Annotated in this window: 53 protein-coding genes and 1 tRNA gene (2 of these 54 cut by a window edge); 43 read left to right on the forward strand and 11 right to left on the reverse strand. The window is 69.5% G+C overall.

The annotated features are described in order from the left end of the window. The 3 genes in view from dnaE to msrA are tightly spaced (at most 40 nt apart) and all read left to right on the forward strand, a layout consistent with a single transcriptional unit that may run on beyond the window. On the forward strand, window positions 1-2,010 hold the 3' portion of the coding sequence (dnaE, locus tag D3230_RS00240; protein ID WP_237466701.1) for a DNA polymerase III subunit alpha. It extends 1,503 nt beyond the left edge of the window; the window shows 2,010 of its 3,513 coding nt (coding positions 1,504-3,513); its start codon lies off the left edge, out of view; the stop codon is at window positions 2,008-2,010. Between the two features lie 40 nt (window positions 2,011-2,050). Further along, window positions 2,051-2,902 (forward strand): ammonia-dependent NAD(+) synthetase, encoded by an 852-nt coding sequence (nadE, locus tag D3230_RS00245; RefSeq protein WP_420029006.1) that lies wholly within the window; start codon window positions 2,051-2,053, stop codon window positions 2,900-2,902. Further along, window positions 2,899-3,423, forward strand: a complete 525-nt coding sequence (gene msrA, locus D3230_RS00250) for a peptide-methionine (S)-S-oxide reductase MsrA (protein WP_202343023.1) — start codon at window positions 2,899-2,901, stop codon at window positions 3,421-3,423. The genes nadE and msrA overlap by 4 nt, the downstream gene beginning before the upstream one ends. Here msrA and D3230_RS00255 read toward each other — a convergent pair whose 3' ends face one another. After that, window positions 3,424-4,065 carry a single-stranded DNA-binding protein gene (locus D3230_RS00255; RefSeq protein WP_202343024.1) on the reverse strand — a complete coding sequence of 214 codons (642 nt, stop codon included), beginning with the start codon at window positions 4,063-4,065 and terminating at the stop codon, window positions 3,424-3,426. Between the two features lie 265 nt (window positions 4,066-4,330). Between D3230_RS00255 and D3230_RS00260 the strand changes: the two genes are divergently transcribed. Next, window positions 4,331-4,828 (forward strand): DUF6993 domain-containing protein, encoded by a 498-nt coding sequence (locus tag D3230_RS00260; RefSeq protein WP_337249019.1) that lies wholly within the window; start codon window positions 4,331-4,333, stop codon window positions 4,826-4,828. Here the strand turns inward: D3230_RS00260 and D3230_RS00265 are convergent, their stop codons facing one another. Further along, window positions 4,829-5,653, reverse strand: coding sequence for an aminoglycoside 3'-phosphotransferase (locus D3230_RS00265; protein ID WP_202343025.1), 825 nt, complete (start codon window positions 5,651-5,653; stop codon window positions 4,829-4,831). 116 nt (window positions 5,654-5,769) lie between these two features. Between D3230_RS00265 and ettA the strand changes: the two genes are divergently transcribed. Together ettA and D3230_RS00275 are read left to right on the forward strand one after the other, a co-directional pair. Beyond that, complete coding sequence (gene ettA, locus D3230_RS00270; protein WP_202343026.1) at window positions 5,770-7,452, forward strand: energy-dependent translational throttle protein EttA; 1,683 nt, start codon at window positions 5,770-5,772, stop codon at window positions 7,450-7,452. A 70-nt stretch (window positions 7,453-7,522) separates the two neighbouring features. Further along, window positions 7,523-8,044: an acyl-CoA thioesterase gene (locus D3230_RS00275; protein WP_202343027.1), complete on the forward strand. Its 522-nt coding sequence runs from the start codon at window positions 7,523-7,525 to the stop codon at window positions 8,042-8,044. Between the two features lie 54 nt (window positions 8,045-8,098). On the opposite strand, the gene D3230_RS00280 is transcribed toward D3230_RS00275, so the two are convergent. From D3230_RS00280 to D3230_RS00290, 3 genes are all read right to left on the reverse strand, one after another. Next, window positions 8,099-8,653, reverse strand: a complete 555-nt coding sequence (locus D3230_RS00280; protein WP_202343028.1) for an RNA polymerase sigma factor — start codon at window positions 8,651-8,653, stop codon at window positions 8,099-8,101. Continuing rightward, on the reverse strand, window positions 8,650-9,687 hold the full coding sequence (locus D3230_RS00285) for a hypothetical protein (protein WP_202343029.1): 1,038 nt from the start codon (window positions 9,685-9,687) through the stop codon (window positions 8,650-8,652). Before D3230_RS00285 ends, D3230_RS00280 begins: the two co-directional genes overlap by 4 nt. 145 nt (window positions 9,688-9,832) lie before the next feature. Next, window positions 9,833-10,696, reverse strand: coding sequence for an acyl-CoA thioesterase (locus D3230_RS00290; RefSeq protein ID WP_202343030.1), 864 nt, complete (start codon window positions 10,694-10,696; stop codon window positions 9,833-9,835). Window positions 10,697-10,803: 107 nt separating this feature from the next. Between D3230_RS00290 and D3230_RS00295 the strand changes: the two genes are divergently transcribed. From D3230_RS00295 to D3230_RS00315, 5 genes are all read left to right on the forward strand, one after another. Further along, the gene (locus D3230_RS00295; RefSeq protein WP_202343031.1) at window positions 10,804-11,451 is read left to right on the forward strand and encodes a DUF8185 domain-containing protein; all 648 of its coding nucleotides are present in this window, start codon (window positions 10,804-10,806) and stop codon (window positions 11,449-11,451) included. Between the two features lie 367 nt (window positions 11,452-11,818). Then, a complete protein-coding gene (rpoZ, locus tag D3230_RS00300) occupies window positions 11,819-12,085 on the forward strand; it encodes a DNA-directed RNA polymerase subunit omega (RefSeq protein WP_087014960.1) in 267 nt (88 codons plus the stop codon). A gap of 121 nt (window positions 12,086-12,206) precedes the next feature. Next, window positions 12,207-13,397, forward strand: a complete 1,191-nt coding sequence (gene metK, locus D3230_RS00305; protein WP_202343032.1) for a methionine adenosyltransferase — start codon at window positions 12,207-12,209, stop codon at window positions 13,395-13,397. A gap of 6 nt (window positions 13,398-13,403) precedes the next feature. Continuing rightward, window positions 13,404-15,539 carry a primosomal protein N' family DNA-binding protein gene (locus D3230_RS00310; RefSeq protein WP_202343033.1) on the forward strand — a complete coding sequence of 712 codons (2,136 nt, stop codon included), beginning with the start codon at window positions 13,404-13,406 and terminating at the stop codon, window positions 15,537-15,539. Between the two features lie 38 nt (window positions 15,540-15,577). After that, window positions 15,578-17,056, forward strand: a complete 1,479-nt coding sequence (locus D3230_RS00315; RefSeq protein WP_202343034.1) for an alanine/glycine:cation symporter family protein — start codon at window positions 15,578-15,580, stop codon at window positions 17,054-17,056. Window positions 17,057-17,160: 104 nt separating this feature from the next. Here the strand turns inward: D3230_RS00315 and trpB (D3230_RS00320) are convergent, their stop codons facing one another. Further along, entirely contained in the window at window positions 17,161-18,390 is a 1,230-nt protein-coding gene (trpB, locus tag D3230_RS00320) for a tryptophan synthase subunit beta (RefSeq protein WP_202343035.1), read from the reverse strand. Window positions 18,391-18,569: 179 nt separating this feature from the next. Between trpB (D3230_RS00320) and D3230_RS00325 the strand changes: the two genes are divergently transcribed. The 18 genes from D3230_RS00325 (at window position 18,570) to D3230_RS00410 (ending at window position 38,173) form a co-directional block, all read left to right on the forward strand. Then, entirely contained in the window at window positions 18,570-19,952 is a 1,383-nt protein-coding gene (locus D3230_RS00325; RefSeq protein ID WP_237466628.1) for an SWIM zinc finger family protein, read from the forward strand. Beyond that, window positions 19,949-23,413, forward strand: a complete 3,465-nt coding sequence (locus tag D3230_RS00330; RefSeq protein ID WP_202343036.1) for a hypothetical protein — start codon at window positions 19,949-19,951, stop codon at window positions 23,411-23,413. Before D3230_RS00325 ends, D3230_RS00330 begins: the two co-directional genes overlap by 4 nt. 12 nt (window positions 23,414-23,425) lie before the next feature. Further along, window positions 23,426-24,343, forward strand: coding sequence for a methionyl-tRNA formyltransferase (locus tag D3230_RS00335; RefSeq protein ID WP_202343037.1), 918 nt, complete (start codon window positions 23,426-23,428; stop codon window positions 24,341-24,343). Further along, a complete protein-coding gene (locus D3230_RS00340) occupies window positions 24,340-25,890 on the forward strand; it encodes an RsmB/NOP family class I SAM-dependent RNA methyltransferase (RefSeq protein ID WP_202343038.1) in 1,551 nt (516 codons plus the stop codon). Before D3230_RS00335 ends, D3230_RS00340 begins: the two co-directional genes overlap by 4 nt. Before the next feature lie 523 nt (window positions 25,891-26,413). After that, window positions 26,414-27,061 (forward strand): ribulose-phosphate 3-epimerase, encoded by a 648-nt coding sequence (gene rpe / locus D3230_RS00345; RefSeq protein WP_202343608.1) that lies wholly within the window; start codon window positions 26,414-26,416, stop codon window positions 27,059-27,061. Window positions 27,062-27,184: 123 nt separating this feature from the next. Continuing rightward, window positions 27,185-27,448: a phosphoribosyl-ATP diphosphatase gene (locus tag D3230_RS00350; protein ID WP_087014946.1), complete on the forward strand. Its 264-nt coding sequence runs from the start codon at window positions 27,185-27,187 to the stop codon at window positions 27,446-27,448. Window positions 27,449-27,546: 98 nt separating this feature from the next. Beyond that, window positions 27,547-28,389, forward strand: a complete 843-nt coding sequence (gene hisG / locus D3230_RS00355) for an ATP phosphoribosyltransferase (protein ID WP_202343039.1) — start codon at window positions 27,547-27,549, stop codon at window positions 28,387-28,389. Between the two features lie 13 nt (window positions 28,390-28,402). Then, window positions 28,403-29,197, forward strand: coding sequence for an imidazole glycerol phosphate synthase subunit HisF (gene hisF, locus D3230_RS00360; protein ID WP_202343040.1), 795 nt, complete (start codon window positions 28,403-28,405; stop codon window positions 29,195-29,197). Continuing rightward, on the forward strand, window positions 29,194-29,559 hold the full coding sequence (gene hisI / locus D3230_RS00365) for a phosphoribosyl-AMP cyclohydrolase (protein ID WP_202343041.1): 366 nt from the start codon (window positions 29,194-29,196) through the stop codon (window positions 29,557-29,559). Before hisF ends, hisI begins: the two co-directional genes overlap by 4 nt. A 59-nt stretch (window positions 29,560-29,618) precedes the next feature. After that, window positions 29,619-31,208 carry an anthranilate synthase component I gene (locus D3230_RS00370; protein ID WP_202343042.1) on the forward strand — a complete coding sequence of 530 codons (1,590 nt, stop codon included), beginning with the start codon at window positions 29,619-29,621 and terminating at the stop codon, window positions 31,206-31,208. Then, a complete protein-coding gene (locus D3230_RS00375) occupies window positions 31,198-31,779 on the forward strand; it encodes a Trp biosynthesis-associated membrane protein (protein WP_202343043.1) in 582 nt (193 codons plus the stop codon). Before D3230_RS00370 ends, D3230_RS00375 begins: the two co-directional genes overlap by 11 nt. Before the next feature lie 34 nt (window positions 31,780-31,813). Continuing rightward, entirely contained in the window at window positions 31,814-32,047 is a 234-nt protein-coding gene (locus D3230_RS00380; RefSeq protein ID WP_087014937.1) for a DUF6704 family protein, read from the forward strand. Between the two features lies 1 nt (window position 32,048). Beyond that, window positions 32,049-32,819: an indole-3-glycerol phosphate synthase TrpC gene (gene trpC, locus D3230_RS00385; RefSeq protein WP_202343044.1), complete on the forward strand. Its 771-nt coding sequence runs from the start codon at window positions 32,049-32,051 to the stop codon at window positions 32,817-32,819. 14 nt (window positions 32,820-32,833) lie between these two features. After that, a complete protein-coding gene (gene trpB / locus D3230_RS00390) occupies window positions 32,834-34,105 on the forward strand; it encodes a tryptophan synthase subunit beta (protein WP_202343045.1) in 1,272 nt (423 codons plus the stop codon). Continuing rightward, window positions 34,102-34,902: a tryptophan synthase subunit alpha gene (gene trpA / locus D3230_RS00395; protein ID WP_202343046.1), complete on the forward strand. Its 801-nt coding sequence runs from the start codon at window positions 34,102-34,104 to the stop codon at window positions 34,900-34,902. Before trpB (D3230_RS00390) ends, trpA begins: the two co-directional genes overlap by 4 nt. Before the next feature lie 79 nt (window positions 34,903-34,981). After that, a complete protein-coding gene (lgt, locus tag D3230_RS00400) occupies window positions 34,982-35,965 on the forward strand; it encodes a prolipoprotein diacylglyceryl transferase (protein ID WP_202343047.1) in 984 nt (327 codons plus the stop codon). A 16-nt stretch (window positions 35,966-35,981) separates the two neighbouring features. After that, window positions 35,982-37,451 (forward strand): pyruvate kinase, encoded by a 1,470-nt coding sequence (gene pyk / locus D3230_RS00405; RefSeq protein WP_202343048.1) that lies wholly within the window; start codon window positions 35,982-35,984, stop codon window positions 37,449-37,451. Then, window positions 37,451-38,173, forward strand: coding sequence for a hypothetical protein (locus tag D3230_RS00410; RefSeq protein WP_202343049.1), 723 nt, complete (start codon window positions 37,451-37,453; stop codon window positions 38,171-38,173). Before pyk ends, D3230_RS00410 begins: the two co-directional genes overlap by 1 nt. 80 nt (window positions 38,174-38,253) lie before the next feature. On the opposite strand, the gene D3230_RS00415 is transcribed toward D3230_RS00410, so the two are convergent. Beyond that, window positions 38,254-39,366: a fatty acid desaturase family protein gene (locus D3230_RS00415; RefSeq protein WP_202343050.1), complete on the reverse strand. Its 1,113-nt coding sequence runs from the start codon at window positions 39,364-39,366 to the stop codon at window positions 38,254-38,256. Window positions 39,367-39,521: 155 nt separating this feature from the next. Between D3230_RS00415 and D3230_RS00420 the strand changes: the two genes are divergently transcribed. Genes D3230_RS00420 through D3230_RS00430 form a run of 3 tightly spaced genes read left to right on the forward strand, consistent with a single transcriptional unit; the run spans window position 39,522 to window position 40,394 of the window. After that, on the forward strand, window positions 39,522-39,749 hold the full coding sequence (locus D3230_RS00420) for a hypothetical protein (RefSeq protein ID WP_202343051.1): 228 nt from the start codon (window positions 39,522-39,524) through the stop codon (window positions 39,747-39,749). Beyond that, entirely contained in the window at window positions 39,742-40,026 is a 285-nt protein-coding gene (locus D3230_RS00425; protein ID WP_202343052.1) for a hypothetical protein, read from the forward strand. The genes D3230_RS00420 and D3230_RS00425 overlap by 8 nt, the downstream gene beginning before the upstream one ends. 56 nt (window positions 40,027-40,082) lie before the next feature. Beyond that, window positions 40,083-40,394: a hypothetical protein gene (locus D3230_RS00430; protein ID WP_202343053.1), complete on the forward strand. Its 312-nt coding sequence runs from the start codon at window positions 40,083-40,085 to the stop codon at window positions 40,392-40,394. 96 nt (window positions 40,395-40,490) lie between these two features. Here the strand turns inward: D3230_RS00430 and D3230_RS00435 are convergent. After that, window positions 40,491-40,575 (reverse strand) — tRNA-Leu (locus D3230_RS00435). Window positions 40,576-40,747: 172 nt separating this feature from the next. On the opposite strand from D3230_RS00435, the gene D3230_RS00440 reads away from it, so the two are divergent. Then, on the forward strand, window positions 40,748-41,356 hold the full coding sequence (locus D3230_RS00440) for an ANTAR domain-containing response regulator (RefSeq protein ID WP_087014914.1): 609 nt from the start codon (window positions 40,748-40,750) through the stop codon (window positions 41,354-41,356). A gap of 82 nt (window positions 41,357-41,438) precedes the next feature. Here D3230_RS00440 and D3230_RS00445 read toward each other — a convergent pair whose 3' ends face one another. Continuing rightward, the gene (locus tag D3230_RS00445) at window positions 41,439-41,885 is read right to left on the reverse strand and encodes a hotdog fold thioesterase (RefSeq protein WP_202343054.1); all 447 of its coding nucleotides are present in this window, start codon (window positions 41,883-41,885) and stop codon (window positions 41,439-41,441) included. Between the two features lie 124 nt (window positions 41,886-42,009). On the opposite strand from D3230_RS00445, the gene polA reads away from it, so the two are divergent. The 3 genes from polA (at window position 42,010) to rpsA (ending at window position 47,397) form a co-directional block, all read left to right on the forward strand. Beyond that, on the forward strand, window positions 42,010-44,634 hold the full coding sequence (gene polA / locus D3230_RS00450) for a DNA polymerase I (protein ID WP_202343609.1): 2,625 nt from the start codon (window positions 42,010-42,012) through the stop codon (window positions 44,632-44,634). Window positions 44,635-44,738: 104 nt separating this feature from the next. Further along, a complete protein-coding gene (locus D3230_RS00455) occupies window positions 44,739-45,809 on the forward strand; it encodes a helix-turn-helix domain-containing protein (RefSeq protein ID WP_202343055.1) in 1,071 nt (356 codons plus the stop codon). Window positions 45,810-45,948: 139 nt separating this feature from the next. Beyond that, entirely contained in the window at window positions 45,949-47,397 is a 1,449-nt protein-coding gene (gene rpsA, locus D3230_RS00460; RefSeq protein WP_202343056.1) for a 30S ribosomal protein S1, read from the forward strand. A gap of 121 nt (window positions 47,398-47,518) precedes the next feature. On the opposite strand, the gene D3230_RS00465 is transcribed toward rpsA, so the two are convergent. Further along, a complete protein-coding gene (locus D3230_RS00465; protein ID WP_202343057.1) occupies window positions 47,519-48,124 on the reverse strand; it encodes a DUF4126 domain-containing protein in 606 nt (201 codons plus the stop codon). Between the two features lie 47 nt (window positions 48,125-48,171). On the opposite strand from D3230_RS00465, the gene coaE reads away from it, so the two are divergent. Further along, window positions 48,172-48,783 (forward strand): dephospho-CoA kinase, encoded by a 612-nt coding sequence (gene coaE, locus D3230_RS00470; RefSeq protein ID WP_202343058.1) that lies wholly within the window; start codon window positions 48,172-48,174, stop codon window positions 48,781-48,783. A 22-nt stretch (window positions 48,784-48,805) separates the two neighbouring features. On the opposite strand, the gene D3230_RS00475 is transcribed toward coaE, so the two are convergent. Then, window positions 48,806-49,417 carry a vitamin K epoxide reductase family protein gene (locus D3230_RS00475; protein ID WP_202343059.1) on the reverse strand — a complete coding sequence of 204 codons (612 nt, stop codon included), beginning with the start codon at window positions 49,415-49,417 and terminating at the stop codon, window positions 48,806-48,808. 316 nt (window positions 49,418-49,733) lie between these two features. Between D3230_RS00475 and D3230_RS00480 the strand changes: the two genes are divergently transcribed. From D3230_RS00480 to D3230_RS00505, 6 genes are all read left to right on the forward strand, one after another. Beyond that, a complete protein-coding gene (locus D3230_RS00480; RefSeq protein ID WP_202343060.1) occupies window positions 49,734-52,169 on the forward strand; it encodes an Rne/Rng family ribonuclease in 2,436 nt (811 codons plus the stop codon). A 145-nt stretch (window positions 52,170-52,314) separates the two neighbouring features. Continuing rightward, window positions 52,315-52,623 carry a 50S ribosomal protein L21 gene (gene rplU / locus D3230_RS00485; protein ID WP_202343061.1) on the forward strand — a complete coding sequence of 103 codons (309 nt, stop codon included), beginning with the start codon at window positions 52,315-52,317 and terminating at the stop codon, window positions 52,621-52,623. Between the two features lie 33 nt (window positions 52,624-52,656). Next, window positions 52,657-52,911 carry a 50S ribosomal protein L27 gene (gene rpmA / locus D3230_RS00490; RefSeq protein WP_202343062.1) on the forward strand — a complete coding sequence of 85 codons (255 nt, stop codon included), beginning with the start codon at window positions 52,657-52,659 and terminating at the stop codon, window positions 52,909-52,911. Between the two features lie 69 nt (window positions 52,912-52,980). Continuing rightward, window positions 52,981-54,486, forward strand: a complete 1,506-nt coding sequence (obgE, locus tag D3230_RS00495) for a GTPase ObgE (RefSeq protein WP_202343063.1) — start codon at window positions 52,981-52,983, stop codon at window positions 54,484-54,486. After that, entirely contained in the window at window positions 54,483-55,277 is a 795-nt protein-coding gene (gene proB / locus D3230_RS00500; RefSeq protein ID WP_202343064.1) for a glutamate 5-kinase, read from the forward strand. The genes obgE and proB overlap by 4 nt, the downstream gene beginning before the upstream one ends. Window positions 55,278-55,294: 17 nt before the next feature. Then, on the forward strand, window positions 55,295-56,135 hold the 5' portion of the coding sequence (locus D3230_RS00505; RefSeq protein WP_202343065.1) for a glutamate-5-semialdehyde dehydrogenase. It continues 413 nt past the right edge of the window; the window shows 841 of its 1,254 coding nt (coding positions 1-841); it begins with the start codon at window positions 55,295-55,297; its stop codon lies beyond the right edge, outside the window.

Consider the following 56,135-nt stretch of genomic DNA (forward strand, 5'->3'; position numbering starts at 1 on the left):
ACGGCCCTCGGGCTCGAGGGGCTGAAGCGCCAGTGGGGCGTGCACGCCGCGGGCGTGATCATGTCGAGCGATCCGCTGATCGACATCATCCCGATCATGAAGCGCGAGCAGGACGGCCAGATCGTCACCCAGTTCGACTACCCCACCTGTGAGGGCCTCGGCCTGATCAAGATGGACTTCCTGGGGCTGCGCAACCTGACGATCATCTCCGACGCGCTCGAGAATATTCGGCTGAACCGAGGCGTGGAACTCGATCTCGAGCGGCTTGAGCTCGACGATCAGGCGTCGTACGAACTGCTGGCTCGCGGCGATACGCTCGGCGTCTTCCAGCTCGATGGCGGGCCGATGCGCGGGCTGCTGCGCCTCATGAAACCGGATAACTTCGAGGACATCTCGGCCGTGCTCGCGCTGTACCGCCCGGGCCCGATGGGCGCGGATTCGCACACGAACTACGCGCTTCGCAAGAACGGCCTGCAGCCGATCACGCCCATTCATCCGGAGCTTGAGGAGCCCCTGAAGGACGTGCTCGACACGACCTTCGGCCTCATCATCTACCAAGAGCAGGTGATGTCGATCGCGCAGAAGGTCGCCGGCTTCTCGCTCGGTGAAGCCGATATTCTGCGCCGCGCGATGGGCAAGAAGAAGAAGTCTGAGCTCGACAAGCAGTATGCGGGCTTCGCCGCGGGCATGGCCGAGCGAGGGTTTTCGCCGGCGGCCGTGAAAGCGCTGTGGGATATCCTGCTGCCCTTCTCGGACTATGCGTTCAACAAGGCGCACTCCGCCGCCTACGGTGTCATCTCGTATTGGACCGCCTACCTGAAGGCGCACTACCCGGGCGAGTACATGGCAGCGCTGCTGACGAGCGTCGGCGATTCGAAGGATAAGCTCGCGATCTACCTCAACGAGTGCCGCCGCATGGGCATCCAGGTGCTCCCTCCCGCGGTGAACGATTCGTTCGCGGACTTCTCCGCGGTCGGCGACGACATCCGATTCGGGCTCGGCGCGATCCGGAACGTCGGCACGAACGTGGTCCAGGCGATTCGCGAGGCCCGCGAGGAGAAGGGTGCGTTCGAGAGCTATCACGACTTCCTCAAGAAGGTGCCGCTCGTTGCGCTCAACAAGCGGACCATCGAGTCGCTCATCAAGGCCGGGGCGTTCGACGGGCTCGGCGGCACGCGCCGCGCGCTCGTCGAGATCCACGAGCAGACCATCGAGAGCGCGGTGAAGGAAAAGCGGGACGCCGAAAAGGGCAACGTCGGCTTCGACTTCGACAGCCTGTTCGCGGAGGTCGCTGAGGAGGCGGGGGAGTCGCCGGAGGCCTCGCAGGTGCCGGATCGCCCGGAGTGGACGAAGAAGGACAAACTCTCCTTCGAGCGCGAGATGCTGGGGCTCTACGTTTCGGACCATCCGCTGCGCGGGCTTGAATCGGCGCTCGCGAAGGAAGCCAGCGCGACCGTGCAGCAGGTCACGAACCCGGATGCGTCGCCGGGCTTCGACGGCGAGGTCGTCACCCTTGCGGGCCTGCTGACCGACGTGCAGCATCGGACCGCGAAGTCGGGCAACCTGTACGGCATGGTCACCATCGAGGACTTCAGCGGCGAAATGCAGGCCCTGTTCATGGGCAAGTCGTATCAGGAGTTCGGCAGCCTGTTGCAGCCGGACTCGATCGTGGCGCTGCGCGGCAAGATGAATGCGCGGGACGATGGCATGTCGATGCACGCGTATGGCGTGAAACCCATCGACGCGGGGGTGCAGGAGGACGCGGAGACGCTCATGCTCACCATCTCGGACGCCCGCGCGACCGAGGAGCTGATGGACGAGCTGAAGCGAACGCTGTTGCGCCACCGCGGGGAGAGCGAGGTACGGCTGAACCTGATGACCTCGACGGCGATCCGCGTCTTCGAGCTTCCGCTGCAGGTGCGGGTCTCGGCGGATCTGTTTGGCGAGCTGAAGGGGTTGCTCGGACCGCGGTGCCTCATGCCGCTCGAGGAATTGGTGGCTGCGGGCTAGCGCCTGCACGCCGTGGGGAAGCCGGAGTAGAGTGGGGACCGTGAACGAGATGCAGCAGGAAATCATCCGGGCGCTCGGCCCGGTCCCCGCGATCGAGCCGGCCGCGGAGGTGGAGCGCCGGGTAGGCTTCCTCGTCGAGTACGCGCGGGCAATTCCCGGCGTGCGCGGTTTCGTGCTCGGCATCTCCGGCGGCCAGGATTCCTCGCTCGCGGGGCGACTTGCGCAGCTCGCGGTCGAGCGGCTCCGCGCGGAGGGTCGCGAGGCGGAGTTCATCGCGGTGCGGTTGCCCTATGCCGTGCAGCAGGACGAAGACGACGCGCAGCTCGCGCTCAGCTTCATTCGGCCTGATCGTGCGGTGACCGTGAACATTGCGGCGGGCACGGACGGGCTCGTGGAGGAAGTGTCGGCCGCGACCGGCACCCCGCTCACCGACTTTACCCGCGGCAACGTGAAGGCGCGGATGCGCATGGTCGCTCAGTACGCGATCGCCGGGGACCGCGGGTTGCTCGTGATCGGGACGGACCACGCCGCCGAGGCGATCACCGGCTTCTACACGAAGTTTGGGGATGGTGCGGCTGACGTGATCCCGCTCGCGGGCCTGACCAAGGGTCAGGGGGCGGAGATGCTGCGCGCGTTGGACGCCCCGGAACGCCTCTGGCAGAAGATCCCCACGGCGGACCTGCTCGACGACCAGCCGGGCCAGACCGACGAATCGAGCCTCGGCGTCACCTACCCGGAGATCGACGGGTACCTGCGCGGCGAAACGGTATCCGCCGCAGCGACCGAGAACCTCGAGCGCCGCTACCGGGCGACCGAGCACAAGCGCCGCACCCCGGTGACGCCGGACGATACCTGGTGGCGCGGCGACGCGGAGCGGAGGGAACAGGCATGAGCACGACATTTGTGGTGGCGGGCGGCTGCTTCTGGTGCCTTGACGCGGCATATCGACAGCTGCGAGGCGTGACCGAGGTGCTCTCCTGCTACACGGGCGGCACCACCCCGTCGCCCACGTATGAGCAGGTCTGCACCGGTCACACCGGCCACGCGGAAGCCGTAGCCGTGACCTTCGACGAGGACGTGATCCCCGCCGAGGTGATCCTCGACGCCTTCTTCACGATGCACGACCCGACCCAGCTCAATCGCCAGGGTCACGACGTCGGCACGCAGTACCGCTCCGCCATGTTCCCCGCGGACGACGCGCAGACGGCACTGTTCGAGGCCGCTCGCCTGCGCGCCGCCGAGTGGTGGCCCGGGGAGATCGTCACGACGATGGAGCCCCTCGGCGAGGTGTTCCCGGCGGAGGACGCGCACCAGGACTTCTTCGCGAAGAACCCCACCCAGGGCTACTGCCTCGCGGTTGCCGTCCCGAAGGTGAACAAGGTCCGCGCGGCGTTCGCCGAGTATCTGCGGTAGTCACGCCGCCCCGCGTTCGGTGGTGGCGGCGTCCTCGCCGGACCCCGCCGCGTCGTTCAATCCGACGTCCGCGACGTCGCGCAGCACGCCGGCGGCGTAGCCGTGCTCAGTGCTCGGGCCGGAAATGCTCGGGACCCGAGGGGTGCCGCCCTGTGCCAGGGGCTCCGGGCTTCCCAGGAGCTCTGGGCTTCCCAGGGGCTCCGGGCCCTCCAGGTTCTCTGAGCCTGGACTTGTCGGGCTCTCCGTTCGCTCCGAGGCTTCCCGCGTCCCCGCGAGCTCCTCCGCCCGCGGGGACGCGGCGAACCGTGTGGTGCCCCAGCGGAGGTCGTGCCCCAGACCGTCCGCCTCGATCTCGACGTTCGTGCCGGAGCGATCGTCGCCCTTCCAATCCCGGACGCGGAGCCTGCCGGAGACCACGACCCGGTCGCCCAGCGACAGCGAGGCCTTGGCGTGTTCGGCGAGCCCCCGGAAGGCGTTCACCGTGTACCAGCTGGTCTCGCCGTCGACCCAGGAACTGGTGTCGCGATCGTAGCGGCGCGGCGTGTTCGCGACCCGGAAGGAACAGAAAGCGACGTTCGCGGCTGAGCGTACCAACCTGGGGGTGGTGCCGATGGTGCCGACGATGCCGACGGTAGTGGACATGATGGTGCTCCTTTGCCTGAATGGTAAGAACTGAGCCGACGTCGCTCGACGGGGGAGTGACGGCTTCCGCTCGTGACGAGCCTCCCTCCGTGGGCCGCCGGATATCCGGATCGGTGCGCTTCTGTGGAGGGATTTCGCTCGAACGCGGATATCCGCGGGCTGTGAGCGACGGAGACGCGGCTCACCGGCCGGGGCGCTCGCGAGCTCGCGCACGTCTCAGCCCGCCATCAGCCCGCGCCGCGCTGGGGGTGCGTAGACTGAGCGGGTGCCCAGAGGAATGAACCGCCCCCGTCGCGCCGTCGCCGCGCTGCTCGCTGTGACCGCGTCCGCCGCGCTGCTGGCGGGCTGCGCACTGCTTGAGGGACCCACTCCACAGACGCCCCCGCGCGAGACGCCGGCGGCCCCTGAGGTGGCACCCGAGCTCATCCCCGGCGGGACCGCGGAAGAGAACCTCCCGTACTTTACCGAGGTGCTGCGCGCCTACGGGGCGGGAACGAGCCCGATCCAGGGGCAGCCCGTCGTCGATGCGGTGGTTGCCGCGGGGTTCGATCCCGCGCTCATGCAGGTGAGCTTTGACCAGAGCAAGACGAACCTCGTCGCCGACAATATCTTCGTGTCGGTGCGCGTCGAAGCGAGCTGCCTGATCGGGCAGCTCGTGACGGAAGACCGCAGCACCTTCGCGGTGGTGGAACCGGCGATCGGACCGAACGGCGACATCTGCCTGATCGGAAAGACCGCGCCGATCGCGCAGAACGGCGGGTAGTCAGCTCACATCCCAGAGCAGCCGGTAGTACGCAATTCGCCCCGGATCGGGGTCGATGCCGTATCTGGCATATACGGTGTCGCTGTAGCCGGGACCATAGTTCCACTCGGTGCTCCACGCCGCGATGGCCAGGTCGGCCCAGCGATCCGCCACGCCGAGTTCCTGGAGATCCACGTGAGCGGCGAAGCGTCCGCGCTCGTCGAGGAGCGTGTTGGGGGCGCAGGCGTCACCGTGGCACACGACGGGATCCTCCAGCGGCGGCGCGTCGCGAAGGCGATCCCGCACCTGGGCGACGGTGAGGTGCTGGTACTCGGAAGACCAGCTCGCCGGGCCAGCGCCCGCGCGGACGCGGTCCTCGAACTGCTCGATTCGGCGCTCCACTGACCACGCGGCGGGGGCCTCGGCGACGGGCAGCTGATCGTGCAGGATCCGCAGCCCCACGCCGATCGCCCGGGCCGCGGTCTCGGGATCCGCGATCCAGCGCGGCGCAACGGCCGACTCCCCATCGAGCGCGGCGGTGATGAGCCACGATCCGGCGGCGTCGGACCCGTGATCCAGCACCCGAGGGACCGCAGCGCCGTGCGCCGCCGCCCAGGCCAGCCGATCGGCTTCCCGTGCGAGATCGATCTCCGGCGTGCCCGCCGCGGTCCACTTGATGAAGCGCGCGTCCGTGCCCGTGGCGCCCGGATCGTGGAAGGTCACGCCGCCGAGTCCGTTGACCCACACCGGGGTGAGTTCGCGCCCTCCGGTGAGCGCGGCGACCCGCGGCGGAACGGGGACGGGTCCGTCGGGAATTGCGGCGAGCGGTGCGGGACGGCTGTGCATGGGAGCAAGTCTCGCAGGTCCGCGGGCCGCTGCGCTCGCCCACACGGTAGAGTGGCCATATCCAATATTGACTTGCACACAGGGAGTTCGGGGCGCCACGGGCGCACGGAAAACATATGGCTGAGTACATTTACCAGATGGTTCGCGCGCGCAAGGCGCACGGCGACAAGGTGATCCTCGACGACGTGACCATGGCGTTCCTGCCGGGCGCGAAGATCGGCGTGGTCGGGCCTAACGGTGCCGGTAAGTCCACGATTCTGAAGATCATGGCGGGGCTCGACACCCCGTCGAACGGCGAGGCGATCCTCACGCCGGGCTACACCGTCGGCATCCTGATGCAGGAGCCGGAGCTGGACGAGGAACTCACCGTGCTCGCGAACGTGCAGCAGGGCGTCTCGGGGATCAAGGGGAAGCTTGATCGCTTCAACGAGATCTCCGCCGAGATGGCCAACCCGGACGCGGACTACGACAAGCTGCTGCCCGAAATGGGCGAGCTGCAAGAAGCGATCGACGCGGTCGACGGTTGGGACCTCGACAACCAGCTCGAGCAGGCGATGGACGCGCTGCGCTGCCCGCCGCCCGAGGCGATCGTGAAGAACCTGTCCGGTGGCGAGAAGCGCCGCGTGGCGCTCTGCAAGCTGCTGCTCGAGAAGCCGGACCTGCTGCTGCTCGATGAGCCCACGAACCACCTCGACGCCGAGAGCGTGCTGTGGCTTGAGCAGCACCTCGCGAAGTACCCGGGTGCCGTGATGGCCGTGACGCACGACCGGTACTTCCTCGACCACGTCGCCACCTGGATCTGTGAGGTCGACCGCGGGCGCCTGTACCCGTACGAGGGCAACTACTCCACGTACCTGGAGCAGAAGGCCGCGCGCCTCGAGGTGCAGGGCAAGAAGGACCAGAAGCTCCAGAAGCGCCTCAAGGAGGAGCTCGAGTGGGTCCGCTCGAACACGAAGGGTCGCCAGGCCAAGTCGAAGGCGCGTCTGGCGCGCTACGAGGAGATGGCTGCCGAGGCTGAGCGCACCCGGAAGCTTGACTTCGAGGAGATTCAGATCCCCGCGGGTCCGCGCCTCGGGAACCTCGTGCTCGAAGCGAAGGATCTCGTCAAGGGCTTCGACGGGCGGACGCTCATCGACGGCCTCTCGTTCTCGCTGCCGCGCAACGGCATCGTCGGCATCATCGGCCCGAACGGTGTGGGGAAGACGACGCTCTTCAAGACGATCGTGGGCATCGAGCCGCTCGACGGCGGCGAGCTGAAGATCGGCGAGACCGTCAAGCTCAGCTACGTGGACCAGACCCGTGGCGGGATCGACCCGAAGAAGACCGTGTGGGAGGTCGTCTCCGACGGACTCGACTACATCCAGGTCGGCAACACGGAGATCCCCTCGCGTGCGTACGTCTCGACCTTCGGGTTCAAGGGACCGGATCAGCAGAAGCCCTCGGGCGTGCTGTCCGGTGGTGAGCGCAACCGCCTGAACCTCGCGCTCACGCTGAAGCAGGGCGGCAACCTGCTGCTCCTCGATGAGCCCACGAACGACCTGGACGTCGAAACGCTCTCCAGCCTCGAGAACGCGCTGCTCGAGTTCCCCGGCTGTGCCGTGGTGATCACGCACGATCGCTGGTTCCTGGACCGGATCGCGACCCACATCCTCGCCTACGAGGGCACCGAGGAGAACCCCGCGAACTGGCACTGGTTCGAGGGCAACTTCGAAGCTTACGAGGCCAACAAGATCGAGCGGCTCGGAGCAGACGCGGCGAAGCCGTCGCGCGTCACCTACCGCAAGCTCACCCGCGACTAAGCGGCCTGAGAGCCCGATTCCCGTGGGGAGTCGGGCTCTCGTGTTTTCACCGGAGAAAGGGGGCGCACGGATGGCGCGCACCAGGATTGACATGGAGCTCCGCTGGGGCGATCAGGACGCCTACGGGCACGTCAACAATGTCGCGTTCGCGCGGTTCCTTGAAGAGGCACGAGTGCGGACCTTCTGGCTGGGATCCGGGCGCGAGCGCACCGGCATGGAGCGGCACTTTCGGAGTGACGACCCCGCGGGCCCGAAGATGCTCGTCGCGAATCAGCAGATCGAGTTCTTGCGGGTGCTCGAGTACTCGGAACGACCGATCACGGTGGAGCTGTGGATCGGAAAGCTGGGAGGATCGAGCCTGGAAGTGCACTACGAGATCGTCGAGGGTGCTCACCGGGACAGCGGCGACAGGGATATGGCCGACGCTCCCGCCGCGGGCGGCACGAACGCTGAGCGGAACGTGGTGGCCCGCGCAATCTCGCACATCGTGATCGTTCACGGCGAGACGATGCGCCCCCTTCGTCTCTCCGATGCGGGCCGCGCATCGGTCTCCGCGTGGATGGATGATCCCGTCCAGATGCGGCGCGGGTAGCGCGCAGGTCCCGGGAAGCGCGGGGCCGCACCCGGCGTGCGCCCCGCACCCCGCCTATCCGCTGAGCTCCGCCCGCAGCGCCGCGCGGACGCGCGAGTAGCGCTTGCGGGCCGCGGCCGCCCGGTAGCCGAGGACCTGGCCAGCTTCGGCGACGCCGAAACCCTCCCATGCGACGAGGAGCAGGAGTTCCCGATCCCGTTCCGGCAGTGCGCTGAGCGCACGACGGAGCTCCGGGTGCGCCTCGGGTGGTGACACCGAGACCGCGGTGAGTTCGTGGCGGAGTCGTTCGCCGAGCTCCGAATGCCGGACCCTGCCTCGGCGCGCACGCAGCAACACCTTGCGTGCAACACCGAAGGCGTATTGGCGTACCTGCTCGCGGGATGCCGGGAGTCGAGCGCCCTTCGCGACGAGCACGAGCAGCGTGTCCGCGGCCGCATCGGCGGCGTCGTCAGGATCGCCGAGCCGACGCCAGAAGTAGGCGTTGAGTTCCGGGAGGAGTTCCGCGAGGACGTCGCTGGGGTCGCCCCCGGCGAGATCCGCGCCGGATCCTGCGTGGGGCGGTTGTTCGGCCTGCGCCGCGTCCACGAGGCCGCGGATCGGGGCGGTCATGCGACGCCCTCCCCGGATCCCGCCTGCGCGGCTGCGCTGCGGCGAGTCCCCACCGCAGCCTCGGGGTCCGCCACGCCCGCCCGGGCGGCGATCGCACGGAGATCCACGTCGTACTGGGCCCAGTACGCGTCATCGATCATGACGGGTTCCGGTCCCAACGTCGCCGTGTACTCCGCGAACACGCCGTCGATCAGGGCCTGTCGGTCGACTCGATCCCACACCTCGCATCCCCGGCCCGCGCTGGCCTCAGCCTCGCACGACGACAACTCGAACTGGAGGAGCGCCTGCGCGGCGGCGGCGCGGTCCTCGGCCGCGGGATCCTGCACGCGAGCCACGAATGCCCACATCACGTACCGGATTCCGCCTCCGTCGGCGGCCGCGATGTGCGGCCACGCGGGGGCGGCACGGAGCGCATCGAGGGCGGCGCTGCGGCGCGGTGCGTCGTCGTCTCGATCGGCCTCGATCCACTCGACAATCCAGGCGAGCCAGAGTTCGCGCTCATAGTCCCCGCCGAGGAGCCCGTCGGCCAATCGGGTGGGCTCCGTGGACGCATAGCGCGCCGCGATCAGGCGGGCAGCCTCATCCCAATCGAATCCATCGGGTGCGGGGAGCTCGGTCGGTGCGACTGAGGCGACAAAGCTCGCGAAATCCGAGGTGTTCGGATCGATCCATTCCTCGCCGGCACTGACCTCCGACTGACCTGGCTCCGCGAACTCTCCCGTCTGGGCCGCGAAGAGTCGCTCGGCGATCGCGGCCGTCGGGAGGATCAGGGCGCCGGCAGCGAGCACGACGCCCGCCGAGACCGCCCAGCGTTTGCGGCGCTGCGTCCGCGCCGGCGTCGCCGCCGCGCGGACGAGCACCCGCGCGGCCCGAGGGCTGAGCTGGGGCGGGGTGCCCGCCAGGTCCTGCAGTTGCGCATCGAGCCGGGCGTCGAGAGCGCCGTGGGTCGTGCGATCGGCAGCGGTATTCGCGCCCGGAGCAGCACGACCGGCACCGCTCGGCGCCACAGGACGGTGGGGATCAGGATCAGACATGCGGGGTTCCTTCCGAGAAGCCATACCCATGACCTGCCGGTGTGCGCGGAAACGTGACAGATTCGTCGGATCGGCCTCGCGCCGGTGTCAGATCCGGCAGCCCAAGCAGCGCGTGATCCGTCGCCGCACGGTGCCCGCGACGGCGTTACTCGGTCGGGAAGCGGACCATGCCCTCCTGGCTGACGCTGGCGACGAGGTTGCCTTCGCGGTCGTAGAACCGGCCGTGGGTGAGTCCGCGGCCGTTCTGCGAGGTGGGAGACTCCAGCTCGTACAGCAGCCACTCGTCGACGCGGAACGGGCGATGGAACCACATGGCGTGGTCGAGGCTTGCGAAGCGCATGCCCGGCGTCGCCCAGGGGGTGCCGTGCTGCCGGGCGATGGGCTCAAGGAGGAGGTAATCGCTCGCGAACGCGAGAGCAGCCGAGTGGATCAGCGCGCTCGCGTCGAGCGTGTCCCGACTCCGCATCCACACCCGCTGGCGGTTGCTGCGCTCCGCGACCTCCAAGATGATGTCGGACTCGACGTAGCGGAAGTCGAAGGGGCGGTTCAGCACCCAGGAGGCCTGCCCGTTGCTCGCGAGGTGACCGTACTTCTCCCAGACGGTGGGCAGCGAGTCCGGATCCGGCAGATCCGACATGTCGCGCCGCTCCTGGTGTTCGACGCCCTCATCCGGGACCTGGAAGGAGGAGATGAGCGACATGAGCACCTGCCCCTCCTGGTACGCTTGCACGCGACGCGTCGAGAACGACCGCCCGTCGTAGAGCCGATCCACCTCGAACGTCATCCGCTCGGAGCTGTTGCCGGGGCGGAGGAAATACCCGTGCATCGAGTGCAGCGCGCGGCCCTCAGGGGCGGTCGTGCCGGCCGCCGCGAGCGCCTGCCCGAGCACCTGTCCGCCGAAGGAACGCCCGTGCCAGGTGGGCAGCGGGGGCCCCGTGAGGATGTCCTCGCGGGTGCGCGCACCCGAGTCGAGAACCGAGAGCATCGAGAGGAGATCGGCGGCGGTCATGGTTCCTCCAGGAAGCGGGTCCGAGCGGATAAGTCTCTCAAGTCTAGGGCTGCGGCGCGTGGCGGCGCGGGATCCCTCGCGGGCACGGCGGCGGTAGACTCGGGGGGATGGCTGCCACACTACTGCTCGCGGACCACGCGACGCGAGACGATCTCCGCATCTTTCTTGAGCGCTTGCAGAAGGTGGGGCAAGACGAGGTGCGGATCCTGACCCGCGGGTCGACGCTCGCCGTGTACGGCTGCACGCAGGCGCCGCGCGGGATCACGGATTCGGTGCCCGTGGTGCTCGTGATGCGCGCGTTCGCGCTCTCCGAGGCCCCCACCGAGGACGTCGACGAGACGGTGCTGGGCCGGTCCCTGCTGGACCGGATCGCGCGGCTCGGGATCATTGGGCTCGCGCTCGATGTCCCGGACGTCACCGCGATGGTGGCGTGGGCCGGAGTACTGCCGCCGGTCGCCGGGTGGGAGCCCGCGGGCGCGATCGATGCGCCCTCGCTGGGCACCGTGGCCGCGGAGGGGATTGCGCGCGTGGCCGAGCGGCTGCCGGCCGATCCCGGGGAAGCGCTCGTGCACAAGGTCCGCGCCACCGTGTGGGGTGCGGAGATCGCGCCCGGCGTCCCGGCCGCCGCGGCCTTTGCCGCGGAGACGCTCGGTTTCCTGGGGGAGTCCGCGCCCGTGCGCGTCTCGAAGTCCCTGACCTGGACGCGGCTCTCGACGGACCGCGGCCACGTGGTGGTGCGCTCGCTGCTCGGGTAGCGCCGCGGTCCTGGCCCCGCACGCGGTCGTTCTGCCCCGGCGAGGACTGGCGCAACCCCATTGAGCAGCCACATCGGCAGGTTCCCAGGCATCGGAAGGTTCGAAATTGGCACCTCGCACGGGGGTCCGCGCAGGTCCCCATCCCATGCTCCGCAGGCAGGGTGTTCAGCCATATCTGCGGAAATTCGGCGAGAACTCAATGTGGCGCGTACGCGAGCCTCGCGATGTGCGAGATGGGCGTCTCGGCACGAGCATTCGGCGGGGAGTGTGTGCGGCAGGGCAGAGCATGGCGCGCGGTCCGCGGCCTGGTGCAGCGATTTCCGCGAACCTCAGCTAGGATAGGGAGGTCAACCGGAGGAGTGTTTTCATGGCAAATGTCAACGGCATCATCGACCCGCCCATCGACGATCTGCTCGAAAAGGTGGATTCGAAGTATGCGCTGGTGATCTTCGCCTCGCAGCGTGCTCGTCAGATCAACGATTACTACACGGATCTGCACGACGGCAACCTGTTCGACAACGTCGGGCCGCTCGTCGACTCGTCTGTCGACGATAAGCCGCTGTCGATCGCACTGCACGAGGTCGTCGAGGGCAAGCTCTCGATGACGAAGCGTGCCGCGGAGGACGCAGCGTAATCTTCTGCTGCTTTCGCAGCTGTGTCGGTGGCGTCGGATACCCTGAAGGGACCGGCGCCACCGGTGTTTTCGGGGTTCGCCCCAGTTTCTCAATTACTTCCTACGCTCAAGGAGCCCCATCGTGTCGCTGCGTCAGTTCACCTCGGAGTCGGTCACCGAAGGCCACCCCGACAAGATCTGCGACCGCATTTCTGATTCCATCCTCGACGCCATGCTCGCGCAGGATCCCGGCGCGCGCGTCGCCGTCGAGACGCTCGTGACGACGGGTCTCGTGCACGTCGCCGGCGAGGTGTCGACGAGCGGGTACGTGGAGATCCCGCAGATCGTCCGCGACGCGGTGCGCGAGATCGGGTACACGAGCTCCGAGATGGGCTTCGACGGTTCGTCCTGCGGCGTCTCCGTGTCGATCGGCCAGCAGTCTCCGGACATCGCGGACGGGGTGGACAGCTCGCTCGAGCTGCGCACGGGTGCCCTCGACGACGAACTCAGCCGTCAGGGCGCGGGGGATCAGGGCATCATGTTCGGCTTCGCCACCGACGAGACCCCGGAACTGCAGCCGCTGCCGAGCTGGATCTCGCACCGCCTCGCCGAGCGCCTCACCGAGGTGCGCCGCGCGGGCATCATTCCGGAGCTCCGTCCCGACGGCAAGACGCAGGTGACGATCGGCTACGACGGCGATCGCCCGGCAAGCATCGAGGCCGTTGTGGTCTCCACGCAGCACCACCAGAGCATCAGTCAGCCCGCGTTGCGCGAGGCCGTGGAGCGCGAGGTCATCCGGCCCGTGCTGGAGCGCGTCGAGCTGCCCAGCGCCGGCGCCGAGCTGTTCATCAACCCGGCGGGCCCGTTTGTGGTGGGCGGCCCGATGGGCGACGCCGGGCTGACCGGCCGCAAGATCATCATCGACACCTATGGCGGCGCGAGCCGCCACGGCGGTGGTGCCTTCAGCGGGAAGGACCCGTCGAAGGTGGATCGTTCCGCCGCGTACGCCATGCGCTGGGTCGCAAAGCACGTGGTGCGGGCCGGACTCGCGAAGCGCGCGGAGCTGCAGGTCGCCTACGCCATCGGTCGGGCACACCCGGTGGGGCTCTACGTCGAGACCTTCGGCACCGAGACCGTGCCGCGCGAGCGGATCGAGGCCGCCGTGCGCGAGGTGTTCGACCTGCGCCCGCTCGCGATTATCCGCGACCTCCAGCTGCTGCGCCCGATCTACGCGCAGACCAGTGCCTACGGCCACTTCGGACGCGAGCTTCCCGACTTCACCTGGGAGGCCACGCCGCGCGTCGCGGAGCTGCAGGCCGCAGCCGGCGTGTAGGTGCGCGTGGGTTCCGCGTTCGAGCGCGCCGAGGGCGCGAACGGGCGCGCCGTCGCGCGCGTCCTGCTCGACTCGGCGCTCCCGCAGCTCGACCACCTCTTCGACTACGCGGTCCCCGCGGAACTGGCCGACGACATTCGCGTCGGGCAGCGTGTGCGCGTCCCGTTCCGCAACCGGGAACGAAAGTCCTTCGGCTACGTCATCGAGTTCGTCGACCGGAGCGAGTTCGGTGGCGAGCTCGCCCCGATCGCGGATCTCGTGACCACGGTGCCGCAGCTCACGCCCGAGGTGTGGCAGCTCGCGCGCGCCGTGGCGGATCGAGCGGGCGGATCCGCGGGCGACATACTGCGCCTCGCCATCCCGACGCGCCAGGTGCGCGTCGAGAAACAGCACCTCGCCGCGGCCGAGGCTGAGACTGAGGCCGCGCCTCCGGTGGAGCCCGCGCCCCCGGCAGATCCGGCGGATCTCGCACATCCCGGCGGCCCCGTAGCTCCTACAGCGTCCGCGGCTTCCGCAGCTTCCGCAGCTTCCGCAGTTCCTGCAGCGTCCGCGGCTTCCGCTGCCCCGAGCGCACCCGAAGCCGCCGTCGCCGCCGAGCTCGTCGCGGGTGCGCGCCTCGCGTTCACCGCCTCGCACGGGCCGGAGCGCCTGCACACGGGCGAGTGGGTGGGCAGCTGGGCCGCCCAGCTCGCCCGCACGGCCATCGCGGTGCACGCGCTCGGCCGGAGCGCGATCCTCGTGACTCCCGACTACCGGGATCTCGACCAGCTCCGGGACGCGCTTGCCGCGCTCGGACACGAGGACGCGGTGCGCGTGGACTCCCGCCAGTCGAACGGGGAACGCTACGCGAGCTTCCTGCGCGCACTCGACGGCGTGCCGCGGATCATTCTCGGCAACCGCTCGGCGGTGTATGCGCCCGCACACGAACTCGGGGCGATCCTGTTCTGGGACGACGGGGACCCGGTGCTCGCCGAGCCGCTGACGCCGTACGTGCACGCCCGCGATGCCGCGCTCGTGCGCGCCGAGCAGTCGCGTGCGGGTCTGTTTTTCATGGGCCACGCCCGGAGCTCCGAGGTCCAGCGGCTCGTGGAACTCGGCTACGTGCGGGATCAGGAGTTTCCGCCGCGCCGTACCCGGGTGATCCACGCGGACTCCTCGATCGCCCCCGATGCCTTCGCTGGCCGGGTCCCGGAGTTCGCGGCGCGCACCATTCGCGAGGGGCTGCGCAGCGGCCCGGTCCTCGTGCAGGTCGCGACGGCCGGCTACGCGCCGGTCGCGGTGTGCGGGGACTGCGGTGACCTCGCCCGGTGCCGCGCCTGCGCGGGGCCGATCGGCTTCCGTGTGGTCGGCCGCGCCTCGTGTCGCTGGTGCGGCACGTACGCGAGCGACTGGCGCTGTAGCACCTGCGATGGGGAGCGGCTGCGGGAGCGCGGTATGGGGTCCGCGCGCACCGTGGAACAGTTCGAGCGGCAGTTCTCCGGGGTCCGGGTCATCCTGAGCGACGGGGAGCACCCGCGCGAGCGCGTTGACGGCCGCGCGGCGCTGGTCGTGGCGACGCGCGGGGCCGAGCCCCTCGCGGCGGGCGGGTACCGCGCGGTGATCCTGCTCGACGCGGAGCGGCTCCTCAGTCTCGAGACGTTGCGCGCGGGGGAGGACTGCCTGCGGTGGTGGGAGAACGCCGCCGCGCTGGCCGCGCCCGACGGGCTGTGCCTGATGGCCTCGGGCGGGGGGCCCGTGGTGCAGGCCTTTGTGCTCGGGCAGAGCACGGCATGGATCCGGAACGAACTCCGGGACCGGCAGGCGCTCCGCTACCCGCCCGCCGTGCGCGTGGCGAGCGTGAGCGGCGGCCCGGACGAGGTGGAGCGCGCCCTGCAGCAGATCGCGGGCCTCCCCGGCGTCGATTTCCTGGGCCCCACGCCGCTCCCGGCCGGCGGTGCGGCGCGCACCCCGGCGGGGCTCGTGCGCGCGATCGTGCGCTTCGAGTACGGCCAGGGTGGCGAGGTCGCGCGGCGGCTGCGCGGGGCGCTCGTGGCGGATGCGGCGGGGGCCTCCTCCCGCACCCGCAGCAAGAGCGCTCCGGGCCGCGCGCGCCCCGAGGCGCTGCGGCTCAGGTTCGACGATCGCGGCGTGTTCGACGGCTGATCCCGCGTTCCGGGCCGTTCCTGGCATACGCTGAGCGCATGGATGGACTGAACGAGTTGGTGCTCGCAGCGGGGGATCGCCTCTGGACGTGGGCGGTGCTGCCCGTCCTGGTGGTGCTCGGCCTGTATTTCACGATCCGCTCCGGCGTGGTGCAGTTCCGGTGGTTCCCGGAGATGCTGCGCACACTCACGAACAAGACGCCGACGAATGCCGACGGCACCCCGCAATCGGTGTCCGCGTTCCAAGCCTTCACGATCTCCGCCGCGTCTCGCGTGGGCGTGGGCAACATCGCCGGCGTCGGGACCGCGATCGCGATCGGCGGCCCGGGCGCGGTGTTCTGGATGTGGACGATGGCGTTTGTCGGCGGGGCGTCAAGCTTTGTTGAATCGACACTCGGCCAGCTGTTCAAGGTGAAGGATCCGAACGGTTTTCGCGGCGGTCCCGCGTACTACATGCTGCACGGACTGCGCTCGCGGTGGATGGGCACGCTGTTCGCCGGGATCCTCATCGTGTGCTTCCCGTTCGCGTTCTCCTCGCTACAGGCCAACACGATCAGCGCGACCCTCGTGACGAGCATCGACGTGGGATCGAGCAGCGCCGGATGGATCACGCTCGGCGTGGGCATCGTGCTCGCGATCCTCACCGCGCTTGTGGTGTTCGGCGGGGTGCGCAGGATCGCGAGCGTCACGCAGGCGGTGGTGCCGGCGATGGCGCTTGCGTACCTGCTGCTCGGGCTGGTCATTGTCTTCCTGCACCTCGATCAGCTGCCGGCGGTGTTCGCATCGATCTACACGCAGGCCTTTGGCGTCAACGAGGTGGTGGGTGCCGCGTTCGGCATGATCCTGATGACGGGCATCAAGCGCGGCATGTTCTCCAACGAGGCGGGCCTGGGTTCCGCGCCGAACGCGGGCGCGAGCGCCGCGGTCACTCACCCGGTGAAGCAGGGACTCGTGCAGACCCTCGGCGTGTACTTTGATACCTTCCTGATCTGCTCGATCACGGCGTTTATCATCCTGGTGACGGGGCCGGACCTTGCGAACGCGACGCGGGGGATCGGGCTCACGCAGGAGGCGATCACCGGCACGCTCGGCCCGTGGTCGAACGTCCTGCTCAGCGTGATCATCTTCCTGCTCGCGTTCAGCTCGATCCTCGGCAACTACTACTACGGCGAATCGAACATCGAGTTCATTTCGACGAGCGCGCGCGTGCTCTTCGGCTACCGCGTGCTCGCCGTGCTCGCGATCTTCGTCGGCGCGATTGCGTCGGCGGATCTCATCTGGAACACCGCCGACGCGATCATGGGCGTGATGGCGCTCGTCAATCTGGTGGCGATCGGCCTGCTCTCGGGGCTCGTGTTCCGCCTCATGAAGGACTACTCGGCGCAGCGCCGGGCCGGGCGAGACCCCGTGTTCACCCGGGCGTTGATGCCCGATGTTGCCGGTATCTCCTGCTGGGAAGACGAGCAGAGTGTGACCGGGCAGATCACGGTCGAGGCCGGGACGCGGCGGACACGCTAACCCCGGGGTGCCGGATCCGGCATTCGGATCCGGCACCGCGATCCGGCACCGCGATCCGGCACTGCGCGTCGACGCAGCCCCGCCCCGCCCCCAAGCGTCCGCGATTACGCGCCGCGCAACCGTTCCGCCACGAAGTCGACGTCCTTGTCGCCGCGGCCCGACAGATTCGCGATGATGACGGCATCCTGCGGCAGCGTCGGCGCGAGCGTCACGACGTGGGCGAGCGCGTGCGCGGATTCGAGCGCCGGGATGATGCCCTCGGTGCGGGTGAGCAGCTGGAACGCGGCGAGCGTCTCCGCGTCGCTTGCGGTGACATACTCGGCGCGGCCGATCTGCGCGAGGTGCGCGTGCTGCGGCCCCACCCCGGGATAGTCGATCCCGGACGCGATCGAGTGCACGGGCGCGGGCTCGCCGTGCTCGTCCTGCAACACCTTCGTGTGCATGCCGTGCAGGGTGCCGGGGGTGCCGAGCGTCATCGTGGCGGCGTGGCGATCCCCGTCGAGTCCCTCACCGGCGGGCTCCACGCCGATGATGCGGACGGACTCGTCCGCGAGGAACGCGTCGAAGAGCCCCATGGCGTTGGAGCCGCCGCCGACGGCCGCGACAAGTGCGTCGGGGAGCTTGCCCTCGGCCTCGAGGAGTTGCGCGCGGGCCTCGCGCCCCACGACCGACTGGAAGTCCCGCACCATCGACGGGTACGGGTGCGGGCCCACGACCGAGCCGATCGCGAAGAAGTACTCGTCCGGGGCTGCGGCGTAGACGCCGAAGGCGGAGTCCACGGCCTCCTTCAGCGATTTCCCGCCCTCCTCGACCGCGACCACCGACGCGCCGAGCAGTTCCATGCGGACCACGTTCGGGTGCTGCTTGGCGACGTCGATCGCGCCCATGTGGATCTCGCATTTGAGGCCGAGCAGGGTGGCCGCGGTGGCGAGCGCCACGCCGTGCTGCCCCGCCCCGGTTTCGGCGATCAGCGTGGTCTTGCCCATCCGCTTCGCGAGCAGCGCCTCACCCAGGCAGTGATTGATCTTGTGCGCGCCCGTGTGGTTGAGGTCCTCGCGTTTGAGGTAGACGCGGGCTCCGCCGAGCTCGCGCGTCAGGTTCTCCGCGAAGTAGAGGAGGGACGGCCGGCCGACGTACTTCGCGAGGAGTGCCTGAAGCTCATCCTGAAATGCGGGATCCGCGGCCGCGGCGGCATAGGCCGCAGCCACCTCCGCGATGGGTTCGACGAGGAACGGCGGGAGGGCCGCGCCGCCGAACTCGCCGAAAAACCCGGCCGCGTCGGCGCGGTAGGGCGAGTCCGTGCGCTCGGTGGGGAGCGAAGAGATCTGTGTCATGTCTGTTCCTTCGAGGTGGGGCCCCTCGCAGACACACAAACACCGCCTACGAGTAGGCGGTGTCGGGATGCATGCAGATGCGTGAAGAGTGACCGCCCTAGGCGGCCCACCACTGATTCACGAAATGCATGAGGCGAGTGTAGCACCCCGCCGCGGGAGCCGTGTCGGAGGACCTCGTTATGATCGACACGATGATCGCGCAGCCAGCTTCCGTCCGGGGTTTCTCGAGCGAGACCCGCGCGCTCCCACACGCCGATGGCGGACTTGCGCTGGCGCTCGCACCCGGATTCACCGCGGCTGGCTGGGATCCGGAGCCACAGTTCTTCTCGGGCTTTGCGACGCAGCCGCTGGTGCTCGCGCGCGGTCTGCTCGCGCTCGCCGATGTCACCGCGACGCGGTATTTCCAGTACGTGCCGACGACCCTGCGCGACCCTATTCTGAGCGCGCACGGGGATCGCTTGCGCGCGGAGACCTTCTCTGCGTGCAACGGGGTATACGCCCGCCTGGACCTGCTCGGCGGCGGTTTCGACGGCGGCGAGATCGGCCGGGGCGCCACCAACGTGGATCTGGGAGCCGGATCCCGTGCCGTGCTGGCCGCGGTGCGGCGCGCCGAACTGCTGCACCTGGCCGTCGGCGGTGCGGGGCTGAGCCTCGCCACCCCGGAACAGCACAGTCACGAGCGTCCCGTGGTGATGCCTGACCGGTGGGTGCGGGCGCTCGGGAATGTCGCGGAACTCCACCGGCGGCTCACCCCACGGATGGTACTCAACGCTGACGAGTCACGCGCGTTCCTCGCCGCCGTCCCGGCAGCGACGGCGGGTGGGCGCACCGTGTGGCTGGCCCGCGCCCGTGACGGGGTGCGCGTGAGCCAGCGTCCCGCCGCGGGGGCCGTGGGGATCGCGGGCCTGCACCGGTTGAGCGCAGCAAAGCGGGTACTGCCGCACGTGACCGGACTCACCGTCTACGGCGACGACGTATCCGGGGCCAGGGCCGTAGAGATCCGGCTCCCGGCTGCCCGACTCACCGTGGGCGTGACGGCCGAACCCTGGCGCGGGCACTCCGGCGAGGGAGCGTTGCTCGCCGCCCTCGCGGGGCCCGAGGTGATGGCCGACGCGGAGCACATCGCCGCGCTGCTCGCATTCGAACCCGAACTCGACATCTCCGTGCTCGCGCGGCGCAGCGGGTTGACGGAGGCCCGGGTGCGGGGCGCTGTTGCGGTGCTCGCCGCTGGCGGCCGGGTGGGATGGGATCTTGCCGACGGCGCCTACTTCCACCGGGAAGTCCCGACGTGCGCCGCGACCGCCGCGCGGGATCAGCCGCGCCTCGCGGCCGCGCGCACGTTGCTCGCCCTGGGCCGGGTGGCGCGCGGAGACCGCGGCACGGACGCCGCAGAGACCTGGACCGTGCGGGGCGCGGAACCGGGGACCGAATCCGTGGTGCGCCGCCGGGGTGGCATGCTGAGCTGCAGCTGCGCTTGGGGGCTGCGCCACGGGGCGGGCCGTGGCCCCTGCGCACATGCGCTCGCGGTCACACTCTCGCTCACACCCTCGGAGGACTCATGAGCCAAATCACCACGCCAGACACTCCGGCCGCGCTCGCGCGGTCGCTCGCCGTGTTTGCCGAGTTGGGGTGGGTCGGGCAGCCCGCCGCGGCAGCCGCGGGCCTGCCGCTGGGGACCCCTGATCAGCGCCGGATCGCGCTCGCGGGGCTGCGCGGGGGAGCGTGGGGTGCGTTTGAGGCCACGAGTCCGCAGAGCTATGGCTGGCGGAGCTGGCTGGGTGCCGACATTGACGCGGGCGTGCTTGCGCTGTTCGCGATCCGGCTGGGCGTCACCGTGCGGCGCGCGCTCGCGGTGCTGACGGGCGGGGAACGGCTTCCCGAGGCTGCCGTGGTCGCCGCGATCAGCGACCGCGGCGCGGCGTACGCGACGGAATTCGTGACGCGAGCGTCAACCGGTGCGGGCCGGCTGTGGGTGGACGCAACGTCGCGCTTCGCTGGGATCACCGTGCGCCTGGTTCACCGCCTGGGGCTGCCGGTACCGCAGCGGCTCGACTACCTGCGGGACTGGGCCGTGTACGCCCTGGGTGCCCCCGGGAACGACGGCTGGCTGCAGCCGCGCGAGCGACCCGCGATCGATCCCGCGGAGCTTGCCCCGCGCTTCGCCGAGCACGCCGCGGTCGCGGTCGCCGCCGGGCTGAGCGTCACCGGTCCCTTCGGGCCGCTCATGGACGCCGCCCGTGAACGCGGATGGCTCGACGAAGACGCGGCCCGGGCGCTGGCCTTCGCGGGCCTCGACGCGGCGCAGCGCCCGGGCGATCGCAAGGTGTGGGCGGTGCTGCTCACCGACCGCCTCGGCGTGACCGGGCCGGATCGCGTCGCCGAACTGCGGGAGCGGGCCGACGCCCTGGTCTCCGCGATCGCCACGGGAGATGCCGCACTGATCGAGGCGTTTGGCCCGCCGCTCATTGCTCACGGTGACGAGCAGACCGTCGCCGATGTCCTCCAGCTGGGCCTGAGGGCGCGGACCAAAAAGGCGCGCCGCGCATTGCTCGGCGCGGCAGCCGCGCGACCCCGGCCCGCGGCGGCCGAGGAGCTCGCGCCCCTCGTCGCCGCGATCGCCACAGGCGCTGACGCTCCGCTCGCCCGTGCGGCGCGCGCCGTCCTCACCGCGTGGGGGCTCGACCGCGACACGACCGCCCGGGACCAGAGACCGTTGCAGCTGGATGCCCCTGTGCGTGGCGTATGGCTGCCCACCCCACCGCTGTGGGAAGTGCCGCGCTTCGACATCGGTGAAGTAAGCGCCGCGGCACTCACCGCGGCAGCCGCCGCGCTCAGCGGTGCCCCGGAGAGCTCCGTGAGCGACCCCGCGGCCGAGCGGGTGCTCGCGCTGGCGAATCGAGTGGCGCGGACGGATGCGGCGGCCGCCCGAGTGGCGCTGCGCGGGGTCCGGCCACAGTGGGTGCCCGGCCTGCGCGGAATTGCGGAGTGGGTTGCCGAGCTGCCGATCCCCATGCTCGATCGGCCACCCCGCAGCGATATTCCCGGCTCCAGCGCCACGGTGTACCCACCCGTCCCCGCCCGCGACGCCGCCGTGCTGCAGCGTCTCGGCTCGGTGCCGGAGCTGCTCTCCACCCCGAGCTGGGACGACCTCCGCGTGGACCCCGCAGACCTCGTTGCGCGGTTGCGTGCGTATGACGCAGGGGACGCGAGCGCGATCGAGGCGGACCTGCTGCTCGCGCTGCTGCGGCTCGACCTCGGAGCGCTCACCCCCGAGATCTCCGCCGAGCTCGCCGAACTCCGCGTCCCCGTGATCGGCCAGGACGGCGCGACGCTGGCCACGCCGGCAGGACCCGCCGTCCTGCGCTACCTCGCGGACCCCCTCCGGGAGCCCGACCGGGTACTGGACCCGCAGCGGCACTGGTGGGCCCCGGGCATTCTCACCCTGCCGGAGTCCCTTGCCGAGTTTCCGCCGCGGCTCCGCACCGACACGGTCCACGGCGGGCTCACCCTCGACGCCTGGCCGGGAGGCGGCGACACCGCGGGATGGGGCATCGAACACTCCGAGCTTGCCGGGCTAGGCCGCGACCTGGGTGTGCTCGTGACCCGCTCGGTCCCGCTCACGCCCGGGCTCGCCGTCAACCTCCTCGGGGCCCAACGCGGCTTCCACGAGCGGGCCGTGGTCGCCGGGACTCAGGCCGTGCGGGACGCGTGGGCCCGCGGCATCCTCATCCCCGGGACGGCAGACCCCGCGCGGCTCGATTGGCAGGAGACCCCGGGGAAGCTCGCCGGCTTCGCGGCGGCATGCGCCGAGCTCGCCGACGAGGGGCTGCTCGCCGTGGTGTGGCCGCTGCTCGACGCCCTGGTCGCCCGCTCGCTGCGCGCACCCCGATTGCTGGCGGGCACCGCCGAGCTCGTCACCGGAGTGGGGGAGCTGCTCCCCGCCGTGCGGAGCGCGGTGGCCGCGGGCGTCGCTCCCGCGGATTCGCTCGCGCTGCCCGGCACGCGCGCGCTCGCAGCCGCCCCGGGGAACTCCCGCGCGGTCGCGGTGGCCCGGAAGATCGCGGCCGAGTTGCCGGAAGACGCCGTGCCTGCGCCGCCCGGTGCCCCGGCCGTGTCTGCGGGTGCTGCGGCCGCGGCAACGCCTGCGGGTGCTACGGCTCCGGCCCCAATGAGCGATGCGGCCTTCGAGGAGGCGTGGCCGTCGCGTCGGGGCGTGGGCCCCGCGATCGACGACGGGGCCGCGGTCACGGCGCGCTGGCACGACCCGAACGCGTCGACGCGATTCCTGGAGATCGGCCTCGCCTTCCCCGCCGAGCGGCTCGCTGATTCGAGCCACGGGGACCGCGTGTTCCGGACCCGCACATCGTGGTTCTATGACCTCGAACACGAGGGGCAGTGCGGCATGACGGAGGGGCTCGACAGCCCGTTCCGCCACGATGCGCGCGCCTGGCTGCGCTGGGATCCGGCCGCCGCCGGCGGAACCGGCGCGGTCGCGGTCGCGGCGCACCGGAACTGGCGGGACGGGGCCGACGGCCCGCTGCGGCGCGACGGCGCGGTGCCGCCGCTCACCTCGGGGATGGTCGCGGTCATGCTCGGAAGCATGAATCACGACAACGGACACGCGTTCACCGTGCGGGAGGCCGTGCGCTCCGAGTTGTTCGGTGCCGCCACCGTACGGCTCGCCGTCGCGGGGCTGCTCGGGAACGCGGACTATTCGCCGGTGAAACTCGCGGGTCTGATTGAGAGCGACCCGGATACCCTCCCCACGCTGTGGCCCGCGCTCACGGAACCCGTCCGAATCGCCGCGGCGACCACGGGGACGCCGCCGCGCTGGCTGAACCGGGTGCTCGACGTTGCGCTCGGGCGAGCGGCGCTCCTCCGCGCCGCCGCTGATCGCGGACACCTCCCGGCGGACGCGGCTGCCTGGCCCGGGTTAGCCGAGCTCGCGGCCCGAAGCGGCTCGCAGGCAGCGCTCAGAAAAGCGCGAGCACTGCGGACGGAACTCGGCCCGGCGGTGAGGTGAGAGAATAGGGGGATGCGCATCGTCTTCGCCGGAACTCCGGAGTTCGCCGTTCCCAGCCTGCAGGCGCTCGCCGCCGCGGGCCACGAAGTAGTCGGCGTGATCACGAGGGAAGACGCTCCGCTCGGGCGCAAGCGCGTGCTCACCCCCTCGCCGGTCGCGGTGGCGGCCGAAGCGCTCGGCCTCCCGATCCTCAAAGCGAACCGACTCGACGACGCGGCGACCGTCTGGGTCGCGGAACGCGCGCCCGAACTCGGGGTGATCGTCGCCTACGGTGGCCTGGTCCGCGAACCGCTGTTGAGCCTGCCGGAGCACGGCTGGATCAACCTGCACTTCTCGGAGCTCCCGCGGTGGCGCGGGGCGGCACCCGTGCAGCGCGCACTGGAAGCGGGGGAGCAGACGCTCGGCGTCACGGTGTTCCGCCTCGTTGCTGCGCTCGACGCGGGCGACGTGCTCACCCGCGATTCCCGAGCGTTCCCGCCCGGGACCTCCGCGGGCGCGGCGCTGGCCGAGCTGTCCGAGTTCGGTACGGACGCGGTCCTCGCCGCCGTGCAGGTGCTCGCGTCCGATCCGGCGGCCGGTGAACCGCAGGCCGGGGCCGAGACCTACGCGCACAAGCTCACGCGGGAGGACGGGCGGCTCGACCTGACGCGCCCCGCCGACGCGGTGCTCGCGCACTGGGCCGGGGTGACCCCGGAGCCCGGGGCGTACGTCACGCACGAGGAACAGCCGATCAAACTGCTGGAGCTCGCGCCTCGCGGCGAGACCGATGACACGCGTGCGCCCGGCACCGTGACCCTGACGGACGGTGTCGTGGTCCTCGCGACCGGCTCCGGAACGCTGGAGCTCCGCCGCGTGCAGCCCGCCGGGAAGCCCGGCATGGACGCGGCCGCCTGGTTACGCGGCCGCGGGGGACAGGCGGTGCTCGCATGAGCCCGGCAGCTCAGGGAGGACAGCGCTCGCAGGGTGGACAGAATTCGCGGGGCGGTCAGAACTCGCGGGGCGGGCGCGGTCACCGGCCGGGGTCTCGTCCGCAGCGTGCACCCCGCACACACATCTCCGCTGCGCGGCTCGTTGCCTACGACGTGCTCCGCGACGTGGACGAGCGCGAGGCCTACGCAAACCTCGCGCTTCCCAGTCGCATTCGCGACGCGGAACTCGACGGGCGGGACGCGGGTCTCGCCACAGAACTCGTCGCCGGCGCGCTCCGCTGGCGCGGCCGCTACGACCGCATTATCGAGCTTGCCGCGGGGCGCGACATCGCGGACATCGATGCGCGCACCCGGAACGTGCTGCGCCTCGGCGTGCACCAGCTGCTCGGCATGCGCACCGCCGCGCACGCCGCGGTGAACGAGAGCGTCGAGCTGCAGCGTCGGGTCGGCAACCAGAACGCCGCGGGCTTCGTGAACGGCGTGTTGCGCGCCGTGGGCCGGCGCACGCCCGAGGAGTGGGACGCGGAGATCACGGACCGCGCCCGCACCGAGGATGACGCGCTCGCCGTCCGCACTTCGCACCCCGCGTGGGTGCTGCGTGCCCTGCGCGACGCCCTGCGCAAGGAAGGGCGCGAGGCCGAGCTCGAGGAGCTGCTTGCCGCCGACAACGACGCGCCGCGCGTGAGCCTGGCCGTGCTGCCGGGCTCCGGTGTGGGTCCGGCCGAGCTCGCCGACGACCGTGCCGAGGTCGACGCCGACCACAGCGACCCCAGCGGCCCCAGCGGCCCCGCGTTGACCGCCACCGGCCCATCCCCGCTCGGACTCGAGCTGTCGGGCGGCGATCCGGGGCGTGCGATCGCCGAGCTCGACGCGCCCGAGGGACGCGTGCGCGTGCAGGATCAAGGCTCCCAGCTCGCGGCGCTCGCACTGACCCGGTCCCGGCCGGTCCAGGCGGGGGAACGCTGGCTCGATCTGTGCGCCGGGCCGGGCGGGAAGACGGCGATCCTGGGGGCCGAGGCGCTCGCGGGCGGGGCCACGGTCCGCGCGAACGAGGTGTCTGAGCATCGCGCCGAACTCGTGCGGCGATCCGTGTCGGGCGTCGCGGACGCCGTGGACGTCGTGTCGCACGATGGCCGCGACGACGCCGCGTACGGCGGCGAAACGTTTGACCGGATCCTCGTCGACGCTCCCTGCACGGGGCTGGGGGCACTGCGCCGCCGTCCGGAGGCGCGCTGGCGCAAGCAGCCCTCCGACCTGCCGGAACTCACCGCGTTGCAGGCCGAGCTGCTCGACGCGGCGGTGGCGCACCTCGCGCCCGGCGGCACCCTCGCCTACGTCACCTGCTCCCCGCACCTCGCCGAGACCCGGATCGCCGTGGAACGCTTGCTGCAGCGCACGCCCGGGCTCACGGAGCTGGACGCGCGCGAGGCGCTGCGGGACGTGGCCCGGGGAGACATCGACATTGCCGGGGACGCGCTCAGCGCCCAGCTCTGGCCGCACCGCCACGGCACGGACGCGATGTTCGTGGCCCTGTTCCGCCGCGCATAGCCCGGGGCCGGCCCAGGGCCCAGGCCCAGGCCTGCCCGGCCTGGCACTGTGCGGCCCGGCGGACATGGCTGTGCCCTGTGCCCAGTGCCCGCACTCCGCCGCCACCCAACCCTGCGTGGTCACCAAGCCAAGCTCACCCTGCACCCCCGCGGTCCGATCACGCAATTTCGCACCAGTTTGGGGCACTGTGAGGTGCGCAACTGAGGTCTCGGCAGAGTATGGGAGCGGCAGCAGAGATGTCAGAAGCTGCGGTGGTGCTGGTGCAAGTGGTGGCAGTGGTGGCGGGGCACCTCCTGCGCGGGAAGGCTTCGGGCGCCGGATCTGGCGCACGGTGCTCACGCTCGTCGTGGAGGGCTGAGGGGTCCGCGTGAGGCAAGCCAGCACCACCCCACTCGCACCACCCACCCTCGCATTCCCCACCGAGCACGCAATCGGGCACCTTCCGCGGGTCGATGAGGTGCCAGAACGCGGGGTCGGCGCAGCGTATCCCCGCGCGTAGAATGGTGCCGTGACCGCGCAGCGCATGAACCCCAGCATTCTGTCCGCCGACTTCGTGAACCTTCAGGCCGAGCTGGAGGCGATCCGCACCGCGGATCTTGTCCACGTCGACGTCATGGACAACCACTTCGTCCCCAACCTCACGATGGGCCCGCCGATCGTGGAGCGGATTCAGGCGGTGTCGCCGGTGCCGCTCGACGTGCACCTGATGATCGCCGACGCCGACCGCTGGGCCCCGGGCTACGCGGAGCTGGGCGCATACTCGGTCACGTTCCACGCCGAAGCCGCGGCAGATCCGGTCGCCCTCGCGCGCAAGCTCCGCGACATCGGCGCTCGCGCAGGCATCGCGCTGAAGCCCGGCACGGACCCGGAGCCCTACCTTGAGCTGCTGCCGGAGTTCGACCAGGTGCTCGTGATGACGGTCGAACCCGGCTTCGGTGGGCAGGCCTTCATGGCGGACATGATGCCGAAGCTGCGACGCTTCGCCGAGGCGAAGTCCCGGCTCGGCCTCGATCTGTGGCTCCAGGTGGACGGCGGGATCACGAAGGACACGATCGGGATCGCCGCCGAGGCCGGTGCCGACACGTTCGTTGCGGGATCGGCCGTGTACGGCGGGGTGCCCGAGGACCGCATCGCGGAGCTTCGCGCGGCCGCAGCGCAGCACGCGCACTAGCGCGCCGCGCCCGGCCGGGTGACCTCGGAACTTCCGGTCGGGCCGGGGCGGGTGGCCACCCGGCACGGCCGCCCGATGCGGCGCTGTGCACGCGGCGGCGCGGAAACGCGGTAGTGTGTTCCTGTGAAGTCGTTCGACGATCTGTTCGCGGAACTCAGCGCGAAGGCCATCTCCCGCCCCGAGGGGAGCGACACTGTTGCGCGCCTCGACGCCGGCATCCACTCGATCGGAAAGAAGATCGTGGAGGAGGCCGCCGAGGTCTGGATGGCGGCCGAGCACGAGTCCGACGCCGAGTGCGCTGAGGAAATCAGCCAGCTGCTCTATCACCTGCAGGTGCTCATGCTCGCCAAGGGCTTGACCCTCGAGGACGTGTACACGCATCTGTAGCGTCGGTGCCCTTTCGCGCGCCGACGCTTGCCGCTGACCTCACCATCACCCGGCACGCTGCAGATTCGGCTGCCACCACGGAAGGAATCCCTCCACTCATGCTTCGCATCGCCGTCCCGAATAAGGGATCGCTGTCTGAGATCGCCGCCGACATGCTGACGGAGGCGGGCTACTCGGGCCGCCGCGACAGCCGCAAGCTCGTCCACGCGGACACGCGCAACGACGTCGAGTTCTTCTACCTCCGCCCGCGCGACATCGCGACCTACGTGGGCTCCGGTGCCCTGGACGTCGGGATCACGGGCCGCGACCTGCTGCTCGATTCCGGGTCCGCTGCCACCGAGGTGGAGACCCTCGAATTCGGCGACTCGACGTTCCGCTTCGCCGCGCCCGCGGGCGGCGAGCTCACTGAGCTCGAGGACCTCGCGGGGAAGCGGATCGCGACGAGCTACCCGCAACTGGTCGACGACTTCCTCCGGGCGCGCGGCATCGTCTCCTCGCTCGTGAAGCTCGACGGTGCCGTGGAATCTGCCGTGCAGCTCGGTGTCGCCGACGCCGTCGCGGACGTGGTCTCCACCGGCGCGACGCTGCGTGCCGCAGGCCTTGAGATCTTCGGCCCCGTGATTCTTGAGTCCACCGCCGTGCTCATCGGCGGCCCGAACGAGCACCCGGGCATCGAGCGACTGCTGCGCCGCCTCCGCGGCGTGCTCGTGGCGCGCAAGTACGTGCTCATGGACTACGACCTGCCCGCGGATCAGCTCGAGGCCGCATCCCAGGTGGCCGGCGGCATGGAGTCGCCGACGGTGTCGCCGCTGAAGGACGAGGCCTGGGTGGCCGTCCGCGTGATGGTGCGTGCCGACGAGGCGAACACGATCATGGACGAGCTGTACGACCTGGGTGCCCGCGCGATTCTCGTGACGCCGATCCACGCCGCGCGGCTGTAAGGGGGAGCGGATCATGACTCTCGCTACCCGCGTGATTCCCTGTCTCGACGTGGCCGCGGGCCGCGTCGTGAAGGGCGTGAACTTTCTGAACCTCCGCGACGCGGGGGATCCGGTGGAACTCGCGGCGCGCTATGCGGCGCAGGGCGCCGACGAGCTGACCTTCTTGGACGTCACCGCGACGGTCGACGACCGCTCCACCACCTATGACGTCGTGCAGCGCACCGCCGAGCAAGTGTTTATCCCGCTCACCGTCGGCGGCGGCGTGCGCAGCGCCGAGGACGTCGCGCGCCTGCTGGGTGTCGGAGCGGACAAGGTGGGGATCAACAGCGGGGCCATCGCGCGTCCCGAGGTGATCGGCGAGATCGCGGATCGCTTCGGCGCGCAGGTGCTGGTGCTTTCCCTCGACGTGAAGCGCAGCGACCGCATGCCGTCAGGCTTCGTGGTCACGACGCACGGCGGCAAGCGCGAGACCGATCTCGACGCCATCGCGTGGTGCAAGGAAGCGGTGGAGCGCGGCGCGGGTGAGCTGCTCGTGAACTCGATGGACGCCGACGGCACCCAGGACGGTTTCGACCTCGAGCTCACCGCGCTGGTGCGCGGCGTCTCCGATGTCCCCGTGATCGCCTCGGGCGGTGCCGGGAAGCTCGAACACTTCGCGCCCGCCGTGGACGCGGGCGCTGACGCAGTCCTCGCGGCCTCCGTGTTCCACTACAACACGTTCACAATCGGTGAGGTGAAGCGGGCGCTCGCGGACGCGGGCCACACCGTACGCCTCAGCGGCGACGCGGCGGCGGGAGCGGGACGATGAGCGCGGACGCGGTGCCGGCGGAGATCCGCTTCGACGAGAGCGGGCTGCTGCCCGCGATCATCCAGGACGACGCATCGGGCGAGGTGTTGATGCTCGCGTGGATGGACCGCGAGGCGCTGCACCGCACCCTCACCACCGGACGGGTCACCTTCTGGTCGCGCTCCCGTGGCGAGTACTGGCGGAAGGGCGACACTTCCGGTCACCGCCAGTACGTGCGGAGCGTCGCGATGGATTGCGACGGCGACACGCTGCTGGTCCGCGTCGAACAGCTCGGCGCGGCCTGCCACACCGGAACGCGCAGCTGTTTCACCGATCGCGAGATCCCCGCCGTGGTCGGCGATTCGGCGGCCCCCGAGGCGTGATTCTGGCCACCTGAGCGCGCTCGGACATCCGCGCTCGCCGCGCCCGATAGGCTGGGACGGTGACCCTGACGACCACTCGCGCAGCGTTCGACGCCGCGCGCACCACGCACGCCGTGATCCCTGTCTGCCGGGAGGTGTTCGCTGACGCGGACACGCCGGTCAGCATCTACCGGAAGGTCGCCGGATCCCGCGCCGGCACGTTCCTCCTCGAATCCGCCGAGCAGGGCGGTGTCTGGACCCGCTTCAGCTTTGTGGGGGCCGGCAGCTTTGGTGTGCTGAGCGAGCGCGACGGGCGTGCGCACTGGGTGCCGGGATCCGCCGCGGAGGTGCCCGCCGAGCGCCTGCTCCCGGGGGGCCTCGACCGCCTCGCCCCGGTTGCCGCGCTGCAGGCCGTCTACGAGCGCTGGCGTGCGCCGCAGGTGCCGGGCTTGCCACCGCTCGCGAGCGGCTTTGTCGGGTATCTCGGCTGGGATACGGTGCGCGAGTTCGAACGGCTGGAGCACGGCCCCACGAACGGGCCCGGGTTGCCCACGCAGGGCCTGAGTTTCGTGTCCGAGCTCGTCGTGATCGACCACCGTGAGGGCAGCGTCGTCCTCCTGGCGAACGTCCTCAACGATGCCGCGCACGCCGACGGCCTCCCGGCGGGTGCGGCTGGCGTCGATGACGCCGACGCGCAGTGGGCGGACGCGCAGGCCCGCCTCGACGCACTCCAGGCGGCGCTTGCCGCGCCGGTCGCCTCGCCGCTCGGCGCGCTCGACCGCGACGCGATGCCGGATCCGGTGCGCCTCACCACCACCCCCGAGTACATGGCGGCCGTGGAGCTCGCGAAGCGTCACATCGTCGACGGTGACGTGTTCCAGGTGGTCCCGTCGCAGCGCTTCGACCAGGAATGCCTGGCGGACCCGCTCGACGTCTACCGGGTGCTCCGGCATCTGAACCCGAGCCCCTACCTGTACCTGCTGCAGCTCGAGGACGCCACGGGCACGCCGTTTGCGGTGGTCGGCTCGAGCCCGGAGGCGCTGGTGACCGTGCAGGAGGACGGGCACGTGCGCACGCACCCGATCGCGGGCTCGCGCCCTCGCGGGGCGACGGTCGAGGAGGATCAGCTCCACGAGCGGGAGCTGCTCGCGGACGAGAAGGAACGCGCCGAGCACCTCATGCTCGTGGACCTGGCCCGGAACGACCTCCTTCGCGCCTGCGAACCGGCCTCGGTGGAGGTCACCGAGTTCATGCGGGTGGAACGCTACAGCCACATCATGCACATCGTCTCGACCGTCGAGGGGCAGTCCCGGCCGGATCAGAGCCCGATCGACGTGTTCCGGGCGACGTTCCCGGCCGGCACCCTCTCGGGCGCGCCGAAGCCGCGCGCGCTCGAGATTATTGACGCGCTGGAGCCGGTGCGCCGCGGAGTGTACGGCGGGGTCGTCGGATACTTCGGGTTGGGCGGCGCGGCGGATCTCGCGATCGCGATCCGCACGGCCACGATCAAGGACGGCGTCGCGATGGTGCAGGCCGGTGCCGGAATTGTCGCGGACTCGGTTCCCGAGTCCGAGGATGCGGAGTGCCGCAGCAAGGCCGCCGCCCCGCTGCGGGCCATTGCGATCGCGAACACGCTGCACGAACTGAAGGGGGCGCACCATGCGCGCTAAGTTGCTGTCACTCGGAGGCATCGCGGTGGCCGGCGGCGTGGGCCTCATGGCTGGTGCACAGCCTTGGGTGTCGTTCATGCTCGACGGGACTCACGAGCTCGTCCCGGTGACCGGGCACGAGATCAACGCGGCGCTCTCCCCGGTGGCGATCGCGCTCGTCGCGGCCGCGCTGGCCCTGACGATCGCGGGACCCGTGTTCCGTCGTGTCCTGGGCGGGTTGGTGGCGCTGCTCGGCGCGGGCCTCGTCGCGCTCACTGCCGGGGTGATTGCCGCGCCGCTGACCGCCGTCACGAGCACCGTCACCGAACTGACCGGGATCAGTGGGACCGCGGCAACGGCGGCCGTCGTGTGGAGCCAGCTGTCCGTGTGGGCCTGGGTGAGCGTGGTGGCCGGAGTGGTCGCCGCGCTCATCGGGCTGCTGATCGTGTTCTTCGGTGGACGCTGGGCGACTGGCGGCCGAAAGTACGACACCGGTGCCGCGGCGAAGAAACGCGCGGACGGCGGTACCGACCGGATCTCGGACTGGGACGCGCTGAGCGATGGCGACGACCCGACCGCAGATATCCGCTAGGCTTGAGCTGTACAACCCCGTTCAGAGGAGATTCATGAGTACCCAGCACGGAGACCCCGGTCACGGTGATTCGCCAGCCGCATGGACGGCTGTCGTAGTGATGCTGCTTGGCGTCGCCGCCGGCACCGTCTTCTTCTTCCTGCACAACGCCACCATGGTGTGGGTGTGCGCCGGCATCGTCCTGGTGGGCGCAGTGTTGGGCTGGGTCCTCGCGAAGGCCGGGTACGGCGTCAACGGGCCCAAGTTCACCCCCAAGCCGCACGAGTAGAGTGCTCGAGCAACTGCTCGCGGGTTCCCTCGAGGACGCGCAGGCTCGCCGGGAGCTTCGGCCTACCGCTCAGGTGGAGGCCGAAGCTCTTCGGCGTGCCCCCGCGCTCGACGCGCTCGCGGCGCTCGCCCCCGCCGACCATATGAAGGTGATCGCGGAGGTGAAGCGCGCGAGCCCCTCGCGAGGGGATCTCGCGGAGATCGCGGAGCCCCAGACACTCGCCGCCCAGTACGAAGCCGGCGGTGCCAGCGTGGTGAGCGTGCTCACCGAGGAGCGGAAGTTCAAGGGCTCGCTGGCCGATCTCGACGCCGTGCGCAAGGCCGTGAGTATTCCCGTGCTCCGTAAGGAATTCATCGGGGACGAGTACCAGGTCCTCGAGGCGCGCGCCGCCGGGGCGGACCTCGTGCTGCTCATCGTGGCTGCGCTGCCGCAGGATCGGCTCGCCGCCCTGTACACCATGGTGCGCGAGCTGGGCATGACCCCGCTCGTCGAAGCGCACTCCGCCGACGAGGTGACGCGCGCCGTTGATCTGGGTTCGCAGCTGATCGGCGTGAATGCGCGGGATCTGCGCACCTTTGAACTTGATCGCGATCTGTTTGGCCGCGTGGCCGATCAGATCCCCGCCGGCGTGGTCCGTGTGGCCGAGTCTGCCGTGCTGGGCGTCGCCGACGTGCAGCACTACCGCGAGGCCGGCGCTGACGCCGTCCTGGTGGGGGAAGCGCTCGTCACCAGCGACCCTGTCGCGACGCTGCAGTCGTATCTCAGCGTCTGACCCTGAGGAACCACATGACACACCTGCCCGAGCCCGCATCGACGCCCGCTGAGGCCTCGGGCGGGCCAGTCTCGTCCCTGCGCGATCAGCACGGCCCCTTCTTCGGTGACTTTGGCGGCAGGTTCATGCCGGAATCGTTGATCGCTGCGATCGATGAGCTGACCGTCGCCTACGAGGCGGCCCAGGCGGATCCGGTCTTCCGTGCGGAGCTTGTGGAGCTCCTGGAGTCCTACGCGGGTCGGCCGTCCCCGATCACGGAGGTGCCTCGGTTCGCCGAGCACGCCGGCGGTGCGCGGATCTTCCTGAAGCGCGAGGACCTGAACCACACGGGTTCGCACAAGATCAATAACGTGCTCGGCCAGGCGCTCCTCACCCAGCGGCTCGGCAAACGCCGGGTCATCGCCGAAACCGGTGCGGGGCAGCACGGCGTCGCGACCGCGACCGCCGCGGCGCTCTTCGGGCTCGAGTGCACGATCTACATGGGCGAGGTGGACACCGAACGCCAAGCGCTCAATGTTGCACGGATGCGCCTGTTGGGTGCGGAAGTGATCCCGGTACGCACCGGGTCCCGCACGCTGAAGGACGCGATCAACGAGGCGTACCGCGACTGGGTCGCGTCGGTCGATCACACGAACTACATTTTCGGCACCGCCGCCGGCCCGCACCCGTTCCCCGCGATGGTGCGCGATTTCCAGAAGATCATCTCGGAGGAGGCGCGTGCGCAGCTCCTCGATCGCGTGGGCCGGCTGCCCGACGCGGTCGTGGCCTGCGTGGGCGGGGGATCGAACGCGATCGGCATGTTCGACGCGTTCCTCGACGACGCGGACGTCCGGATCTATGGCGTGGAAGCCGCGGGGGACGGCGTGGACACGCCCCGGCACGCCGCCTCGATCGAGCGCGGTCGCCCCGGCATTCTGCACGGTGCCCGCACCTTCGTGCTGCAGGACGAGGACGGCCAGACCGTCGAGTCCCACTCGATCTCGGCCGGCCTCGACTACCCGGGTGTGGGCCCGGAACACGCCTGGCTCGCGGACATTGGGCGCGCGGAGTACATCCCCGCCACCGATGACGAGGCAATGCAGGCGCTCCGGCTCCTCAGCCGCACCGAGGGCATCATCCCCGCGATCGAGTCGGCGCACGCCCTCGCGGGTGCGCTGCGACTGGGGCGCGAGCTGGGACCGGACGCGGTGATCGCGGTCAGCCTCTCCGGCCGCGGCGACAAAGACATGGCTACGGCGGGTCGCTACTTCGGCCTGTTCGACGACGATGCGGAGATTCAGGAATGAGCGCCACCACCCAGTCCCGCGTCGCGGCGACGATTCGCGCGGCGCAGGCGGAGCGGCGCGGTGCGCTGATCGGCTACCTCCCCGTCGGATTCCCCGATCTGGACACGAGCGTTGAGGCCGCCATCGCGATGGTGCACGCCGGCGTCGACGTGCTCGAGTTTGGCGTGCCCTACTCGGATCCCGTCATGGACGGCGCGATCATCCAGGAGGCCACGCAGACCGCGCTGGCCGGTGGGTTCCGGCTCGCGCACGTATTCGAGGCCGTGCGCCGCGTCCGCGAAGCGGTCGAGGTGCCGGTGCTCATCATGACCTACTGGAACCCGGTCATGCAGTACGGCGTGGAACGCTTTGCCGCGGACCTCGTCGCCGCCGGCGGTGCCGGGCTCATCACGCCCGACATCACCCCGGAGGCCGCCGCCGAGTGGATCGAGACGAGCGATCGGCACGGGCTCGACCGTGTGTTCCTCGCCGCACCGAGCTCGAGCGACGAGCGGCTCGCGCTCGTGGCCGCGTCGACGACCGGTTTTGTGTACACGGTCTCTACGATGGGGATCACTGGCGAGCGCGCCGAGCTGGACGCCGCGGCCCGCGGCCTCACCGCGCGGCTCCGGGCGCAGGGTGCCGAACTCGCCTGCGTGGGGATCGGCATCTCGACCGCGGAGCAGGTTGCGGCCGCGCTCGACTACGCCGACGGCGCGATCGTCGGGACCGCGTTCGTGCGCGCCCTCCGCGATGGCGGGGTTCCGCAGCTCGCGGAGACCGTGCGCCAGATCGCCGCGGGAACTGCCGCCCGCTAGAATGACCTTGACGGCCGCGCCTCCGGTGCGGCACCACCCGTAGCTTCCCGCGGCGTTGCCGCAGGCGAAAGAGGAGTGAATGATTCTCCCACTGAGCATCCCGAGCCCTGAGATGCAGTTTCTTCAGATCGGTCCGTTGCGGATCTATTTCTACGCGCTCTGCATCATTGTGGGGATCGTGCTCGCCGCGATCTGGACGGCGCGCAGGATCGGCCAGCGCGGCGGCGAACGCGGCGCGGTGTTTGACTTCCTCGTGTGGTCGCTCGTGCTCGGCATTGTCGGTGCGCGCCTGTACCACGTCGTGACGCACTGGGGCGATTACTTCGGGGCGGGCAAGAACCCGCTCGAGATCCTCGCGTTCTGGAACGGGGGCATCGCGATCTTCGGTGCGCTGATCGGCGGCGGCATCGGCGTGTTGATCGCCTCGAAGATCTCGGGCATCCGATTCTGGTCGTTCGCGGACGCGCTCGTACCGGGCCTCCTGCTTGCACAGGCCGTCGGCCGCCTGGGCAACTGGTTCAACCACGAGCTCTTCGGCGGCCCCACGACGCTGCCCTGGGGCCTGGAGATCGAGTCCAGCAACGCCGCCTTCCCGATCGGCCTGCCGGAGGGGACGCTGTTCCATCCGACCTTCCTGTACGAGGCTGCCTGGAACGTTCTGGGAATCATCGTGCTGCTCGCGATCGAGCGGAAGTGGCGCCCGCGCTGGGGCATGTTCTTCGCGATGTACCTCGTCTGGTACGGCATTGGCCGCGCCTTCACGGAGTCCCTGCGCGTCGACCCGAGCCTGCTCTTCCTGGGCATCCGCACCAACGTGCTCGCCGCGCTGCTCGCGATCGTGGTCGGCATCGTGATCTATGTCGTGCAGCGCCGACGCCACGTTGGCATCGAGACCTCGGTGTACCTGCCGGGGCGCAGCAACCCGCTTGACTCGGTGTTGACCGACACCGCAAATTCTGAGGAGTTTTACCACGTGCTCGATCACGGGGACCAGCCGGCCGGGGCAATTGCCGCCGCGCCCGCCGAGCCCGCGAGCGCTGCAGTGCCTGTGAAATCCGAATAACCAAGAAGGAGTGTAGATGCGCCACGCCAAGATCGTTGCCACCTGGGGCCCCGCGGTCTCCAGCTACGACCACACGCTCGAACTGATCCGAGCCGGTGTCAATGTCGCCCGGCTCAACATGTCCCACGGGACGTACAACGTGCACGAGGGAATTTACCGGAACATTCGGCGCGCTGAGATCGAGGTCGGCCGGCCGATCGCGGTCCTGGCGGACCTGCAGGGCCCGAAGATCCGGCTGGGCAAGTTCGAGGGTGGCCCGTACCAGCTTGAGGTGGGCGACGAGTTCGCGATCACGACCCGTGAGGTCGTGGGAACGCGCGAGCTGGCCGGCACAACGCACAAGGGTCTCCCCGGGGATGTGAAGCCCGGGGATCCGCTCCTCGTCGACGACGGCAAGGTGGCGTTGCGCGCGGTGCGCGTGACCGAGGACACGGTCTACACCACGGTGGAGGTCCCGGGTGCCGTGTCCAACAACAAGGGCATCAACCTCCCGGGCGTCGCCGTGAATGTTCCGGCGCTCTCCGAGAAAGACGAAGAAGACCTGCGCTGGGCTCTCGCGCTGGGCGCGGACTACATCGCGCTCTCGTTCGTGCGCAACGCGGCGGATATCACCCGCGTGCACGAGATCATGGACGAGGAAGGCACGCGCCTGCCGGTGATCGCCAAGATCGAGAAGCCGCAGGCCGTCGAGAACCTCGAAGAGATCGTCGCGGCGTTCGACGGCATCATGGTCGCTCGCGGTGACCTGGGCGTCGAGATGCCGCTCGAACGTGTTCCCGTGGTGCAGGCCGAGGCGGTCGCGCTGGCGCGCCGCAACGCGAAGCCCGTGATTGTGGCGACGCAGGTGCTCGAATCGATGATCGAGAACCCGCGCCCCACCCGCGCGGAGGCCTCCGACTGTGCCAACGCCGTGCTCGACGGTGCGGACGCGGTCATGCTGTCCGGCGAGACCAGCGTGGGTGCGTACCCCGTCGAAGCGGTCGCGACGATGGCGCGCATCATCGAGGCCACCGAGGAGCACGCGCTGGACCGGATCGAGCCGCTCGGTGCCGAGCCTCGCAGCCAGGGCGGTGCGCTCACCCTCGCCGCCTCCGAGGTCGCCGACTTTATCGGTGCGCGCTACATTTGCGTCTTCACGGAGTCCGGCGACACCGTGCGCCGCATGTCGCGCCTGCGCCGGCCGATTCCGATTCTCGGCTTCACGCCCGACGCGAACACGCGCCGGCGCATGGAGCTCACCTGGGGTGCCCGCAGCTACGAGGTGCCGCGCGTCGACAGCACCGATGAGATGTTCGCGCAGGCCGACCAGCTGCTGCTCGAGAAGTCGCGCGCGCAGATTGGCGAGAAGGTCGTCATCATCGCCGGGTCCCCTCCCGGGATCGTCGGCACCACGAACACGCTCCGGATCCACCGCATGGGGGAGACGACCGGGCAGCTGCCCGAGGCCGGGCCCCGCAAGCACACGCTGCAGGGCGAAGGCGCGTAGTGTTCGGGCGTGCTGCAGCCGGGGTCGGGCGACCGACCTCGGCGTGGCGGGGCCGGAGTGCGATCGCGCGCGCCGGGGCCGCCACCGTGCTCGCCACGGCGCTGCTCGGCGTCACCGCCTGCGCGCCGGAACCGGGTGAGGAGACGGCCCCGCCGAGGCCCACGACAAGCTCCCCGACGACCGAAGCGCCGACGACCCAAGCGCCGACGACCGAAGCGCCGACCCCGACGACCGCGCCGGATCCGTTTGCTGCGCCGATCACCTTTCCTGCGTGCGCCGATCTCATTTCTCCCGAGCAGGCGCGGGAGCTGAGCGGCCAGGCAAACTTCACGCTGTTCGAGGATGATGTTGCCGCGATGCTCACGCAGCAGGCGACGGACATGATCTTTGGCCCGGCGACGCTCACCGCGCTCGAGCAGGCGGATCCGCTGCTGCGGTGCAGCTGGGGGATCCCGAGCAGCTCCGCGAGTGTCACGCTGCTGATGGGAGTGCTTCCCGCGGCGACCCGGACCGAGTTCCGCGCCGCGCTCGACGCCTCCGACTTCCAGCAGGACACGGTCGGCGACGTCGCGCGGTACACGCTCGTGACGCCCGGGGGGATTGCCACGGTGGTGCAGCGGAACCACTTCGTCGGCGACCTCTGGGTCGCCGAGGTCGGCACCGCGAGCGGCGAGTTTGGGCCGCCCGCGATCGAGGCGATCCGCGCGGCGAATACGCCGTAGGCGTGCCACTCACTGCACACAGAAACGGCTCGATTCCCCGCGGGGAACCGAGCCGTTTCTGTTGCTCTGGGGCGCTCGCGCTAGCGGGCGCGGCCGTGCTGCGCGGCGATCGGGCAGTCGAACGGATCCCGTGCGGCGAGTCCCACCCGGTTCAGGTACCGGATCACGATCCCGTATGACTGCAGCAGCGAGGTCTCCGTGTACGGGACGTCGAGCGTGCGGCAGTGTTCCTTCACGATCTGGCTGGCCTTCGCGAGGTGCGGGCGCGCCATGCTGGGGAACAGGTGGTGTTCGATCTGATAGTTCAGTCCGCCCATGAGCCACGTCGCCCACCAGCCGCCGCGAATGTTGCGGGAGGTGCGGACCTGCTTCGTGAAGAAGTCGAGGCGTGCGTCGTGCGCGATCACGGGCATGCCCTTGTGGTTGGGGGCGAACGAGGCGCCCATGTAGACGCCAAAGATCGCGAACATGACGCCCAGGAATGCGAAGGCCTTCCCGAGCGGCAGTAGCACGAAGATCGGGGTGAGGAAGAGCACGAAGCGCCCGATGATGAGCGACAGCTCGATCCAGCGCCCCTTCACTGGGGTGCGGCTGCACAGGTGCTTGAGGCCGTGCAGGTGCAGGTTGAGCCCTTCGAGCGTGAGGAGCGGGAAGAACAGCCAGCCCTGACGCTTCGTGAGGGCACGGACGAAACCGCGCGACTGTGCGGCGCTCTCCTCCACGAACGAGATGGTATCGGTCTCGATGTCCGGGTCCTTGCCGATCCGGTTCGGATTCTGGTGGTGTCGGGAGTGCTTGGAGTCCCACCAGGAATAGCTCATGCCGATGAATCCCATGAGCCCGCGGGCAAGCCGATCGTTCGCGGGGCCGGTCGCCAGGATGACCCGGTGCGCGGCCTCGTGCGCGACGAACCCGATCTGCGTGAGCACGATGGCGAGTGCGGCGGCGATGAGGAGCTGGAACCAGCTGTCACCCAGCAGGATGAACCCCGTGATGACGCCGCCCAGTGCGAGTGCGATTCCGACGCCGACCAGCGCGTAGAAACCCGGAGCACGGCGCAGGAGCCCGGATTCCTTGGCGATCTGCGACACCTCCCGGTAGGCCTTCGCGACGGGCGGGAAGTCCCCGGTCTTCGCGCGGGTCGGCCGCAGCGGCCCGAGCCCCGAGAGCGCGGGGGGAGAGGTTAACGTCATCGTACGGCCACCGTTCTATTGGCGAGCTCAGTACGAACTCGGCAGCACAGCCAAGGGCGGTTGCCGATCGCTCCCCCGAGCCTACTCACGTGCACATGCGAATCCCGGGATACGGTGCGGATTCACGGGTGCCGAAACAGGCGTACCCTGGAAACATGAACACGCAGCGCAACCGATTCTTCACCGCAAGTACCGCCTGGATGGTCGGGGCGATCATCGTGTGCGGCGGCATCGGAACCGCGATCGGCATCGCCATGGGGCTCGTCGGCATGGGAATCGGCGTCGGCGTTGCGATCGGTGCGGTCGTGGGATTCATTGGCGGGATGCCGAGCGGCGAGGCCGAGGGAGAAACTGAGTCCGAGCTATCCTTGCCCCATGAATGATGCGGTTCCGGTCGGTACCTTCTGGTTCACGCTTGCCCTGATCAATGCCGGGCTGGCTGAACAGAAGGGGCGTTCCCGGCTAGCATGGTTCGTCGTGAGCCTGTTCTTCGGGCCCATTGCGACAGCGCTCATTGTGGTGTGGGAACGCCCGGACTCGACCGCGGAGACGTGGGGCGACACGATCGCGCGGTACCGGATGGCGAAGCGGGCGGAGCGCCGTGCGAAGCGGGACGCGGAGGTCCCCGCCGGCTCGCGCAACCAAAACACTGGACAGTGACCAATATTGGTGTATGGTCTGAACACGCAGTCATCGTGCATTCGAGGGGGAACGTCATGGCCGCAGGACCAGGCACTCACGCCGCCGCCGAGGCGTACGGCACGCGGGCCGCAACGTCGGCGTTGACCTCGGGTATCGCAAGCATCGTGCTCCTGGTGCTGTTTTTCACCCCCTGGTTCGGGGCATACCTCTGCTATGCAAGCATCGCCCTGGGGGCCTTCGGCGTCGTGGTCGGTATCGGTGCACTGAGGCGGCGGCAGCCGAAGCGCCTCGCGGTAACAGGTCTCGTGCTGGGCTCGATCAGTGCGGTGGTGGGTATCGGACTTATCGTGTTTGCGCTGGTGTTTGGTGGTGCGATCCAGATGTAGGGCTCATGTCCGAGGCCTCCCGGCGAGTCGCCCATCCGGAAATACCGAAGGCCCCGCCTCCCCAGTGTTTCGTGGGGGAGTCGGGGCCTTCGCCTGTGGTGCCGGATGCGGGACTCGAACCCGCACGTCTTTCGACAACGCATTTTGAGTGCGCCGCGTCTGCCAATTCCGCCAATCCGGCCGGACCGTGCGTGTTCCCAGCCGGGGCGCGGCTGAGCAACAGAGACCACCTTAGCGCAGCGGAGCGCGTCCGCGCGCACGAACGCGCCGCCACGCCCGCGCGAACCGCGAAGCTGGGCAGAACCGCCGATGAATTCAGGGAAACGTGGTGCCAAATGTCGTAAGCTGAAAGGGTGAATGACCAAAGCACTGCATCGAACACCCCGCGCCGCGTCGTCGTTGCGGAAGACGAGTCCCTGATCCGCCTCGACATTGTCGAGACGCTGCGCGACAACGGCTTTGACGTGGTCGGTGAAGCCGGCGACGGCGAGACCGCGGTCAAGCTTGTCGAGGAGCTCCGTCCCGACCTCGTTGTGATGGACGTCAAGATGCCCCAGCTCGACGGAATTTCCGCGGCCGAGCGCATCAACAAGCAGCAGCTCGCCCCTGTCGTGCTGCTCACGGCGTTCAGCCAGCGTGAGCTCGTGGAGCGCGCCAGCGAGGCGGGTGCCCTGGCCTACGTGGTGAAGCCCTTCACGCCGGCGGATCTGCTCCCCGCGATCGAGATCGCGCTCTCGCGGTTCCAGCAGATCGTCACGCTCGAGAACGAGGTCGCCGATCTCGCCGAGCGTTTCGAAACCCGCAAGCTTGTCGACCGCGCCAAGGGCATCCTGAACGACAAGATGGGCCTCAGCGAGCCCGATGCGTTCCGCTGGATCCAGAAGGCCTCGATGGACCGCCGCCTCACCATGCAGGACGTGGCGAAGACGATCATCGACCAGCTCGGCACCAAGAAGGACTGAGTCAGGTCACACCCCGCACGGCCACACGAACGCCCCGGATCCCTCACGGATCCGGGGCGTTGTGCGTCCGGGCATCGGTGGGTTATCCCGCGATGCGCTTGTAGAAGTTCGTGATGCGCACCGTGGAGCAGCGCTGGCCCTGATCGTTGGTGATCACGATCTCGTGGACGGCGACGCTGCGGCCCAACTTGATGGGCGTGCACACGCCCGTGACCATGCCCGTGCGGGCCGAGCCCGTGTGCGTCGCGTTGATGTCGAGCCCGACTGCGACGTGCCCCTCGGGTGCGACAAGGTTTGCGTGCATGGACCCCAGCGTCTCGCCGAGCACCACGTAGGCACCCCCGTGCATGAGCATGATGGGCTGTGTGTTGCCCTCAACCGGCATGACGGCCACCGCGCGCTCGGTGGTGAACTCCGTGAACTCGACGCCCATCGTGGTCGCGAGGGCACCAATGCCGCGTTCGCGCAGGTAGTCGAGCTGATCCGCGGCGGCCGCAGGGGTGGGGGTGGGGGTGGCGTGCTGAGTCATCGTGGTGAGAGGCCTTCCGGATGGGACGTGTCGCGTCGCACGCGCCCGCGTGAAACTCGACCGTGTGAACGTCGGTGGTGACTTGTAGGCTTGACGTGTGTCGAATACGCCTCAGCCTACCCTCATGATCATCGACGGCCACTCGCTGGCCTTCCGCGCCTTTTACGCGCTCCCGGTCGACAGTTTTCAGACCCAGACGGGGCAGCACACGAACGCCATTCACGGCTTCATCGCGATGCTGATCAATCTGCTCAGCAACGAAACCCCCGACGCGCTTGCGGTGGCCTTCGATATTTCGCGCCACTCATTCCGTACCGAGGAGTACCCCGAGTACAAGGGCACGCGCGGCGAGACGCCCGTCGAGTTCAAGGGACAGATCCCGCTGCTGCAGGAGGCCCTGCACACCATGGGGATCACCACCATCGAGAAGGAGGGGTACGAGGCTGATGACATCCTCGCGACCCTCGCGACGCGCGCGGCCGATGCCGGGTACCGCGTGCTCGTGGTCAGCGGCGACCGCGACACGATCCAGCTCGTGGATGACCGGATCACCCTGCTCTACCCGTCCAAGCAGGGCGTCAGCGAGCTCACCCGCTATGACGCGGAGAAGGTCATGGAGCGCTACGGCGTGCGCCCCGAGCAGTACCCCGAGATCGCGGCACTCGTGGGCGAGACCAGCGATAACCTGCCCGGCATCCCGCGCGTCGGGGAAAAGACCGCGGTCAAGTGGATCAACCAGTTCGGCTCACTCGAGGAGATCCTGCGCCGGCAGGACGAGGTCGGCGGCAGGGTGGGCGAAAGCCTGCGAGAGCACGCGCACCTCGCGGAGCGCAACCGCCGCCTCAACCGGCTGGTGCGCGACGTGGAACTCGGCATTGAGCTCGACGAGCTGAAGCGCGGCGAGATCGATATGGCCGCGGTGCAGGAGATGTTCGCGAAGCTCGAGTTCCGCACGCTGCTGCAGCGCGTGGGGAAGCTCGCCGGCGCCGAGGTGCCGACGGGCGGGGCCACGTCCGCGGCCACCCCGCTCGCGCCCGAGCGGCCGGCCGCGAAGCTGCTGATCGACGAGGAACTGGGGGACTGGCTCGCCAAGGCGGACACTCCGGCGCTCGTGATCCAGCACAGCGACGCCGGATTCGAAGTGGGCGCCGCGACCCCCGAGTCCGCGGTGCGCTTCCAGTGGATCCCGGGTGGGCGCGACTACGCGCAGTTCGAGGAGTGGCTCGCCTCCGACGCCCCGAAGGTGTTCTTCGACGCGAAACGCCAGATCCGCGCGGCGGACGCGGCGGGCGTACGCATCGGCGGGATCGCGGGCGACCTGCTGCTCGCCGCCTACCTGCTGCGCCCGGCGACCCCGGAGAAGACCATCGCGGAGGCCGTGTTCCGGTTCCTCGGCGAGCAGGTCCCCGAGGGCGACCCGAACCAGCTCGTGCCCGAGGAGGGCAGCGCAGCCGATGCGGCCGCCCTCGCCTGGTACGTGGTGCGCGCACACGCGGCAGCCGTGAGCCGCTTCCCGGATCGCACGGGGGACATCTACGCGGACATCGAGTTGCCGCTGGTCCCGGTGCTCGCAGACCTGGAGCAGCGCGGCGTTGAGATCGACCTCCCGCTGTTCGAGGCGCATCACGCCGAGCTGACCGAGCGTGTCACGAGTCTCGAGCAGGAGGCCTTCGCCGCGATCGGGCACGAGGTCAACCTGTCCTCCCCGAAGCAGCTCCAGGTCGTGCTGTTCGAAGAGCTGGACATGCCCAAGACCCGCAAGACGAAGAGCGGCTACACGACCGACGCCGCGGCGCTTGCCGATCTGCAGCAGAAGAGCCCGCACCCGTTCCTGGGGGCCCTCCTCGCGCACCGCGACGCGAACAAGCTGCGGCAGATGGTCGAGACGCTGATCAAAGCGGTGCAGCCGGACGGGCGGATCCACACAACCCTCGTGCAGACGGGCTCGAGCACGGGGCGGCTCGCCTCCACGGATCCGAACCTGCAGAACATCCCGGTGCGCTCCGAGGAGGGCCGTCGGATCCGCGAGGGCTTTATCCACTCGGCCGACTTCGAGACGCTGATGACGGCCGACTACTCGCAGATCGAGATGCGGATCATGGCGCACCTCTCGGGCGACGAAGGCCTCATCGAGGCGTTCAACGCGGGGGAGGACCTCCACCGCTTCGTGGGCGCCCGGATCTTCGGCGTTCCGCCGGAGGAGGTCACGAGCGAGATGCGCGCGAAGGTGAAGGCGATGTCCTACGGCCTCGCGTACGGGCTGTCCGCGTTCGGCCTGTCGAAGCAGTTGGGGATCTCGGCCGCTGAGGCCAAGCAGCTGATGACGGACTACTTCGAGCGGTTCGGCGGGGTGCGCGACTACCTGCGCTCCGTGGTGGATCAGGCGAAGCGCGACACCTTCACCGAGACGATTTTCGGACGCCGCCGGCCGTTCCCGGACCTCGCAAGCCCCAACCGGATCCTGCGCGAGAACGCGGAGCGCGCGGCGCTCAACGCGCCAATCCAGGGTTCGGCGGCGGACATCATCAAGATCGCGATGATCGGGGTCGAACGCCGCATGCGCGCCGCCGAGCTGCGCTCGCGCATGCTGCTGCAGATCCACGATGAGCTCATGTTCGAGGTCGCCGCCGGCGAATGGGACCAGCTCGAAGCCATCGTGCGCGAGGAGATGGCGGGGGCCGCCGAACTCGACGTGCCGCTCGAGGTGCAGGTGGGCCACGGCACGAACTGGAACGCCGCCGCGCACTAGCGGCACCCGGGGAACCGCGTGATTCCGGGACTGGCCGAACGGTCGAGTCCCGGAATCACGCGGTTCTTCGCATTCCTGACCGCCCTTCCTGCTGAGATGGACTCATGACCTCCGAAACTTCCAAACGCGACCTCGGCCGCTTCGTGAGCGAGCGCCGCCGCGCGCTCGGCATCACCCAGCGCGAGCTCGCGGCCCGCCTCCACGTCACCGAATCCGCGGTATCCAAATGGGAACGCGGGCTCTCATACCCCGACATCACGCTCGTGCAGTCGCTCGCGGCGGAGCTCAATGTGAGCGGCAACGAGCTCATCAGCGCGAGCGAGGACCATGAGGGCCGCGCCGTGCAACGCGACGCCCGCGCCTACCGGGGGTGGCGGTCCGCGATTCTGTGGACCACCGGGATCGCGTATGCGGTGACCCTCCTCACCTGCGTCATCGTGAACCTCTCGGTGTCGCACACGCTGAGCTGGTTCTGGATCGTGCTCGCCGCCGTCGCCCTCGCGTTCTCGCTCACCACGCTCCCGCTGCTCCCGATCCCGCAGCGCGGGTGGAGCGCGCTCGGCGGAGCCGCCGTCAGCCTCGCGGCGCTGCTCCTAATCGTCCGCGCGCAGCACGCCCCCGGGGCATGGATCTGGATCGTGTTCGCGGCGGTCCTGTTCGGGCTCGTGTGCGTGTTCGCGCCGATCCTGCTCCGCTCTGCGAGCTTGCCGCACCCCGTGAACCGGCACCTGACGGTGCTCTCCCTCGCGATCAGCACGGTCGCGCTTGCCCTGCTGCTGCTCGTCATCGCCCTCGTGACCGGACGCCCCGAGCTGTGGGCGTGGCCGATGCTTCCGCTCGCGGGAATCGGGTGCGCGCTCGTGTGGGCGATCGCGCTCGCGATCCGGTACCTTCCCGGGTCCGGGTGGATCTCCGCGGCGGTCGTCGCCCTCATCGTCGCGGTCGCCGCCCCCGCCATCAACTGGGCCGTGGACCGCGTGCTGGGCGTGCGCTGGACCTGGGCGCCGGATCTGCTGCGCTGGGACAGCGCCGTGCTCGAGTCGAACATCCTGCTCCTCATCGCACTGGCGGCGGTGGCCGTTGCGGTCGCCTGCGTCCTCGCCGCCGCGGTGTCCGGGCCGGCGGCGAAACGCCGCGAATCACGGCTTGCCCGCGGGTCACATCCCGAGGTATGATGAACCGTCACATTTGTGGCGACTCAACCATGTCCACATGCGAGTCGAGCGCCTCACCCTCCGCGAGAGTCATCTCACGGAAACCGGGGAATCACGCGCGCCTCGCCTGAATATCCTGTCCATTCTGGAGACCAATTACATGACGAACGCAACGACCACGAGCAAGCAGGTCGCAGTAAACGACATCGGCTCAGCCGAAGACTTCCTTGCAGCGGTCGAACTGACCATTAAGTCCTTCAACGACGGCGACCTCATCGAGGGCACCGTTGTGAAGATTGACCGCGACGAGGTCCTCCTCGACGTCGGGTTCAAGACTGAGGGTGTCATTCCCTCCCGCGAACTTTCCATCAAGCACGACGTGGACCCGGATGAGGTCGTCCAGGTCGGCGACTCGGTCGAGGCGCTCGTTCTCCAGAAGGAGGACAAGGAAGGTCGCCTGATCCTGTCGAAGAAGCGCGCTCAGTACGAGCGTGCATGGGGCGACGTGGAGAAGATCAAGGAGAACGAGGGCGTCGTCACCGGCACCGTCATCGAGGTCGTCAAGGGCGGCCTCATCGTTGACATCGGGCTCCGTGGCTTCCTCCCCGCTTCGCTCATCGAGCTGCGCCGCGTGCGCGACCTCACCCCGTACCTGGGTCAGGAGATCGAAGCGAAGATCCTCGAGCTCGACAAGAACCGCAACAACGTGGTCCTCTCGCGCCGTGCCCTCCTCGAAGAGACGCAGTCCGCGACGCGCTCCTCGTTCCTCGCCGAGCTCAAGCCCGGCCAGGTCCGCAAGGGTGTCATCTCCTCGATCGTCAACTTCGGTGCGTTCGTTGACCTGGGCGGCGTTGACGGCCTCGTGCACGTCTCCGAGCTCTCCTGGAAGCACATCGAGCACGCCTCCGACGTCGTCGAGGTGGGCCAGGAAGTCACCGTCGAGGTGCTCTCCGTCGAGCTGGATCGCGAGCGCGTGTCGCTGTCGCTGAAGGCAACGCAGGAGGACCCCTGGCAGGTCTTCGCGCGCACCCACGCGATCGGTCAGATCGCCCCGGGTGTCGTCACGAAGCTCGTTCCGTTCGGCGCGTTCGTTCGCGTTGCCGACGGCATCGAGGGCCTCGTGCACATCTCCGAGCTGTCGGGTCAGCACGTTGAGCTTGCTGAGCAGGTCGTTTCGGCCGGCCAGGAAGTCTTCGTCAAGATCATCGACATCGATCTGGATCGCCGCCGCATCTCGCTCAGCCTCAAGCAGGCGAACGATGGCGTCGACCCCGAGGGCACCGAGTTCGATCCCGCACTCTACGGCATGACCACCGAGTACGACGAGAACGGCGAGTACAAGTACCCCGAGGGCTTCGATCCTGAGACGCAGGAGTGGAAGGAAGGCTTCGAGTCGCAGCGCGAGAAGTGGGAGCAGGAGTACGCTGCTGCCCAGGAGCGTTGGGAAGCACACAAGAAGCAGGTTGCTGCCTCGCTCACCGAGATCATCGCGGCTCCGGCTGCCTCGGAGACCGGCGGGTCCTCCTTCTCCAGCGACTCGGCTTCGGCCGGTGCGCTCGCTGACGACGCGGCACTCGCTGCGCTGAAGGCACAGCTCGAGGGCAACTAACCCTCAGGCAGTTCGCAGGCCCGGTCACCGTCACGGTGGCCGGGCCTGCGGCGTTCCCGGGCGCGTGCGTGTCATCCATGGGTGAGTTTCCGGGGCATCACACGCGCGAAGCCCCGGAAACTCACCCTTCGATGCGTACGGGACGGGCGGTGCGTTCCCGGCGGGCGCGGCGCAGCCGCCGCACGAGCCAGACCACGATGCCCACGAGCAGGACGAGGGCGAGCACGGGCACCACGACGGCCAGGATCGTGAGTGCCACCGCGCCGAGGTCCTCGAAAACGCTCGCCACCGCGGCGCCCGCGCCCGCGGTCATCACGTTCAGGACTGGGCGTGCCACCGCCTTCAGGATGTGCGGCACGAGCGCGATCCCGATGCCGAGCACAAACGGCCAGATCTGACCGGAGGAGACGAAGGCCGCCGGATCCTGCACCGCCACCGTGTCGCTCGCGGCACCCGCCGCAAACACCATGCCGCCAGATGCGGGGCGCACCACGCTCTGGAGCACGTCGTTGACCGTGTCGAGCGCGGGGACCTTGTCGACGAGCACCTCGATGAGCAGCAGCAGCCCGAGGATTCCGAGCGACCACTCGTTCTCGAGCCAGCCCCATCCGGCGGGGAGCTGCACCAGCTCGGTGAAGCGTGAGAGCAGCCCGAGTCCGAGCAGCGGAACATACGCGTTCAGACCCGCGGAAGCGGCGAGCGTCGCGCCGGTGATGAGCTCGAGCATGGTTCTCCTCGCGTGGCCGGGTGGCTCTCTGCCGCTACGCTAACACCATGACGGTGATTGCACTCACCGGAGGGATCGCCTCCGGCAAATCCACGATCGGACGCCGGCTTGCGGAGCTCGGGGCGTCGCGCATCGACGCGGATCAGCTCGCGCGTGACGCGGTGGCCCCGGGCACGCCGGGCCTCGCGCGAGTGGCCGAGCGCTTCGGGGCGGATCGGATCCTCACCGCGGCGGGGGAGCTCGACCGCGCGGCGCTCGGGGCGATCGTGTTCCAGGACGCCGCGGCGCTGCAGGACCTGAACGGGATCGTGCACCCCGAGGTTGCGCAGTTGTACGCGGCGGCGGTCGCGGGGGCGCGGGCCGCGAACCCGGACGGACTCATCGTGTACGAGATTCCGCTGCTCGCCGAGACCGGCCGGGCGGGGGAGTTCGACCTCGTGGTCGTCGCCGACGCGCCCGAGGAGGTGCGGATCGCCCGCATGGTGGAGCTGCGCGGCATGACGGAGGAGGACGCGCGGCGCCGGATCGCGCAGCAGGCCACCGCCGAGGAACGGCTCGCCATTGCCGACGTGGTCATCGACACCTCCGGAACTGAGGCTGACACGCTCGCGCAGGTTGACGCACTGTGGGCGCGGCTCGCGGAGGAGCGACGGGCGTAGCGGGCCGCCGCGGGGCGCGGGACTAGGCCCGGGCGATCTCCGCGAACCAGTCGAGCTGCAGCTGGGCGATGAACGCGATGACCAGGACGGTCACCAGGATCATCACCCAGGACCAGGATGCGAGCTGCTGGAACAGGCTTCGGGTGCGCTCCGAGGCGGGGATGTCGCCGGCCGCGATGGGGCGGAACGCGCTCACCCAGAACAGGGGGATCGTGACGGCCCACACCACCATGCACCACGGGCACAGGGTGCCGAGGCTGAACACGCTCTGCGTGAACAGCCAGATCACGAACACGAACGCGCCGAGCAGGCCCAGCTGGTAGACGCGCCAGAACCACGGGGCGAAGGTGGCCCCGGCAAGCAGCGCGACGCCCACGAAGATCGGTGCCATGAAGCCGGCAACACCGATGATGGTGTTGCTGAAGCCGAACAGCGAGCCCTGCCAGGAGTCCATATTCGGGCCGCAGGTGACGAGGATGCTGACCGCGCAGTTGGGCACATAGCCCGGCTCGGCGAGCGTCTTAATGTACTCGGTGAGCAGCTCCCAGGATGCGAACAGGCCGATGGCCCCCGCGATGATGGTGAACAGTGCGAAGCCGACGGGGCGCTTCACGGTGCGAGGTTCAAGGCTCATGTCGCCGATCCTACTGCGACTGCCTGCATGCCCAGGTGTGAGCCGCGTGACTGCGGTGCGTGGTGCAGCGTCTTCGCGGGATCCGGCACGGTTTCTGCGGTTTTTCAGTGGACCGTGACATAATGAAGTGCGGTGTGAGGACCCTGGAACGGGCCCAACACGCACAGTCTTATGGCGACCGTTGGTTGTCACCGGTCCAAGAGCGACCGAGCGCGAGTGGACGACACTCGCGGAGAACCGCACGCACGGCACCCCCGTGCGACGAAGAATTGCCGGAGCAGGTCAGGCTTTCTCCGGGCATAAGGAGACACCAGCAATGGTGAAAGACACCACATCAGAACAGAACGACGAATCGCAGCAGCCTGCGGAACCCGAAGTGATCGCGGACGCCCAGGACGCCCCCGACGCGAGCGAGGACACCGGCGCGCCCGAGGCGGCATCGGAGCACTCCGACGCCCCCGCCGAGGACACGGCCGGTGCGGAGCCGGCGGCTCCCACGCCGCAGCTGGTCCTGCCCCTCGCGGACATGACCCCCGCTGAGCGCTTCCGTGCCACCACCCGGCTGATCTTCCTCGCCCCCGACGTCCCGCCGATCCCGCCGCGTCCGCGACGGAGCGAACTCCGGCCGAGCGAACTGCGGCAGCTCGACGAGATCCTCGATCAGCGCTTCGACACCGATACGCAGACGGAGGATCGTGACACGGCGTCGTCTTCTCGCCGCACCCGCCGGCGCTCGGGCGGCACTGAATCGCACAGTGAGGACGAGGCCCCCCGGCGCCAGCAGCGCCAGGCACCGGTAATCACCGAACCGCAGCGCATTAAGGGATCCACTCGGCTCGAGGCAAAGAAGCAGCGCCGCCGGGACGGACGCGACGCGGGGCGTCGCCGCGTGGTCATCACGGAGTCCGAGTTTCTTGCCCGCCGCGAGTCCGTCGACCGCGAGATGATCGTGCGCACCACCGCGGACCGCGTCCAGATCGGGGTGCTTGAGGACAAGGTGCTCGTTGAGCACTACGTGGCGCGCTCCAGCGAGAGCTCGCTCATCGGCAACGTGTACCTGGGGCGCGTCCAGAACGTGCTGCCCAGCATGGAGGCCGCGTTCGTGGACATCGGCCGCGGCCGCAACGCCGTGCTCTACTCCGGTGAGGTCGACTGGTCGGAGTTCGAGGGCGGCAACACCGCGCGCAAGATCGAAAACGCCCTGAAGCCGGGCGATCAGATCCTGGTGCAGGTCACGAAGGATCCCGTGGGCCACAAGGGTGCGCGGCTCACGAGCCAGATCTCGCTGCCGGGTCGCTTCCTGGTGTACGTGCCGGGCGGCGCGATGAACGGCATCTCGCGCAAGCTCCCGGACACGGAGCGAGCGCGCCTGAAGAAGATCCTCAAGGAGGTGCTCCCGAGCGGCGCGGGCGTGATCGTGCGCACGGCGGCCGAGGGTGCCACCGAGGAACAGCTGACGCACGACGTGCAGCGACTGACGCGCCAGTGGGAGTCGATCCAGAAGCGCGTCGCGAAGGGCGGCGGCCCCGTGCTGCTGCACTCCGAGCCGGACATGCTGATCAAGATCATCCGCGACGTCTTCAACGAGGACTTCCAGCGGCTGCTGATCTCGGGCCAGGACACCTACACGGTGATCGAGAACTACCTCTCGCAGGTCGCGCCGGATCTCCTGACGCGCGTGGAGCGCTACGACGGCGAGCGGGACGTGTTCGACGAGTACCGCGTCACCGAGCAGATCGCGAAGGCGCTGGATCGCAAGGTCTGGCTGCCCTCGGGCGGCTCCCTGGTGATCGACCGCACCGAGGCGATGACCGTCGTCGACGTGAACACCGGCAAGTTCGTGGGTTCCGGGGGCAACCTCGAGGAGACCGTCACGAAGAACAACCTCGAAGCCGCCGAGGAGATCGTGCGCCAGCTGCGCCTGCGCGACATCGGCGGGATCATCGTGGTCGACTTCATCGACATGGTGCTCGAGTCGAACCGTGATCTCGTGCTGCGCCGGATGGTGGAGTGCCTGAGCCGGGACCGCACGAAGCACCAGGTTGCCGAGGTGACCTCGCTGGGCCTCGTCCAGATGACGCGGAAGAAGCTCGGCCTCGGACTGCTCGAATCGTTCAGCGAGCCCTGCGACGTGTGCGCGGGCCGCGGCATCATCGTGCACCACGAGCCCGTGTCCCGGCATCGGAGCGAGGCACCCGCGCGGAGCTCGAAGCGTGGCCGCGGACAGCAGCAGCATCAGGCACCGCAGCAGGAGACGAAGTCGCAGGCGCACGCCATTTCCGACGGTGCGAAGAACATGCTCGCCCAGGTCGCAGCCTCGACCCTCCCCGCGAAGGACGAGACCCACGTCGAGGCAACGCCCGCGGCGACGAGCTCGGATGTCCCGAGTGCGAGCGCCGGGAGTGCGCGCCGCGGCTCGCGTGCGACCGGCCGGGTGTCCACGCGCCCGGCGCGGCAGGCCGACGCGGATCCGCAGGAGAGCGCGCCGCGTTCGGGGGCGAGCTTCGGGGGAGCCACGGGCTCGACCACCTCAGCCGCCCCGACCGGCGGCGGCAACCTGCTCGACTCCGTGCTGAACGCCCTTCCGGACGCGCCGAGCGCGGGATCCGGCCGGGCCCGAAGCCGGCGCGTGTCGACCGCTCCGCTCCGCGGGGGCAGCGAGTCGCGCGCCGATGAGGCGCAGGCGGCCCAGCTCGCCCTGGCCGAGGCGCTCGAGGCGACGGTGCGCCGAAAAGAGTCGGATCAGGGATGACACGCGGGTGCGCCTATTTGACCATCGAGCGCACATCGAGATATTATTGAGCGTTGGCGCTGCTCTGGCGGCGACACCTCAGACTTCGAAGTCCGGCACGGCCGCGCTTCGACACGCAGGACAATCCTCAAGAAAAGGGTGACAAGTGGTTTACGCAGTAGTGCGCACAAGCGGCCGTCAGGAGAAGGTCGAGGTTGGCTCGATCATTACCGTCAATCGTGTGGCAGGTGACGCAAAGGGCAAGCTCGAGCTGCCCGCCGTCCTGCTCGTCGACGGTGAGAAGGTCACGACCGACTCGGCAGCGCTCGCCAAGGTGAAGGTTACGGCTGAGGTCCTCGACGACCTGCGCGGCCCGAAGATCGTCATCCAGCGCTACAAGAACAAGACCGGCTACAAGAAGCGCCAGGGGCACCGTCAGGATCTGACGCGCCTCAAGGTCACCGGCATCAAGTAACTTTTCCAGGCACTACCGAAGGAGTAGAGACTCATGGCATCCAAGAAGGGCGTGGGCTCCAGCAAGAACGGTCGCGATTCGAACGCGCAGCGCCTCGGCGTAAAGCGTTTCGGTGGCCAGCAGGTCAACGCGGGCGAGATTCTCGTCCGTCAGCGCGGAACTCGGTTCCACCCCGGCGCGAACGTCGGGCGCGGCAAGGACGACACCCTGTTCGCTCTTGCAGCGGGGGCAGTCGAGTTTGGCGCGAAGGGCGGCCGCAAGGTCGTCAACATCGTTTCCGCAGCCTAACTTAGGCGATTCGACGGCGAGGCGGGCTTCGGCTCGCCTTTTGCCGTATCTAGCGAAGGATTTCTCAGCATGGTGACATTCGTTGACCAGGTGCAGGTGCACCTCCAGTCCGGTCGTGGCGGAAACGGGTGTGTTTCAGTCCGGCGTGAGAAGTTCAAGCCACTCGCGGGCCCAGACGGTGGTGCCGGCGGTGACGGTGGCGACATCGTCATCCTCGCCGACCCGCAGGTCACGACCCTGCTCGAGTACCATCGCCGGCCCCACCGTGTCGCCGAGAACGGCGGCTACGGCGCCGGTGGCTACCGCGCCGGGACCACGGCGGCGGACCTGATCCTCCCGGTTCCCGTGGGAACGGTCGTGAAGGACGCTGACGGGGAGACCCTTATCGACCTGAACGAGCCGGGCATGAGCATCGTGGCCGCCAAGGGCGGCATCGGCGGGCTGGGAAACAACGCGCTGGCGAGCGCGAAGCGCGTGGCCCCGGGCTTCGCGCTGCTCGGCACCGAGGGCTGGTCGGGGTCGATCACGCTCGAGCTGAAGACGATCGCGGACGTCGCCTTTGTGGGGTACCCCTCCGCGGGCAAGTCGAGCCTGATCGCGGCGATGAGCGCGGCCAAGCCGAAGATCGCCGACTACCCGTTCACCACGCTGCACCCCAACCTCGGGGTGGTCCAGGCGGGCGATTCCCGCTTCACCGTCGCCGACGTGCCCGGCCTCATCGAGGGTGCGAGCGAGGGCAAGGGTCTCGGCCTCGACTTCCTGCGCCACGTTGAGCGCTGCAGCGCGCTGCTGCACGTGCTCGACTGTGCGACGCTCGAGCCCGGTCGCGATCCGCTCTCCGACCTTGAGATCATCAAGGCCGAGCTCAGCGCGTACCCGGTCCCCGAGGGCCAGGTGCCGTTGCTCGACCGCCCGCAGCTCATCGCGTTGAACAAGATCGACGTTCCCGAGGCGCGTGAGCTCGCGGAGTTCGTGCGCCCCGAGCTCGAGGCGCAGGGCTACCGCGTCTTCGAGATCTCCACGGTGTCCCGTGAGGGGCTGCGCGAGCTCGGCTTCGCGCTGGCTGAACTGGTTGAGGAGGCGCGCGCCGCCAAGCTCGCCGAAACCCCCGAGCAGCCGCGCATCATCCTGAAGCCGAAGGCGGTCAACGACGGTGGCTTCCGGATCGTGAAGGAGGGTGGCAGCTACGGCACCATCTTCCGCATTCTGGGGGAGAAGCCCGAGCGCTGGGTCGCGCAGACCGACTTCCAGAACGACGAGGCCGTCGGCTACCTCGCGGACCGGCTGCAGAAGCTTCGGATCGACGATGCGCTCATTAAGTCCGGCGCCGTCGCGGGCGACGCGGTCGTGATCGGTCCCGGATCCGGCGTCGTGTTCGACTGGGAGCCGACCGTCACGAGCGCCGCCGAGGTGCAGATGGGCGTCCGCGGCAGCGACGCGCGACTTGATCCAACCGAGCGTCGCACCAACAAGGAGCGGCGTGCCGAATACCACGAGATGATGGACGCGAAGGCCGAGGCCCGGGCTGAGCTCGAGCGGGAGCGCGAATCGGGGATGTGGAGCGAAGAATCGTGAGCGTCGGCGCCGAGCTGCTTGCGGCACGGCGGGTCGTGGTGAAGGTCGGCTCGTCGTCCGTGAGCGGCGACAACGCCGTCCAGATCCCGACGCTCGTCACGTCCCTCGCGCGGCTCCACGCCGCAGGGGCCGAGGTGATCCTCGTCTCCAGCGGCGCGATCGCGACCGGGGTGCCCTTCCTCAACCTTGCGGAGCGCCCCGAGGATCTCGCGACGCAGCAGGCCGCGGCCGCCGTGGGGCAGAACATCCTCGTGAACCGGTACCAGCGTGCGCTGAGCAGCCACGAGATCATCGCCGGGCAGGTCCTCCTGACCGCGCACGACATCGATAATCCGACGCACCGCGGCAACGCGCGGCGGGCGATCGAGCGCCTGCTCCAGCTGGGGATCCTCCCGATTATCAACGAGAACGACACGGTCGCGACGCACGAGATCCGGTTCGGCGACAACGACCGGCTGGCCGCGCTCGTGGCCCGATTGATCGGGGCGGACCGGCTGGTGCTGCTCTCGGACGTCGATTCGCTCTACACCGCGCCCCCGACGGTGGTGGGCGCGCAGCGTATTCCCCACGTTCCGTATGGCGACGAGCTCGCGGGTATCGAGATCGGCGCGGCGCAGTCCGGCTGGGGTACGGGCGGCGCAGCGACGAAGGTGCAGGCCGCGCGCCTCGCCGCGGACGCGGGCGCGCACGTGCTGCTGACGGAGACCCGACTGTTTCCGGCGGTGCTCGACGGAGCCGATCACGGTACCCGCTTCGACGGCCGACCGGCTGAGGCCCCGGGCGACGCCTGAGCCGCTAAGCTGAGGGCATGTCTCACGCAGATCCTTTCCTCGCCAAGCTGGAGCGCGCCCGCGTCGCCGCGCAGTCGCTCGCGACCGTCACGACCGCGCAGAAGAACGCCGGTCTCGAGGCGATCGCGCGCGCCCTGGAGAGCAGCATCCCCGAGATCGTCACGGAAAACGCGAAGGACCTCGCGCTTGGTGCCGAGAACGGCATCGGGGACGGCCTGCTCGATCGCCTAAAGCTCGACGAGGCGCGGCTGCGCGGCCTCGCTGAGGCCGTCCGCGCGGTGATCGCCCTGCCGGATCCGGTGGGCGAGGTGCTGCGGGGCTCGACCCTCGCGAACGGGATCAAGATCAATCAGGTGCGCGTGCCGTTCGGCGTGGTCGGCGCCATCTACGAGGCGCGGCCGAATGTGACCATCGACATCGCCGCGCTCGCGCTCAAGAGCGGGAACGGTGCGGTGCTGCGTGGTGGCTCCGCGGCGGAGAACAGCAACCGCGTGCTCGTCGCCCTGATCCAGCGCGCCCTGCACAGCGTCGGTCTGAACGGCGAGGCCGTCCAGACGATCGACGAGTTCGGTCGCGAGGGTGCGTCCCGGCTCATGCGTGCCCGCGGCTACATCGATGTCCTGATCCCGCGGGGGAGTGCCGGCCTGATCTCCACCGTCGTGCAGGAATCAACCGTGCCCGTGATCGAGACCGGATCGGGTGTCGTGCACGTCTTCGTTGACGCGAGCGCCGACGAGGAGATGGCCGTCGGGATCGTGACCAACGCGAAGACGCACCGGCCGAGCGTGTGTAACGCGGCGGAGACGCTGCTCGTGCATCGGGACGCCGCGGAGCGGATGCTGCCGCGACTCGCGCGAG

Source organism: Leucobacter chromiireducens subsp. solipictus (genome assembly GCF_016758195.1).
Taxonomy (GTDB): domain Bacteria; phylum Actinomycetota; class Actinomycetes; order Actinomycetales; family Microbacteriaceae; genus Leucobacter; species Leucobacter solipictus.

What these genes read in the sequence shown, in the direction of transcription:
- hisF (WP_202343040.1), top strand. Translation starts at nt 28,403, where the DNA reads ATGACTCTCGCTACCCGCGTGATTCCCTGTCTCGACGTGGCCGCGGGC.
- D3230_RS00340 (WP_202343038.1), top strand. Translation starts at nt 24,340, where the DNA reads ATGAGCCCGGCAGCTCAGGGAGGACAGCGCTCGCAGGGTGGACAGAAT.
- msrA (WP_202343023.1), top strand. Translation starts at nt 2,899, where the DNA reads ATGAGCACGACATTTGTGGTGGCGGGCGGCTGCTTCTGGTGCCTTGAC.
- rpmA (WP_202343062.1), top strand. Translation starts at nt 52,657, where the DNA reads ATGGCATCCAAGAAGGGCGTGGGCTCCAGCAAGAACGGTCGCGATTCG.
- hisG (WP_202343039.1), top strand. Translation starts at nt 27,547, where the DNA reads ATGCTTCGCATCGCCGTCCCGAATAAGGGATCGCTGTCTGAGATCGCC.
- D3230_RS00445 (WP_202343054.1), bottom strand. Translation starts at nt 41,885, where the DNA reads ATGACTCAGCACGCCACCCCCACCCCCACCCCTGCGGCCGCCGCGGAT.
- rpsA (WP_202343056.1), top strand. Translation starts at nt 45,949, where the DNA reads ATGACGAACGCAACGACCACGAGCAAGCAGGTCGCAGTAAACGACATC.
- D3230_RS00465 (WP_202343057.1), bottom strand. Translation starts at nt 48,124, where the DNA reads ATGCTCGAGCTCATCACCGGCGCGACGCTCGCCGCTTCCGCGGGTCTG.
- polA (WP_202343609.1), top strand. Translation starts at nt 42,010, where the DNA reads ATGATCATCGACGGCCACTCGCTGGCCTTCCGCGCCTTTTACGCGCTC.
- obgE (WP_202343063.1), top strand. Translation starts at nt 52,981, where the DNA reads ATGGTGACATTCGTTGACCAGGTGCAGGTGCACCTCCAGTCCGGTCGT.
- hisI (WP_202343041.1), top strand. Translation starts at nt 29,194, where the DNA reads ATGAGCGCGGACGCGGTGCCGGCGGAGATCCGCTTCGACGAGAGCGGG.
- rpoZ (WP_087014960.1), top strand. Translation starts at nt 11,819, where the DNA reads ATGGCAAATGTCAACGGCATCATCGACCCGCCCATCGACGATCTGCTC.
- rpe (WP_202343608.1), top strand. Translation starts at nt 26,414, where the DNA reads ATGAACCCCAGCATTCTGTCCGCCGACTTCGTGAACCTTCAGGCCGAG.
- D3230_RS00415 (WP_202343050.1), bottom strand. Translation starts at nt 39,366, where the DNA reads ATGACGTTAACCTCTCCCCCCGCGCTCTCGGGGCTCGGGCCGCTGCGG.
- pyk (WP_202343048.1), top strand. Translation starts at nt 35,982, where the DNA reads ATGCGCCACGCCAAGATCGTTGCCACCTGGGGCCCCGCGGTCTCCAGC.
- trpA (WP_202343046.1), top strand. Translation starts at nt 34,102, where the DNA reads ATGAGCGCCACCACCCAGTCCCGCGTCGCGGCGACGATTCGCGCGGCG.
- D3230_RS00295 (WP_202343031.1), top strand. Translation starts at nt 10,804, where the DNA reads ATGGCTGCCACACTACTGCTCGCGGACCACGCGACGCGAGACGATCTC.
- D3230_RS00420 (WP_202343051.1), top strand. Translation starts at nt 39,522, where the DNA reads ATGAACACGCAGCGCAACCGATTCTTCACCGCAAGTACCGCCTGGATG.
- D3230_RS00455 (WP_202343055.1), top strand. Translation starts at nt 44,739, where the DNA reads ATGACCTCCGAAACTTCCAAACGCGACCTCGGCCGCTTCGTGAGCGAG.
- D3230_RS00275 (WP_202343027.1), top strand. Translation starts at nt 7,523, where the DNA reads ATGGCGCGCACCAGGATTGACATGGAGCTCCGCTGGGGCGATCAGGAC.
- D3230_RS00280 (WP_202343028.1), bottom strand. Translation starts at nt 8,653, where the DNA reads ATGACCGCCCCGATCCGCGGCCTCGTGGACGCGGCGCAGGCCGAACAA.
- trpB (WP_202343035.1), bottom strand. Translation starts at nt 18,390, where the DNA reads ATGACACAGATCTCTTCGCTCCCCACCGAGCGCACGGACTCGCCCTAC.
- D3230_RS00330 (WP_202343036.1), top strand. Translation starts at nt 19,949, where the DNA reads ATGAGCCAAATCACCACGCCAGACACTCCGGCCGCGCTCGCGCGGTCG.
- D3230_RS00325 (WP_237466628.1), top strand. Translation starts at nt 18,570, where the DNA reads ATGATCGACACGATGATCGCGCAGCCAGCTTCCGTCCGGGGTTTCTCG.
- D3230_RS00425 (WP_202343052.1), top strand. Translation starts at nt 39,742, where the DNA reads ATGAATGATGCGGTTCCGGTCGGTACCTTCTGGTTCACGCTTGCCCTG.
- D3230_RS00380 (WP_087014937.1), top strand. Translation starts at nt 31,814, where the DNA reads ATGAGTACCCAGCACGGAGACCCCGGTCACGGTGATTCGCCAGCCGCA.
- D3230_RS00255 (WP_202343024.1), bottom strand. Translation starts at nt 4,065, where the DNA reads ATGTCCACTACCGTCGGCATCGTCGGCACCATCGGCACCACCCCCAGG.
- lgt (WP_202343047.1), top strand. Translation starts at nt 34,982, where the DNA reads ATGATTCTCCCACTGAGCATCCCGAGCCCTGAGATGCAGTTTCTTCAG.
- D3230_RS00475 (WP_202343059.1), bottom strand. Translation starts at nt 49,417, where the DNA reads ATGAGCCTTGAACCTCGCACCGTGAAGCGCCCCGTCGGCTTCGCACTG.
- D3230_RS00285 (WP_202343029.1), bottom strand. Translation starts at nt 9,687, where the DNA reads ATGTCTGATCCTGATCCCCACCGTCCTGTGGCGCCGAGCGGTGCCGGT.
- D3230_RS00335 (WP_202343037.1), top strand. Translation starts at nt 23,426, where the DNA reads ATGCGCATCGTCTTCGCCGGAACTCCGGAGTTCGCCGTTCCCAGCCTG.
- D3230_RS00480 (WP_202343060.1), top strand. Translation starts at nt 49,734, where the DNA reads ATGGTGAAAGACACCACATCAGAACAGAACGACGAATCGCAGCAGCCT.
- D3230_RS00430 (WP_202343053.1), top strand. Translation starts at nt 40,083, where the DNA reads ATGGCCGCAGGACCAGGCACTCACGCCGCCGCCGAGGCGTACGGCACG.
- trpB (WP_202343045.1), top strand. Translation starts at nt 32,834, where the DNA reads ATGACACACCTGCCCGAGCCCGCATCGACGCCCGCTGAGGCCTCGGGC.
- D3230_RS00290 (WP_202343030.1), bottom strand. Translation starts at nt 10,696, where the DNA reads ATGACCGCCGCCGATCTCCTCTCGATGCTCTCGGTTCTCGACTCGGGT.
- ettA (WP_202343026.1), top strand. Translation starts at nt 5,770, where the DNA reads ATGGCTGAGTACATTTACCAGATGGTTCGCGCGCGCAAGGCGCACGGC.
- D3230_RS00315 (WP_202343034.1), top strand. Translation starts at nt 15,578, where the DNA reads ATGGATGGACTGAACGAGTTGGTGCTCGCAGCGGGGGATCGCCTCTGG.
- coaE (WP_202343058.1), top strand. Translation starts at nt 48,172, where the DNA reads ATGACGGTGATTGCACTCACCGGAGGGATCGCCTCCGGCAAATCCACG.
- D3230_RS00265 (WP_202343025.1), bottom strand. Translation starts at nt 5,653, where the DNA reads ATGCACAGCCGTCCCGCACCGCTCGCCGCAATTCCCGACGGACCCGTC.
- D3230_RS00375 (WP_202343043.1), top strand. Translation starts at nt 31,198, where the DNA reads ATGCGCGCTAAGTTGCTGTCACTCGGAGGCATCGCGGTGGCCGGCGGC.